General features: G+C 63.7%; 58 protein-coding genes (1 of these 58 running past the window's edge). 33 read left to right on the top strand and 25 right to left on the bottom strand.

Annotation, left to right across the window (positions count from 1 at the left end; all coding sequences use genetic code 11):
* Window positions 1-254: 254 nt before the first annotated feature.
* From SLT36_RS20370 to SLT36_RS20355, 4 genes are all read left to right on the top strand, one after another.
* Window positions 255-2,057: a hypothetical protein gene (locus tag SLT36_RS20370; protein ID WP_432284149.1), complete on the top strand. Its 1,803-nt coding sequence runs from the start codon at window positions 255-257 to the stop codon at window positions 2,055-2,057.
* A gap of 2 nt (window positions 2,058-2,059) precedes the next feature.
* Window positions 2,060-2,314: a hypothetical protein gene (locus tag SLT36_RS20365; RefSeq protein WP_432284148.1), complete on the top strand. Its 255-nt coding sequence runs from the start codon at window positions 2,060-2,062 to the stop codon at window positions 2,312-2,314.
* On the top strand, window positions 2,311-2,613 hold the full coding sequence (locus tag SLT36_RS20360; RefSeq protein ID WP_067963520.1) for a hypothetical protein: 303 nt from the start codon (window positions 2,311-2,313) through the stop codon (window positions 2,611-2,613). The genes SLT36_RS20365 and SLT36_RS20360 overlap by 4 nt, the downstream gene beginning before the upstream one ends.
* A gap of 87 nt (window positions 2,614-2,700) precedes the next feature.
* On the top strand, window positions 2,701-3,072 hold the full coding sequence (locus SLT36_RS20355) for a leucine zipper domain-containing protein (RefSeq protein ID WP_432284147.1): 372 nt from the start codon (window positions 2,701-2,703) through the stop codon (window positions 3,070-3,072).
* Between the two features lie 95 nt (window positions 3,073-3,167).
* On the opposite strand, the gene SLT36_RS20350 is transcribed toward SLT36_RS20355, so the two are convergent.
* The 3 genes from SLT36_RS20350 to SLT36_RS20340 form a co-directional block, all read right to left on the bottom strand.
* Window positions 3,168-3,404 (bottom strand): hypothetical protein, encoded by a 237-nt coding sequence (locus SLT36_RS20350; protein ID WP_432284146.1) that lies wholly within the window; start codon window positions 3,402-3,404, stop codon window positions 3,168-3,170.
* Between the two features lie 148 nt (window positions 3,405-3,552).
* Window positions 3,553-3,759, bottom strand: coding sequence for a hypothetical protein (locus SLT36_RS20345; protein WP_432284145.1), 207 nt, complete (start codon window positions 3,757-3,759; stop codon window positions 3,553-3,555).
* Between the two features lie 136 nt (window positions 3,760-3,895).
* Window positions 3,896-4,159: an XRE family transcriptional regulator gene (locus SLT36_RS20340; RefSeq protein WP_432284144.1), complete on the bottom strand. Its 264-nt coding sequence runs from the start codon at window positions 4,157-4,159 to the stop codon at window positions 3,896-3,898.
* A 250-nt stretch (window positions 4,160-4,409) separates the two neighbouring features.
* Between SLT36_RS20340 and SLT36_RS20335 the strand changes: the two genes are divergently transcribed.
* The 6 genes from SLT36_RS20335 (at window position 4,410) to SLT36_RS20310 (ending at window position 6,275) form a co-directional block, all read left to right on the top strand.
* Window positions 4,410-5,114 carry a glycoside hydrolase family 108 protein gene (locus tag SLT36_RS20335; RefSeq protein WP_432284143.1) on the top strand — a complete coding sequence of 235 codons (705 nt, stop codon included), beginning with the start codon at window positions 4,410-4,412 and terminating at the stop codon, window positions 5,112-5,114.
* Complete coding sequence (locus tag SLT36_RS20330; protein WP_432284142.1) at window positions 5,102-5,302, top strand: hypothetical protein; 201 nt, start codon at window positions 5,102-5,104, stop codon at window positions 5,300-5,302. Before SLT36_RS20335 ends, SLT36_RS20330 begins: the two co-directional genes overlap by 13 nt.
* Window positions 5,299-5,430: a hypothetical protein gene (locus tag SLT36_RS20325; protein ID WP_432284141.1), complete on the top strand. Its 132-nt coding sequence runs from the start codon at window positions 5,299-5,301 to the stop codon at window positions 5,428-5,430. Before SLT36_RS20330 ends, SLT36_RS20325 begins: the two co-directional genes overlap by 4 nt.
* The gene (locus tag SLT36_RS20320; protein WP_432284140.1) at window positions 5,427-5,657 is read left to right on the top strand and encodes a hypothetical protein; all 231 of its coding nucleotides are present in this window, start codon (window positions 5,427-5,429) and stop codon (window positions 5,655-5,657) included. Before SLT36_RS20325 ends, SLT36_RS20320 begins: the two co-directional genes overlap by 4 nt.
* Window positions 5,654-5,872 (top strand): hypothetical protein, encoded by a 219-nt coding sequence (locus SLT36_RS20315; RefSeq protein WP_432284139.1) that lies wholly within the window; start codon window positions 5,654-5,656, stop codon window positions 5,870-5,872. The genes SLT36_RS20320 and SLT36_RS20315 overlap by 4 nt, the downstream gene beginning before the upstream one ends.
* A gap of 103 nt (window positions 5,873-5,975) precedes the next feature.
* On the top strand, window positions 5,976-6,275 hold the full coding sequence (locus tag SLT36_RS20310) for a hypothetical protein (protein WP_432284138.1): 300 nt from the start codon (window positions 5,976-5,978) through the stop codon (window positions 6,273-6,275).
* Between the two features lie 1,368 nt (window positions 6,276-7,643).
* On the opposite strand, the gene SLT36_RS20305 is transcribed toward SLT36_RS20310, so the two are convergent.
* The 3 genes from SLT36_RS20305 to SLT36_RS20295 all read right to left on the bottom strand — a co-directional run bounded on the left by SLT36_RS20305 (window position 7,644) and on the right by SLT36_RS20295 (window position 9,024).
* Window positions 7,644-7,826 carry a hypothetical protein gene (locus SLT36_RS20305; protein WP_432284137.1) on the bottom strand — a complete coding sequence of 61 codons (183 nt, stop codon included), beginning with the start codon at window positions 7,824-7,826 and terminating at the stop codon, window positions 7,644-7,646.
* A 52-nt stretch (window positions 7,827-7,878) separates the two neighbouring features.
* Window positions 7,879-8,169: a hypothetical protein gene (locus SLT36_RS20300; protein WP_432284136.1), complete on the bottom strand. Its 291-nt coding sequence runs from the start codon at window positions 8,167-8,169 to the stop codon at window positions 7,879-7,881.
* A gap of 117 nt (window positions 8,170-8,286) precedes the next feature.
* On the bottom strand, window positions 8,287-9,024 hold the full coding sequence (locus SLT36_RS20295) for an outer membrane protein (protein ID WP_432284135.1): 738 nt from the start codon (window positions 9,022-9,024) through the stop codon (window positions 8,287-8,289).
* Window positions 9,025-9,172: 148 nt separating this feature from the next.
* Between SLT36_RS20295 and SLT36_RS20290 the strand changes: the two genes are divergently transcribed.
* Entirely contained in the window at window positions 9,173-9,871 is a 699-nt protein-coding gene (locus tag SLT36_RS20290; protein WP_432284134.1) for an SOS response-associated peptidase, read from the top strand.
* 227 nt (window positions 9,872-10,098) lie between these two features.
* Here SLT36_RS20290 and SLT36_RS20285 read toward each other — a convergent pair whose 3' ends face one another.
* The 5 genes from SLT36_RS20285 to SLT36_RS20265 form a co-directional block, all read right to left on the bottom strand.
* Entirely contained in the window at window positions 10,099-10,494 is a 396-nt protein-coding gene (locus tag SLT36_RS20285) for a hypothetical protein (protein ID WP_432284133.1), read from the bottom strand.
* A gap of 4 nt (window positions 10,495-10,498) precedes the next feature.
* A complete protein-coding gene (locus tag SLT36_RS20280; RefSeq protein ID WP_432284132.1) occupies window positions 10,499-11,053 on the bottom strand; it encodes a Panacea domain-containing protein in 555 nt (184 codons plus the stop codon).
* Between the two features lie 523 nt (window positions 11,054-11,576).
* Window positions 11,577-11,909 carry a hypothetical protein gene (locus SLT36_RS20275; RefSeq protein WP_432284131.1) on the bottom strand — a complete coding sequence of 111 codons (333 nt, stop codon included), beginning with the start codon at window positions 11,907-11,909 and terminating at the stop codon, window positions 11,577-11,579.
* A 186-nt stretch (window positions 11,910-12,095) separates the two neighbouring features.
* Window positions 12,096-12,614, bottom strand: coding sequence for a cupin domain-containing protein (locus tag SLT36_RS20270; protein WP_432284130.1), 519 nt, complete (start codon window positions 12,612-12,614; stop codon window positions 12,096-12,098).
* Window positions 12,615-12,751: 137 nt separating this feature from the next.
* Complete coding sequence (locus tag SLT36_RS20265; protein WP_432284129.1) at window positions 12,752-13,927, bottom strand: cystathionine beta-lyase; 1,176 nt, start codon at window positions 13,925-13,927, stop codon at window positions 12,752-12,754.
* Between the two features lie 52 nt (window positions 13,928-13,979).
* Between SLT36_RS20265 and SLT36_RS20260 the strand changes: the two genes are divergently transcribed.
* The 6 genes from SLT36_RS20260 (at window position 13,980) to SLT36_RS20235 (ending at window position 20,149) form a co-directional block, all read left to right on the top strand.
* Window positions 13,980-14,807 (top strand): phosphatase PAP2 family protein, encoded by an 828-nt coding sequence (locus SLT36_RS20260; protein WP_432284128.1) that lies wholly within the window; start codon window positions 13,980-13,982, stop codon window positions 14,805-14,807.
* Window positions 14,808-15,067: 260 nt separating this feature from the next.
* The gene (locus SLT36_RS20255; RefSeq protein WP_432284127.1) at window positions 15,068-16,096 is read left to right on the top strand and encodes an amino acid ABC transporter substrate-binding protein; all 1,029 of its coding nucleotides are present in this window, start codon (window positions 15,068-15,070) and stop codon (window positions 16,094-16,096) included.
* Window positions 16,097-16,159: 63 nt separating this feature from the next.
* Complete coding sequence (locus SLT36_RS20250) at window positions 16,160-17,350, top strand: amino acid ABC transporter permease (RefSeq protein ID WP_192317257.1); 1,191 nt, start codon at window positions 16,160-16,162, stop codon at window positions 17,348-17,350.
* 10 nt (window positions 17,351-17,360) lie between these two features.
* Window positions 17,361-18,518 (top strand): amino acid ABC transporter permease, encoded by a 1,158-nt coding sequence (locus tag SLT36_RS20245; protein WP_432284126.1) that lies wholly within the window; start codon window positions 17,361-17,363, stop codon window positions 18,516-18,518.
* Window positions 18,519-18,595: 77 nt separating this feature from the next.
* Window positions 18,596-19,345, top strand: a complete 750-nt coding sequence (locus SLT36_RS20240; RefSeq protein WP_182573713.1) for an amino acid ABC transporter ATP-binding protein — start codon at window positions 18,596-18,598, stop codon at window positions 19,343-19,345.
* Window positions 19,346-19,435: 90 nt separating this feature from the next.
* Window positions 19,436-20,149 (top strand): TIGR02117 family protein, encoded by a 714-nt coding sequence (locus tag SLT36_RS20235; RefSeq protein ID WP_432284125.1) that lies wholly within the window; start codon window positions 19,436-19,438, stop codon window positions 20,147-20,149.
* Here the strand turns inward: SLT36_RS20235 and SLT36_RS20230 are convergent.
* Both SLT36_RS20230 and SLT36_RS20225 read right to left on the bottom strand, forming a co-directional pair.
* Window positions 20,092-21,327, bottom strand: coding sequence for an FAD-dependent monooxygenase (locus tag SLT36_RS20230; RefSeq protein WP_432284124.1), 1,236 nt, complete (start codon window positions 21,325-21,327; stop codon window positions 20,092-20,094). The two genes, SLT36_RS20235 and SLT36_RS20230, sit on opposite strands and share 58 nt — an antisense overlap.
* Before the next feature lie 15 nt (window positions 21,328-21,342).
* Complete coding sequence (locus SLT36_RS20225; protein ID WP_067963423.1) at window positions 21,343-21,591, bottom strand: zinc-finger domain-containing protein; 249 nt, start codon at window positions 21,589-21,591, stop codon at window positions 21,343-21,345.
* A gap of 154 nt (window positions 21,592-21,745) precedes the next feature.
* On the opposite strand from SLT36_RS20225, the gene SLT36_RS20220 reads away from it, so the two are divergent.
* Entirely contained in the window at window positions 21,746-23,953 is a 2,208-nt protein-coding gene (locus tag SLT36_RS20220; RefSeq protein WP_432284123.1) for an RNA degradosome polyphosphate kinase, read from the top strand.
* On the top strand, window positions 23,953-25,488 hold the full coding sequence (gene ppx / locus SLT36_RS20215) for an exopolyphosphatase (protein WP_432284122.1): 1,536 nt from the start codon (window positions 23,953-23,955) through the stop codon (window positions 25,486-25,488). The genes SLT36_RS20220 and ppx overlap by 1 nt, the downstream gene beginning before the upstream one ends.
* A 27-nt stretch (window positions 25,489-25,515) precedes the next feature.
* On the opposite strand, the gene SLT36_RS20210 is transcribed toward ppx, so the two are convergent.
* The 4 genes from SLT36_RS20210 to SLT36_RS20195 form a co-directional block, all read right to left on the bottom strand.
* Window positions 25,516-25,929 (bottom strand): DoxX family protein, encoded by a 414-nt coding sequence (locus SLT36_RS20210; protein ID WP_432284121.1) that lies wholly within the window; start codon window positions 25,927-25,929, stop codon window positions 25,516-25,518.
* A 134-nt stretch (window positions 25,930-26,063) separates the two neighbouring features.
* Window positions 26,064-26,489, bottom strand: a complete 426-nt coding sequence (locus tag SLT36_RS20205; RefSeq protein ID WP_067963414.1) for a DoxX family protein — start codon at window positions 26,487-26,489, stop codon at window positions 26,064-26,066.
* Between the two features lie 302 nt (window positions 26,490-26,791).
* The gene (gene fumC, locus SLT36_RS20200; RefSeq protein WP_310324879.1) at window positions 26,792-28,189 is read right to left on the bottom strand and encodes a class II fumarate hydratase; all 1,398 of its coding nucleotides are present in this window, start codon (window positions 28,187-28,189) and stop codon (window positions 26,792-26,794) included.
* 97 nt (window positions 28,190-28,286) lie between these two features.
* Window positions 28,287-29,042 (bottom strand): NIPSNAP family protein, encoded by a 756-nt coding sequence (locus SLT36_RS20195; RefSeq protein ID WP_432284120.1) that lies wholly within the window; start codon window positions 29,040-29,042, stop codon window positions 28,287-28,289.
* Between the two features lie 122 nt (window positions 29,043-29,164).
* Between SLT36_RS20195 and SLT36_RS20190 the strand changes: the two genes are divergently transcribed.
* Window positions 29,165-29,782 carry a TetR/AcrR family transcriptional regulator gene (locus SLT36_RS20190; RefSeq protein WP_432284119.1) on the top strand — a complete coding sequence of 206 codons (618 nt, stop codon included), beginning with the start codon at window positions 29,165-29,167 and terminating at the stop codon, window positions 29,780-29,782.
* 211 nt (window positions 29,783-29,993) lie between these two features.
* Here SLT36_RS20190 and SLT36_RS20185 read toward each other — a convergent pair whose 3' ends face one another.
* Window positions 29,994-30,173 (bottom strand): CsbD family protein, encoded by a 180-nt coding sequence (locus SLT36_RS20185; protein WP_067963408.1) that lies wholly within the window; start codon window positions 30,171-30,173, stop codon window positions 29,994-29,996.
* A 333-nt stretch (window positions 30,174-30,506) separates the two neighbouring features.
* Here SLT36_RS20185 and SLT36_RS20180 point away from each other — a divergent pair, with 333 nt between their 5' ends.
* Both SLT36_RS20180 and SLT36_RS20175 read left to right on the top strand, forming a co-directional pair.
* Entirely contained in the window at window positions 30,507-30,845 is a 339-nt protein-coding gene (locus SLT36_RS20180) for an EthD family reductase (RefSeq protein WP_432284118.1), read from the top strand.
* A gap of 48 nt (window positions 30,846-30,893) precedes the next feature.
* Window positions 30,894-32,345, top strand: coding sequence for a patatin-like phospholipase family protein (locus tag SLT36_RS20175; protein ID WP_432284117.1), 1,452 nt, complete (start codon window positions 30,894-30,896; stop codon window positions 32,343-32,345).
* A gap of 186 nt (window positions 32,346-32,531) precedes the next feature.
* Here SLT36_RS20175 and SLT36_RS20170 read toward each other — a convergent pair whose 3' ends face one another.
* The 4 genes from SLT36_RS20170 to SLT36_RS20155 all read right to left on the bottom strand — a co-directional run bounded on the left by SLT36_RS20170 (window position 32,532) and on the right by SLT36_RS20155 (window position 37,009).
* Window positions 32,532-33,929 carry an MATE family efflux transporter gene (locus SLT36_RS20170; RefSeq protein WP_432284116.1) on the bottom strand — a complete coding sequence of 466 codons (1,398 nt, stop codon included), beginning with the start codon at window positions 33,927-33,929 and terminating at the stop codon, window positions 32,532-32,534.
* A 292-nt stretch (window positions 33,930-34,221) separates the two neighbouring features.
* Window positions 34,222-35,874 carry a chaperonin GroEL gene (gene groL, locus SLT36_RS20165; RefSeq protein WP_432284115.1) on the bottom strand — a complete coding sequence of 551 codons (1,653 nt, stop codon included), beginning with the start codon at window positions 35,872-35,874 and terminating at the stop codon, window positions 34,222-34,224.
* 64 nt (window positions 35,875-35,938) lie between these two features.
* Window positions 35,939-36,235 carry a co-chaperone GroES gene (gene groES / locus SLT36_RS20160; protein ID WP_018427182.1) on the bottom strand — a complete coding sequence of 99 codons (297 nt, stop codon included), beginning with the start codon at window positions 36,233-36,235 and terminating at the stop codon, window positions 35,939-35,941.
* A 159-nt stretch (window positions 36,236-36,394) separates the two neighbouring features.
* Window positions 36,395-37,009: a DsbA family protein gene (locus SLT36_RS20155; RefSeq protein ID WP_432284114.1), complete on the bottom strand. Its 615-nt coding sequence runs from the start codon at window positions 37,007-37,009 to the stop codon at window positions 36,395-36,397.
* 184 nt (window positions 37,010-37,193) lie between these two features.
* Between SLT36_RS20155 and SLT36_RS20150 the strand changes: the two genes are divergently transcribed.
* The 3 genes from SLT36_RS20150 (at window position 37,194) to SLT36_RS20140 (ending at window position 40,468) form a co-directional block, all read left to right on the top strand.
* Window positions 37,194-37,664, top strand: a complete 471-nt coding sequence (locus tag SLT36_RS20150; protein ID WP_432288412.1) for a MarR family winged helix-turn-helix transcriptional regulator — start codon at window positions 37,194-37,196, stop codon at window positions 37,662-37,664.
* Entirely contained in the window at window positions 37,661-38,809 is a 1,149-nt protein-coding gene (locus SLT36_RS20145) for an HlyD family secretion protein (protein ID WP_432288411.1), read from the top strand. Before SLT36_RS20150 ends, SLT36_RS20145 begins: the two co-directional genes overlap by 4 nt.
* A gap of 117 nt (window positions 38,810-38,926) precedes the next feature.
* Complete coding sequence (locus SLT36_RS20140; RefSeq protein ID WP_432284113.1) at window positions 38,927-40,468, top strand: DHA2 family efflux MFS transporter permease subunit; 1,542 nt, start codon at window positions 38,927-38,929, stop codon at window positions 40,466-40,468.
* Between the two features lie 107 nt (window positions 40,469-40,575).
* On the opposite strand, the gene SLT36_RS20135 is transcribed toward SLT36_RS20140, so the two are convergent.
* Entirely contained in the window at window positions 40,576-42,555 is a 1,980-nt protein-coding gene (locus SLT36_RS20135; RefSeq protein ID WP_432284112.1) for a pilus assembly protein TadG-related protein, read from the bottom strand.
* Window positions 42,556-42,821: 266 nt separating this feature from the next.
* On the opposite strand from SLT36_RS20135, the gene SLT36_RS20130 reads away from it, so the two are divergent.
* Window positions 42,822-43,682 carry a TIGR01459 family HAD-type hydrolase gene (locus SLT36_RS20130; RefSeq protein WP_182573667.1) on the top strand — a complete coding sequence of 287 codons (861 nt, stop codon included), beginning with the start codon at window positions 42,822-42,824 and terminating at the stop codon, window positions 43,680-43,682.
* An 8-nt stretch (window positions 43,683-43,690) separates the two neighbouring features.
* Window positions 43,691-44,674, top strand: coding sequence for a bifunctional riboflavin kinase/FAD synthetase (locus SLT36_RS20125; protein ID WP_432284111.1), 984 nt, complete (start codon window positions 43,691-43,693; stop codon window positions 44,672-44,674).
* 169 nt (window positions 44,675-44,843) lie between these two features.
* Here SLT36_RS20125 and SLT36_RS20120 read toward each other — a convergent pair whose 3' ends face one another.
* Complete coding sequence (locus tag SLT36_RS20120) at window positions 44,844-45,410, bottom strand: HdeD family acid-resistance protein (protein ID WP_432284110.1); 567 nt, start codon at window positions 45,408-45,410, stop codon at window positions 44,844-44,846.
* Window positions 45,411-45,623: 213 nt separating this feature from the next.
* Here SLT36_RS20120 and SLT36_RS20115 point away from each other — a divergent pair, with 213 nt between their 5' ends.
* The 3 genes from SLT36_RS20115 (at window position 45,624) to SLT36_RS20105 (ending at window position 50,447) form a co-directional block, all read left to right on the top strand.
* Window positions 45,624-46,427 (top strand): MipA/OmpV family protein, encoded by an 804-nt coding sequence (locus SLT36_RS20115; RefSeq protein ID WP_432284109.1) that lies wholly within the window; start codon window positions 45,624-45,626, stop codon window positions 46,425-46,427.
* A 231-nt stretch (window positions 46,428-46,658) separates the two neighbouring features.
* Window positions 46,659-49,580 carry an isoleucine--tRNA ligase gene (ileS, locus tag SLT36_RS20110; RefSeq protein ID WP_432284108.1) on the top strand — a complete coding sequence of 974 codons (2,922 nt, stop codon included), beginning with the start codon at window positions 46,659-46,661 and terminating at the stop codon, window positions 49,578-49,580.
* A 249-nt stretch (window positions 49,581-49,829) separates the two neighbouring features.
* On the top strand, window positions 49,830-50,447 hold the full coding sequence (locus tag SLT36_RS20105) for a hypothetical protein (RefSeq protein ID WP_432284107.1): 618 nt from the start codon (window positions 49,830-49,832) through the stop codon (window positions 50,445-50,447).
* Window positions 50,448-50,515: 68 nt separating this feature from the next.
* On the opposite strand, the gene SLT36_RS20100 is transcribed toward SLT36_RS20105, so the two are convergent.
* Entirely contained in the window at window positions 50,516-50,968 is a 453-nt protein-coding gene (locus SLT36_RS20100; RefSeq protein ID WP_432284106.1) for a nucleoside deaminase, read from the bottom strand.
* 76 nt (window positions 50,969-51,044) lie between these two features.
* Between SLT36_RS20100 and SLT36_RS20095 the strand changes: the two genes are divergently transcribed.
* From SLT36_RS20095 to SLT36_RS20085, 3 genes are all read left to right on the top strand, one after another.
* Window positions 51,045-53,198: a pseudouridine synthase gene (locus tag SLT36_RS20095; protein WP_432284105.1), complete on the top strand. Its 2,154-nt coding sequence runs from the start codon at window positions 51,045-51,047 to the stop codon at window positions 53,196-53,198.
* Window positions 53,198-53,752 (top strand): 16S rRNA (guanine(966)-N(2))-methyltransferase RsmD, encoded by a 555-nt coding sequence (gene rsmD / locus SLT36_RS20090; RefSeq protein WP_432284104.1) that lies wholly within the window; start codon window positions 53,198-53,200, stop codon window positions 53,750-53,752. The genes SLT36_RS20095 and rsmD overlap by 1 nt, the downstream gene beginning before the upstream one ends.
* Window positions 53,753-53,864: 112 nt before the next feature.
* On the top strand, window positions 53,865-54,390 hold the 5' end (the start) of the coding sequence (locus SLT36_RS20085) for a M16 family metallopeptidase (RefSeq protein WP_432284103.1). The gene runs 848 nt beyond the window's last position; the window shows 526 of its 1,374 coding nt (coding positions 1-526); the start codon lies at window positions 53,865-53,867; its stop codon lies beyond the right edge, outside the window.

Genomic DNA, 54,390 nt, shown 5'->3' with positions numbered 1-54,390 from the left:
CGCCGCGGTCCGAAGCCGCCCGCGCCACCGGTTTTATGCCGAAGCCGCCCGGGACGATCAAGGTTAGCGAAGATCGTCTCGACCTGCGCTGCTTCTGCGCCGGTGCACTGACTTCTGATGGCAACAATCGTTCCAGACGTCGATCGATCTGACGGCGCGTGGTTCGCGCCAGGCGCAAAAGCATCGGCCTGTCTCTCCGCATCACCACCCTGAACCGCTCGCCGCGGCGAGCCGCATTGCCTTGAGGACAAGATATGGCGACGGAATTCGACAATTCGCTGCATTGGGGCCTGTTCCTCACCGGAACCACGCTGACCAGCGAGACCGGAAAATATGTCAGGGTGTCCGAGCTGGTTCTGTCGGCGCTTCGCGCGGCCGGCGTGTTCAGCACCATGGTCGACGGCATCGTCGCACCGGCAACCGACAAGCTCTGGCTCGACAAGAATGTCGATCCGGCCGTGCTGAAGGAATGGGACGCGACCGGGGCGTCCTGGGTACCGATGACCTATGGCAGGCTGTTCGGCAGCGCCGCTGTCGACAAGCTTACGGTGACGGGCGGCACCGGCAATGCCGTCGTGGTCAGCCAGCCGCCAGGGTTTCAGGCCGACAGGCTCTATCTGATGACGCCGACGGCCGCCAACAGCGCCGCAACCACGATCACGGTTGCGGGTGTCGGCAGCTATGGCGTGAAATACGGCAACGGCGCCGACATCGCGGCGACCGAATTCACCGCCGGGCGGCAGGCAGTGCTGTTCTTCACCGGGGTTCGTTTCGAGGTGGTGTTTCCGCTCGGCGAACTGTCGGCGACTGTTCTGGCGGCGCAGGCATCGGCGAGTGCTGCTGCGGCGTCGGCTTCCTCAGCGTCCACGTCGGCTTCGAATGCGGCCACCTCGGCCACCAATGCGGGCAACAGCGCAACTGCCTCGGCAAACAGCGCGGCCGCTGCGGCCAACTCGGTGGCAGCGCTGCCGTACAACTTCTCGACCACGACGACCGATGCAGACCCCGGAGCCGGCATCTTCCGGCTCAACAATGTGGCTCCCGGCTCGGCAACCACTGCCTATATCGACAATGTCGACAGTGACGGCGTGACGGCGACCGGCGTGCTCGACACATGGGACGACAGCACGAGCACGGTACGCGGTGTCCTGACGATCCGCTCCAAAACGAACGCAACGATCCGGCACAGCTACAACGTGATGGGCTCCGTCGTGGACGGGACGGGCTATCGCAAGTTGACGTTGGCCTATGTCGGGGGGGCAGGCGCACTGGCCAACGGCGCGGCGCATTGGCTCATGTTCAAAAGGACGGGTGACGCCGGCGAAGTGACGTTGACCGGTACCCAGACGCTCAGCAACAAGACGCTGACGAGCCCCACCATCAACGGAACCCTGAATGCACAGGGCGCTATCGTGGCCACCAACACGAGCGCGTCAGTAGGAGCAGCCCCTACGTTGGAACTCTACCGGGACGCGGTGGTTACCGGGAACACCGGTATCATCCGCTTCCCAGGGAAGAACGCCGCCGGGACAAAGGTCAATTACAGCGACATCGTTGCGTCGATCATGAACAACGGGGTGGGGGCGGAATCCAGCATTCTGGATTTCCGCACCTATTGGGCCGGTGCTTATGCGGTCAAGTTCACCATCGGCTCCGGTTTCTGGATGAACGGTGCGGCCGGTGGCGACCCGGGCACAGGAAAGATCAATGCGACCGAACTGCAGCAGAACGGTGTGCCCGTTGCGACGGCTATCGCCACCTCGCAGGGCGAGGCTAAAGCCTGGGTGAGCTTCAATGGCACGGGCACTGTCGCCATCAATGACAGTTTCAACGTGTCCTCGATCACCGACAACGGAGTTGGCAACTACACGGTCAACTTCGCAACAGCATTGGCCAATGCCAACTACGCCGCGGTTGGCATGGCCAGTGGCAACCTCAGGGATGTGAACTATAGCGGCGGCACTAAGACAACCACAGCACTTGGCATTGTGGTGGGCGAGTCGAACGTTGGTGGTGTTGACACCGCATATGTAGGCATCATTGTCATGGGAGACTGATCATGAACAATCGTATTATTTTCCTATCACTTAATGGTGGGGTCTGTGTACTTATCCCCGCTGGCAAGAGTGGCATTCCTATCGAAGAGATTGCCCGCAAGGACGTCCCTGCTGGCGTCCCGTATCGCATCATCAATGTGACCGATCTGCCCAAAGACCGCTCTGAGCGAGAGCTATGGTCGGCAGACTTCGCCAAACCAGACGGGCACGGGATCGGTTCTGAAGCATGGTTCGCAGAACGGGAGGCAGGGCAGTGAGCGTCATTACTATCCGACCGGCGCCACCACCAGCAATCGACGACTACAGGAAGGCGATCGAAACGCTCCTGGACGGTGAAGCCCGGACACGTAGCTATGACAGCGCGATATCAATCGCCACGTACATGGGCAGCACGAATGCCCAATGGGCCTTGGAGGCGGGGGCTTTTGTCGCTTGGCGAGACGCTATCTGGGCCTATGCTTACAGTGAACTCGAAAAGGCATCCAACGGCCAGCGTTCTCGGCCGGCCGTCTCGGAGTTCCTAGCCGAATTGCCGTTGATCAACTGGCCGGCCTAGGTGTCGAAGCTATGAAGGTTGTTCATTCGAGGATGGACTGAGAAGCTGGGGTTGCGAAGCCAGCCAACCTTCAGTGGAGCTCCCCGAATGAACGTTCATAAGAATGCGCTTTTGACGCCTTCAGGTCGAGTGTTTTTGGTTCAACGCATTGAACAGGGCTGGAGCGTGCGGCGTGCTGCCGGTTCGGCCGGGGTTTCGGAACGGACGGCCTATCGCTGGCTCGGCCGCTACCGGGCCGGCGACCGGGTTCTGCACGATCGCAGTTCAGCGCCGCACCGCTGCCGGCATCGGCTGGCAGCCATGCAGGTGTCTCGGATCGAGCAGTTGCGGCGCCAGCGCATGACGGGGCCGGCGATTGCCCGGTCCTTGGGCCTGGCGCGCTCGGCCCGTGGTTCATCTCGGACCAGAACAGAAGCTTGCACCCAAGGGCAGCATATCGGGCAATATTCGAGACGATGAAAGGCCATTTTGAAGAGTGGTCGATGCAATTGCGGACGTAGATCAACCCGTCAATGGCACGTTCCAGCTCCGCGATCGGCTTTGCCGCATCGCAGTCAGGCCGACTTCTGACTGCCGCGAAATACCGACCAGGCAATCAGGCCGGCCCCGATCAGGCTTGCACCCCAGGCGATCAGCGCCGGCATCATCGGACTGCCGAAACATCCATAGAGGCCGATGTAATCCATCTGGTAGCAATGTCTAGCCGGGCTTTCGTTGTCAAAGCTGTAGGTTCGCGTGAACATTCCGTTGAAGAACAGGAACACGCCGGCGATGAGTATCACCCACTTCATTCAGCCCTCCCTCCCGTTGATGCTGGCAGATTGAACGACTTCATCATCAAAGGAAATCACCAGTGGCCGCAATCTACACCGGCGCCGGGCTCGTCCTGAAACGTGAGGGGGCCGATCGCACCGTGATCCGGAGGCCATGGCCGCTACGTTAGTAGCCGGCCAGCCAGAAGATGCCGCTAGCCGCACCGAACGCCACGGCGATGTAGAACAGGTCAGTCCATTGCGGTCCTGGAATGTCGCTCAAATGGTCGACAGGTGCCATGTGCTCGACACGTGAGCCCCCTGAGCCACGGAGATATAGAGCGCGTCCTTTAAGGTCATTGTCGCTGCGAGACGACTTCAGATCGGCCGTCATATTCGCCTCCCTAAGAAGATCGCTTAACTCCTTGGACGGCTGACCGTTCCATGCCAGTGCGGGGCAGTCTGGCGCCTGGCCGCCCCCGGTGGAGGAAGAGGGATGGCCCCGCTCACTGCTGCGGGGCCTATCAGAACTACACGGCGTCCGAGACGTCCGACATTTGGTCGAAAATACCATCCGGAAGGCCGAGGGCTCGCGCAATGCGGTCCCGGTATCCCTTTTCGAAGCGATGTCCGGCCTCGATGCTTTCTAGTTCATCAACTGTAAGCCCGCTTGTTACAGCGACGGCACCGATCGAATAGCCCAAATATTGGCGGTAAGCCTGGATGGCGGGCGTTCCATTTGCAATTTCGGACAGAACTTGCGCCGGCAGCGCGAAGGGCGTTGCAATAGACATTTAGCCTCCAAATTTTGAGTACAGCGCTGGCGGTCGTTTGAAATGCGTCAGCGCTGATTGAGATGGCAAGCCGGAAAAGCCGGCAACCGAAAGCGTCACTCCCGAAACGGTGAGAGGCGCAATCGCAATATGGTGCCTGGCCCCGATGTGATCAAGCCGTTCCGCCGATGTCAGATCGTCGGACGAAGACGACGTCGCGTTACCGCGCCTGCTGGCTGCTCAAACTAACCCTCAACCGAAGGAATTTCTCATGGACCGCAATTTCGCGCGGGCGCTTTCGCTCGTCCTGAAGCATGAGGGGGGCTGGTCGGATCATCCGGCCGATCCTGGCGGCGCCACCATGAAGGGGGTGACGCTGGCGAATTTCCGCCGCTACGTGAAGCCGAATGCCACCAAGGACGATCTGCGCGGGATCACCGACGCGCAGCTGGCCACCGTCTACCGGCGCTTCTACTGGGATGCCGTGCATGGCGCCGAGCTGCTCGACGGCGTCGATCATGCCGTCTTCGACTTCGCCGTGAACAGCGGGCCGGGCAGGGCGGCGAAATATCTGCAAGGCGTCGTCGGCGTCGTCCAGGACGGCCGGATCGGCCCGGCGACGCTGAACGCCGTCAGCGCCATGATGCGCGCCACCGTCATCAACGACCTGTGCGACAGGCGCATGGCCTTCCTGCGCGGCCTCGCCACCTGGCCGACATTCGGCAAGGGCTGGACGGCCCGTGTCTCCGCCGTTCGGTCGGCGGCGCTGAAGCTGGCCGCGCCCAACGCGCCTGAACACGCGCCGCCGTCGCCCGCGCCGGTGGCGCACCCAGTGGACGACAAGGAACCGACAGCCCCCACCAGATCCGCGCCGCATCCCGCCGGGCCCGGGAGCGGCCTGGCTTCATTCCTGCAACTCATCACCAGGGCGATCGCCGCCTGGTTCATCAGAGGACACCGACCATGGCACCGATAATCCGCATCCTGCTGCGTTATGTCTCGCTTCCCCTGCTGGCGCTCGGCCTGATCCTGCCCGAGGAACAGCAGGCGCTCATCGCCGGTCCGCAGCTTGTCGAATGGCTGGGCACCGGCCTTGGCCTCGTCGCCTCGATGGTCGCCGAGGGCTGGTACTGGGGCGCGCGCCGCTTCGGGTGGACGAAATGACCGATCGCGCCGTCACATCAGGCGAGGCGCTGACCGCCGCAGGTTCCATGCTGGGGTTGGTCGTTGCCGTCGTCATCCTGCTCGTTTTGCACGCCACGCGGCAGCGCTGGGGAAGGGGCGGCTCATGACCGGCTTCCTGCTTTCCAACCCGACACTTCTGGCGGTCATGGGCGGCCTTTTGGCAGCACTGGTCGCTTTCCTCAAAGGCAACAGCCGCGGCGCCCGCCGTGAGCGCGACAGGCAGGCCAGGGCCGAGCAGAAGGCGAGGGACGTCCGCGACGAGGTGCAATCGGACATCGGCGCCATGTCGGCAGATCAGGTGCGCGCCGAGCTCGCCAAGAGGACACGGCCATGAAGCGCCGGCTGGTCGACGTCATCACCCGCATCCTGCTCCTACTCGTCGTTCTGACCGGCGCTGCGGCCTGCACTACGGCGCGCGGGAGCTTCTGCGACATCGCCCCTGACCTCCGCTATCGACAGCAGGTCTATGACGCCATGAACGAAGCCGAGGCAGCGCGCCACCTGGCCGCCCTCAAGCTGCGCGAACAGCTCTGCCCGAGGTCGAGATGATCGCCCGGGCCACGCTTCTCACCATCAACGACGTGCTGCCGATCGGTTTCGACCTGTCGATCGGCTGGCTGGCGGCGGCTGGCTGGCAACGGGGGGCACCGACATGAGCGAACGGAACACGGAAATCGACGGCGACCTGCGGTCCCGGCTGGTGGCGCTCGAGCATCAGGGCGCCAGCCGCGACCAGCGCCTGGCGGCGCTCGAAGCCCGGCAGCGCCAGAGCGACATCGCCGAGGCACGCAAGGACGAGCAGTTCAAGCACATGGACATGCGGTTTTCGACGCTCGATGCCAAGATCGACGGTGTCAGCGGCACGCTCAACTGGATCGCCAAGCTGGTCATCAGCGGCATCATCCTGGCGGTCGTCGCCTTCATGATGGGCGGCGGCTTCAAGCTGCCCTGATCGTTTTCGCCAGGCCGGCACTGTGTTATGCTGGCGCCACTGACCTCCCAGGAGCCCCGCTGCCGAAAGGCGGCGGGGCCTTTTTGCGTTTGGCGGACCGAATATCATGACGGGAGTTTGGCGGGATCCGCGGTCGACAAATTGGCCCGCGCTGCTCACTCTCAGTTTAAGGGGTTTGCAGCGGCCATGACGCTGCAATTCCTTGTCCTGTCTGGCGGGACCTTTGACGTCTCTGACTTTTCGCAAGCAACGGCGCTGATGTAGGCGAGGCCGAACCAGACCGAGCCGAGCAACAGCAGCCAGACTACGAACATCAGCTTCATAGGGCCTCGACCGGATCGATAGGCACTGAAATACCGGATTTGCCGACGAGAGGCAACGCAGTCCGTATTGGAGCACAGCTTTAGCGATGTGGTAACAGATCAGGCCGACCGCCGCCGTAGCAGAAAGGTGGCGGGGCCTTTTGGCTGAGGGCTTCCCAGGTGATCCCGGCATGGCGACCCTTGCCTTGATCAGGCAGAGCTCGCGAAGGTGCTGGCCGTATCCGTCAGAATCGATCGGAAGCTCGACAGCCTGCACGGCAGAACAAGGCAGGACGAGCAGGAACGCTGCCGCAATCAGGCCGCGCAGATGCGGTTGCCGCCGTCCCGGATGTCGGATGCTGGCCGAAGCCGTCATGGCTTCCTCGCCGCCGCCCGGATCGTTGCACATGCGAACATTCGGAGCCCCCGCCGCCCTCCGGAATGGCCATCCCGAATGACAAAAAGCATAGCTGCCGGCGGCAGGCAGGCAAGGGGCTTATGGCGGGAGAGCAGCGCATCGGCACCCGCCCGACTCATGTTATGCTGGCTGCGTGAAACCTCTCCCATCCTGCCCCGCTCCCGAAAGGCGCGGGGCTTTTGTCGCCAAGCATAGCCGCCAGCGCAAACAAGTACGGCCCGCCTGGACGTCGCCAGGTCGGGCCGTTCGTTGCGTAGCATGGGTTGGCGGGGCAGCCGACGCAACACTCATTCGTCGATGTAAGGCGTTGCGCCGGCGATCAACCCCACCTTGCCAATGCTTGATATACTTGAGGCAGCGGCCGGCCGACAGTCAGCTGGATGGCGTAGCTCGATGGAGCGGGTTTTGGGGCGGCCTGGCAGGCGCAGCGCTGCATTACATGCCCCCGTCCTGTCGAGCCAAACGCCGATGGGAGGCGCTTAGGCGCGCCGCGCCGGCCGCATCAGCGGGCAGCTCAATAGTCATGAGGCCGTTGCCGAGGGGCGGGGCCCTTGTTGCGCTTTGGGACGCATCGTTGCGACGCGCATCCATCGCTCGGTGTCGGGCGGGCACGACAGAAATCGTGTCGACATGCTGCTCGGGCCGTCGCTACGGCTGCCGCCAGGCCGGAAGGCCAAACGCCAGGGCAGCACAGGCAAGGCCTATCGACGATGGCGCCCCTTCGCTCTTGTATTTGGCAACGGTGTTGCGGGCGAGGTTCAGGCGCCGGGCGACCTCGCTGTCGCTCCAGCCCATGTGGTCTATCCAGGCAACGAAGTCTGTTGCGTCCATCAGCGTCACCTCGGGAGGAGCAGGGCGGTCTCCGGCATGCCGGGTCGGCATGTCAGCTGGCGTCGACGGCATCGATCTCTTCCGGCGCCAGCCAATCCGGTTCGAACAGCCGTCCGGCGGTCCGCCAGCCATGGTTGGTCTCGATGTCGATCGACGGGCAGTGCGCGGCTGCCGGGTGGAGCAGGTCGACGCATATGTTTCCCATGATCTTGCCAATTTCTTGCCGTTGAAGATCAAATTCGTGCCTGGGAAAGGTGGCTTGCAGGTCACGGGCAAGTTGATTGAACAAGGCAACCGCACGTATGGCAGTGCAAACGATGTTTTCTGCAGATGTCTGGTCCACGGCTCGCCCCTCAACTCATGAGCGAACGTTAACACAGAGCCCTGCAGAGGCGATCATCATATCATCGGTCACGGGAAGTCCCGCCGGCGGCTTTCATACCTTGGTCGACTGTCGCGATCAGAACTTGTAGGCGAGGCCAAGACGGACATCGTGAGTTCTCAGCGTGGCTGTCGGACGCAAGCCGTTGGACAGTAGATCCAGGTCCTGGCTGCCAAAATCGGTGTACCGATATTCGGTGCGCAGCACCAAGTTGTCGGTGGCTGCGTACTCCAGGCCGGCGCCAATAGTCCAGCCGGCGTGCGTGTTCGACAGAGAGATGGGCAGGTATGGAAATACGGTCGTTCGTGAGAAGTCGAATTCCGCGACCGTCACGCCAGCGGAGACATATGGCTGGAACCGACCGGCGCCATAACCAAGACGAACACGCAGTGAGGCACTCCAATCCAACTTCGACGTGTACCTGAAATCTGCGTCTTCGCCGCCGCTGCGAAGTCGGCCCTGCGCCGACGAGGAGGCCGAGCCGAACTGCAGGTCGGTTTCGACACCAAGGACCACATCGTTTGCAAGCTGGTGGCCGTACCCTGCGTAGAAACCACCCATGGCTCCCCTGGGCGCCAAAGCCGCATAGCCGTCTGCGATACCGCCGTCTATCGTGTCTTCATAAACAACTGTGGCATCGGCCCAAGAATATCCCGCCTGAACACCGACATATCCACCGGTCCAAACAAAGCCTGCTGGCGCCGATGCGAAAGTGTCGGAAGCGGCCTCTGGCAGCGTGCCCGCGAAGGACAGCGAAGCTGCAAGCAGGATAGCTGGTGATGTGCCGCAGACGGTATTGGCTGTGATCAGTTTCATATGCGCGCCCTGATTCTTGAATGCTCTTGTCGAGCGAACAGGGCAGCGTTCGCAGTTTCCCACGGATATTACGGTCGTTCTTGGCGCGCAAGTGTCGGATGCCAGTTGTTGCTGGCCTGCGCGTCAACTTTGCCGCATGATTGCCTGCATGTGCGGCCGTGTCTTTGTCAGATCGACCCTTGCCGAGATGGTGCGCGGCTTCAGCTTTGCCGATCCCGGCGACGTCGGCGCGCTCGACAACAGCTTTCCCCGCTACAACGGCGCGCCCAGCCTGATCTATCCCGTCATCGTGCAGGACGAAGCCCAGAAGGGCAGCGCGATGTTCGTCCAGGCGAAATGGGGGCTGGTGCCGTCCTGGCAGAAGGAGGCAGCATCAGGCCGGCCGCCGCCGGTCAACGCCCGCTCGGAAAGCATCGCCACAAACGGTCTGTTCAAGCGTGCCTATGCCTCCAGGCGCTGCCTGGTGCCGATCGACGGCTATTTCGAGTGGCACGACATTCACGGCACCGGCAAGGACAAGCAGCCCTATGCCATAGCGATGAAGGACGGCTCACCCTTCGCGCTTGCCGGCATCTTCGATCTCTGGCGCAACCCTGACACCGGCGAGTTGCTGCGCAGCTTCTGCATCGTCACCTGTGCCCCCAACGAGCTGATGGCTGAGATTCACGACCGCATGCCGGTCATCCTGGCACCAGTGGATTACCAGCGATGGATCGGGCCGGATGCCGATCCGGCCGAGCTGATGAAGCCGTTCCCCTCCGGGCTGATGACGATGTGGAATATCGGCCGCAAGGTCGGGTCACCCCGGAACGACACGCCGGATATTCTCGATCCCGCAGAGCCGTAGCCGCCAGCAACGCGCGCATCATCTCGATGGCGGGCGGCGTCTCACGCCGCCCGGATCATCCCGCAGGCGCCGGCAACATGCTGTGCGCCACTGACCTCGAGGAGCCCCGCTCGCTTCGGCTGTCGGGACTCTTTTGCGTTCGGGGCTGGTATTGCCTTTCCGCACGGCGGAATGACCGTTTCAAGCCTTTGTGAGGCTTAGGGCATGAGCGGTCCTCTGCAGCCTCGCTAGCGATGGCGATTGGCTTGGTGGTATGTGGTGACCAATTTCGGGGTGAAATCTGACGCCTCGATCCCGGCCTCGATTTTGGCGAAAAGCTCGTCGCTGACGCCTGCTTTGGGAGTGAAGACCCAGCCCGCAACGCATTTTGCAATGTGGTCGCAGCGGATAATGCGCGAAAGCCGGTACTCAACGAAGCTGCGTTTCGTCACGAATGGGTGCTCGCCAACTTCAATTATGCACGCCGGGTCGTGAAAGCGTCCATCCTTGATGGAGCTTATGGATACGAGCAGCGACTTCCCCTGATCGCAGGGGTTTGTCATTATGACATAGAGGTGTTGGCCATCCTCCAGGGGGCCGGATGGCATTAGCAGCGCGGCCTTCTTTGCGACCGCGTATGTCATGCGATCACGAGTTCAGAAGGGCGTCGATCGTGCGCTCACGTTGGATACGCTTGTCTAATTCCTCGGGGTTTTCCTTTCCGAGGAACTTGAACACGCGGCTGTAGGGGATCGGATGGGACGAAAAGTCCGGGTCTTCCCATTCGGGGCAATGATCGTGCGTGTAGTTTCGAATTTCCCATTGGTCCATGTGGCCGAACTTGTCCCATGTGGACCCGAGAACCTTCAGCTCCGCCCGGCTCAGTTCGTCGAGTGCTTCCTCGGTCATCACTTTGTTCGCGACCGAAATGCGGTGAAATTCGCGATCTGTCACAAACTCAGCCCACTCGCGCCCGTCATCACCGGAACCGTTGATTCGGTTTAACGTGATAGAGTTGACCGGCCCATGTTCCATCGACACCAACTGGTCATTGAGCATGGACGCTTCGTAAGCGTCCATAAAAGAGCGCTCTGCCAGATAGATAAGCTTGACGACCTTGAGCGCAGGAATGTTGCCGCCTTCGCGCATCGCGAAGAACGCAGCAATTTGCGCAGCTTTTCTGGAGTTGTACCAAGGTTGCATTCGTGTGCCCCTACACGAAAAATATGGCCAAAAATACCACATCAAGAATCCCGGCGGAATATGAATTGGAAATATTCCTGCCAAAAGGGCAAGGCACTCCCATCTGTCTCGTCGTCCTCGTCCAGTATTAGCGCTGGCACGTACCGCAGTTCTCCAGCCATTCGCGGATCATCGTCCGCAACAGGTCTTGCCGGGGCATGTTGAGGTCGGCGTCGATGGCTTCGTCGATCTCCTGAGCGAGCACGATTCAAGTGGTATTGCCGACGCTTCGAACCCCGTCCAAGAACACAACAGGTCAATGCCAAGTGGCCGGGAGGGAAGCAAGAGGCTTACCGGGTCTTTTGCTTCGCGACCCAGGCTGATGCGAACGTCTTTGCCGCCGAGTTCGAAGGCATCTATTTCGATCCTGCAAAGGACCGAGAGGACGGGCGCGTCAAGGGCGCCTAGCTGCGAGCCGATGACTGGAAACTGATCGAGCGCGGCGCACCGCTTCAGCGGCCGCGCCTGCTCCGCGCGCATGGCGCTAGCAAGCGATCATCTTGGATCCGCCATAGTCGGTTTGATCCGCACAGTGCCCGAACACCTGGACGAGCAGGTTCTTTGCGGCCTCGATAGCCTCGCTGAGGCTTTCGCCGTTCGCATCAGGGTGAGCAGCCTTCAATCGGTGGAAAGCCAAACTCTTTTCGTCAGAGCGAGGGGCGTGACGCGACTCATACTCTGCCGGGCCCATCCACCATCTGAAACTTACGAGATGATATGCGGCGTCCCAGAGCGGCAAGCTGGCTGCCTGCTCGAAGACGCGCTTCTCCTCCGGCAACGCGCGCAGCTTGTGGAGGAGATCTTCGGATGTGAGCATGACGAACGCCCTTTGATGGGATCAAGCACAAGACCGGCCTGCGGCAGGCTCTGACCCAAGTCATTCATTGCACAAGAATGCCTGGACGTTCATCCGCGCCACGGCCGCTTCACTTTCGGCCGCCAGATGATCGCAGGCCCCCGCCATATTCTCCGCTCATCGCTGAGCCCGATGCCCGCCGGCCCGTCAGCTCTTGTCCCGCTCAGCACGCACCCGGTCCGGCAGGCCGTCATGACCGCCCAGCTCGCGCTTCGGCGCGTCGTGCCACCAGTCCTCGCGGATCGCCTTGCGCTCGAGATTGACCGGATAGATGATCCGGTTGTCGTCCTTGTTGGTTTCGCCGACCACCAGCAGGCGGACTTCGGCGTCGGTATTGTTGAGGAAGCTGTGCGCCTGTCCGGTGCCGGCGGGGAAGCCGACGGAATCGCCCGGCTTGAGGCGATGCAGCACCCCGTCCAGCCAGACGTCGGGCTCGCCCTCGATGACATGGACGAATTCCTCCTCCAGGCTTTCGGCATGCGGAAACGAGGTGCGCCGGCCCGGCGGCAGGCGGACATGGTGGATGCCGAGGCGTTCGAGGCCGAAATGGACGGCGAGCGGCGCGCCGAGGCCGCGCAGCTCCGAGGTGCCGATGAAGGTTTCGCCGTCGGGCTTTTCGACCTCGCTCCAGTGGGCGATTTCGGCAGGACGGCCTGAGGTTGTCATCTCGATACTCCCGATGAATGTGCCACAATGAGAAGGGCGAACGTCGCGATGGCGACGCTGCCTGTTGGTTCGCGTGCGCAGGACGAGGTATCACGGTCAGCTTTCTGGGGCAGCTGCGCCCCGGCCGCCCGCCGGCCTCACCCCACGGCGTTTGCCGCCGCCAGGCCGGCAGCAATGTCTTCTTTCAGGTCGGCGACGTCTTCGAGGCCGATCTGCAGCCGGATGATCGGGCCTTCATAAGGACCGTCGGCGATTTTGCGGTCGGCGAGGCTGACCTGGACGGCGAGGCTTTCATAGCCGCCCCAGGAATAGCCGAGGCCGAAGATCTCGAGCGCGTCGAGGAAGGCATGCGCCTTTTCCGTGCCGCCGCCCGCAAGCACCACCGAGAAGATGCCGCTCGAGCCGGAGAAGTCGCGCTTGAACAGCTTGTGGTCGGGGTGGCTTTCTAGGCCCGGATGCAGCACGCGGGCGACACCTTGCTTGCCTTCGAGCCAGCGCGCGATCTCGAGCGTGCTCTTCTGGTGATGAGCGAGCCGCACGCCCATGGTGCGCAGGCCGCGCAGCACCTGGTAGACGTCGTCCGGGCCGGCACAGCAGCCGAGCGTGACATAGGCCTCGTGCAGCTTCGGCCAGCAGGCGGCATTGGCCGACACCGTGCCGCTCAAAACGTCCGAATGGCCGGCCGGATATTTGGTCGCCGCGTGGATGGTGACGTCGACGCCGAAGTCGAGCGCCTTGAAATAGAGCGGCGTCGCCCAGGTGTTGTCCATCATGACGATGGCACCCGCTTCATGCGCTGCCTTGGAGATCGCCGGGATGTCCTGGATCTCGAAGGTGTTGGACGCGGGCGATTCGGTGAACACCACCTTGGTGTTCGGCTTGATCAGCGCCGAAATACCGGCGCCGACATGCGGATCGTAATAGTCGACCGTAACGCCGAGACGCTTGAGCATGGTGTCGGCGAAGTGGCGGGTCGGAAAGTAGACGGAATCGGTGATCAGTATGTGGTCGCCCGCCGACAGGAAGCCGAGCAGGGGTATGGTCACCGCGGCCAGCCCGGAGGGCACGGCGATGGTGCCGGCCGAGCCTTCGAGCTCGTCGATGGCGTGGCACAGCGCGTCGCTGGTCGGCGTTCCGCGGGTGCCATATGTGTATTTTTGAGCACGCGCAGCCATCGTCGCAGCGTTGGGGAACAGAACCGTCGAGGCGTGCACGACCGGCGGATTGACAAAGCCATGAAAGCCGTGTGGATCGTGCCCGGAATGCGTCAGCCGTGTGTTGACGCCTTTGATCCTGCCATTGTCACGAGTCATGAATCCGCACCCTTTCAGTGAAGACGCCAGCCATAAAGCGACGCCCCGGGCCGTGCAACCGCCGCAGGCGCCCGTTCGGCTGGGCCAGATCTGGCCGGCCGGTTTCCTGGGGCGGCTGTGGGAGACGGTGGCGTTTTCCTCGCGTCGCATCCGCCGCCGCCGCGTCGGCGTGCCTCAGACGGTGTGGCCACGCGGACTGACCTTGCTGCTTCTCTGCGGCGCCGTCGCTGTCGCGCTGTTATTCACCATCGATTCGAAGGTGATGAACTTCATGCTCAGCAACCGCAACGGCTTCACCGCTTGGCTGGCCTGGCTGAGCGACATCGGCAAGTCGGAATGGTATCTTGTTCCCGCCCTGCTGGTCTATCTCGCCACCGCCGCCGCCGACTGGCGCGGCGTGGGTTTTGGCCTGAAGGCGCGGCTGGTGACGCTGTTCGGCCAGGCCGCCTTCGTCTTCGGCATGGTCGCCTTCACAGGCATCGCGGTCAACATCGTCAAGCTGTTCTTCGGCCGCGCCCGGCCGGCCTTCTATGGCGAATATGGCGCCTATCATTTCGACCCCTTCGTGGTGACGCGTTATTCCTCGAGCTTTCCCTCCGGCCACGCCACGACAATCGGCACCGTGGCGGCGATCCTGATGATCTGGTTTCCGCGTCACTGGCTGCCGATCGGCATCGTCGGTCTGGCGCTGTCGGCGCTCAGGATTCCGGCGGCGGCGCATTATCCCTCCGACATCACCGCCGGCTTCCTGTTCGGCCTGATCGTGACCATCGTCGCAGCCCGATTCTTCGCCGTGCGGCGGGTCGGCTTCAGGCTGGTGGCGGGAAAGCTGCTGCCCGCAGCTGTCGGTTTTGGCAGACGAAAACGCGCCGCCGGCTAACGTCTTCGAAGTGAAGCCGAGCCTGGCCGCAGCAATCCTTGCTGCCGACATCTAATACTAAAGGCGCAGCCGGCAGCAGCGGGCCTTTATTGCTTGACCTCACAAGAATTATCGCCTTCGATGCATCTGTGAACCGGACTGCAGCAATGCGCGCCGGACAGGACGCGCAATCCGGATTTGGGCCGGGTAGGGGATGCTGAGTTCACAATTCAAAAAGGCAGGCAAAAAAAGCCTGTAAAAAACAGAAGGGTTCGTGGGTCATGAAGTACATCATTTCAGGCATTCTCGGGGCAGCCACGCTCGGCATGGTGGCGACGGCCGCATCTGCCGGCACCCTTGAGGACGTCAAGGCAAAGGGCTTCCTGCAATGCGGCGTCAGCACCGGCCTGGCCGGTTTCTCGGCGCCGAACGACAAGGGCGACTGGCAGGGTCTGGACGCCGATTTCTGCCGCGCGGTGGCTGCTGCGGTGTTCGGCGACGGCACCAAGGTCAAGTTCACGCCGCTCTCCGCCAAGGAACGTTTCACCGCGTTGCAGTCGGGTGAAATCGACCTGCTGTCGCGCAACACCACCTGGACCATCAACCGCGACACCGCACTCGGCCTCAACTTCGTCGGCGTCACCTATTTCGACGGCCAGGGCTTCATGATCAACGCCAAGAAGCTGCCGGGCGTCAATTCCGCGCTGCAGCTTTCGGGCGCCGCCGTCTGCGTGCAGACCGGTACGACGACCGAACTCAATCTCGCCGACTACTTCAAGGCGAACAAGATGGAGTACAACCCGGTCGTCTTCGAGAAGCTCGAAGAGGTCAACGCCGCTTATGACGCCGGCCGTTGCGACGTCTACACCACCGACCAGTCGGGCCTCTACGGCATCCGCCTGACGCTGGGTGCGCCGGACGATCACGTCGTGCTGCCGGAGATCATCTCCAAGGAGCCGCTCGGACCTGCCGTGCGCCAGGGCGACGACAAGTGGTACCACATCGTCAAGTGGACCTATTTCGCGCTGCTGACCGCCGAGGAACTCGGCATCACCCAGGCGAATGTCGAAGAGATGAAGGCTTCCGGTAATCCTGAGGTCAAGCGCGTGCTCGGCACCGAAGCCGACACCAAGATCGGCACCGATCTCGGCCTCGGCAACGACTGGGTCGTCAACATCGTCAAGGCCGTGGGCAACTACGGCGAAGTCTTCGAACGCAATGTCGGCCAGGGCAGCCCGCTGAAGATCGCCCGCGGCATCAATGCGCTCTGGACCAAGGGCGGCCTGCAGTACGCACCGCCGATCCGCTGATCTGAAGTCTCACCCGGAGGGCGGCGCTGCCGCCCTCCGGCTCCTCTTTTGAAGGGACTTCCGATGGCTACGCAGGACATTCCCCAAGACGTAGGGGGCGGCCGCGCGTCGCTGCTCTACGACCCGAAGGTGCGCGGCATCTTCTTCCAGATCCTGGTGGTCGTTGCGCTGACAGCGTTCGTCTACTGGATCATCGGCAACACGATCGAAAACCTCAAGCGCGCCAACATCGCCTCGGGTTTCGCCTTTCTCAACGGCCGCGCCGGTTTCGACGTCAGCGACACGCTGATCCAGTTCGATTCCGATTCGACCTACAAAAGGGCCCTACTTGTCGGCCTGATCAACACCGTGGTCGTGGCCGGAGCCGGCATCGTCACCGCGTCGATTCTCGGCTTCCTGATCGGCATCGGACGGCTGTCCAACAACTGGCTGATCCGCAAGATCTGCACCGTCTATGTCGAGCTGTTCCGCAACATCCCGCCGCTTCTGGTCATCTTCTTCTGGTATTTCGGCGTGCTGTCGGTGCTGCCCTTGCCAAAGGAGAGCATCGAGCTGCCATTCGGCTCCTACCTCAACAGCCGTGGCTTCTATTTCCCCAAGGCGGTCTGGGGCGAAGGCGCGTGGCTGATCGGCGTGGCCCTGTTGCTCGGCATCGCCATGTCGTGGTTCGTCGCCCGGCAGGCAAGGCAGCGGCAGATGGCAACGGGCGCGACATTCCCGGTGTTCTGGACCTCGCTGGCCCTGATCGTCGGCCTGCCGCTTCTGGCGCTTGTCGCCACCGGCTTTCCGCTGAGCTTCGACTTGCCGCAGAAGTCGACCTTCAACCTGACCGGCGGCCTGCAGATCAAGCCCGAGTTCCTGTCGCTCTATCTGGCGCTGTCGTTCTACACTGCAGCCTTCATCGCCGAGATCGTGCGTGCCGGCATTCGCGGCGTCAACAAGGGCCAGACCGAAGCGTCCTCGGCGCTCGGCCTGCGCTCCGGCCAGGCGCTCAGGCTGGTGGTGGTGCCGCAGGCGATGCGCATCGTCATCCCGCCGCTGACCAGCCAGTTTCTCAACCTGACCAAGAACTCGTCGCTGGCGATCGCCATCGGCTATCCGGATCTGGTCGCTGTCGGTGGAACGGTGCTCAACCAGACCGGACAGGCGATCGAGATCGTGGTCATCTGGATGGTCGTCTATCTCGGCCTCAGCCTGATCACCTCGGCCTTCATGAACTGGTTCAATGCCAAGATGGCATTGGTGGAAAGGTAAGGAGGCGGACATGTCGCAAAACGACCTTCATTACGTCCGCACCGAAATGGCGCTGCCGCAACCGGCGCCGCTTCGCGAGCGCGGGCCGGTGGCCTGGATTCGCAAGAACCTGTTCGCCAACCCGTTCGATTCGGTGCTGACCATCATCGGCATGATCATCGTGATCATGATCCTGCCGCCATTGGTCGACTGGGCGCTGGTCCAGGCGCAATGGACCGGCACCGACCGGACCTTCTGCTCGACCGTCGCCCAGGGCGGCATCCAGCCGGAAGGCTGGTCCGGCGCCTGCTGGGCCTTCGTCAACGCCAAGTTCGGCCAGTTCATGTTCGGCCGCTATCCGATCGAGGAGCGTTGGCGCGTCATACTGGTGGCGATCATGTTCGTGGCGCTGCTGGTGCCGCTGCTGATCCCGCGCGTGCCGCGCAAGGGGCTGAATGCGGCGCTGTTCCTGCTGGTATTCCCTGTCGTCGCCGCGTTCCTGCTGATCGGCGGCTATCTGGACCTGCCGCATGTCGAGACCCCGCTCTGGGGCGGCCTGCTGGTGACGCTGACCTTGTCTTATGTCGGCATCGTCGTGTCGCTGCCGCTCGGCATCCTCCTGGCGCTCGGACGGCGCTCCAAGATGCCTGTCGTCAAGATGCTCAGCGTCATCTTCATCGAGACGGTGCGCGGCGTGCCGCTGATCACCGTGCTGTTCATGGCCAGCGTCATGCTGCCCCTGTTCCTGCCGGCCGGCGTCAGCTTCGACAAGTTCCTGCGGGCGCTGATCGGTGTGTCGCTGTTCGCCTCGGCCTATATGGCGGAGGTGGTGCGCGGCGGCCTGCAGGCGATCCCCAAGGGCCAGTATGAAGGGGCCGATTCGCTCGGCCTCAGCTATTGGCAGAAGACCGGACTGATCATCCTGCCGCAGGCGTTGAAGCTGGTCATCCCGGGCATCGTCAACACCTTCATCGGCCTGTTCAAGGACACCAGCCTGGTCTACATCATCTCGATGTTCGACCTGCTCGGCGTCGTCAGGCAGAATTTTTCGGATCCGGCCTGGGCTTCGCCCCAGACCCCGGCGTCAGGGCTGGTCTTCGCAGCGCTGGTGTTCTGGATGTTCTGCTTTGGAATGTCGCGATATTCCATTTATATGGAGCATCGCCTCGACACCGGGCACAAGCGATAACGAACAACAAAAGGGAACGGCCCATGGCCATAGAAAACGCAGTCAGCGCCGACGAGATCAAGGTCGATGGGGCAAAGATGCACATCTCGGATACCGACGTCGCCATCGACATCGTCGGCATGCACAAGTGGTATGGCGAGTTCAACGTGCTCAAGGACATCAACCTCAAGGTGATGCGCGGCGAGCGCATCGTCATCTGCGGTCCGTCCGGCTCGGGCAAGTCGACAATGATCCGCTGCATCAACCGCCTGGAAGAGCACCAGAAGGGCAAGATCATCGTCGACGGCAAGGAACTGACCAACGATCTCAAGAAGATCGACGAGGTCCGCCGCGAAGTCGGCATGGTGTTCCAGCACTTCAACCTGTTCCCGCATCTGACGATCCTGGAGAACTGCACGCTGGCGCCGATCTGGGTGCGCAAGACGCCGAAGAAGCAGGCCGAGGAGCAGGCGATGCACTTCCTGCGTCGCGTCAAGATCCCGGAGCAGGCCAACAAATATCCGGGCCAGCTGTCGGGCGGCCAGCAGCAGCGCGTGGCGATCGCCCGCTCGCTGTGCATGAACCCGCGCATCATGCTGTTCGATGAGCCGACCTCCGCACTCGATCCCGAAATGATCAAGGAGGTGCTGGAGACCATGGTCGGCCTCGCCGAAGAGGGCATGACCATGCTGTGCGTGACCCACGAAATGGGCTTCGCCCGCAAGGTCGCCAACCGCGTGATCTTCATGGATCAGGGCCAGATCGTCGAAGAGAACACGCCAGCCGAGTTCTTCGACCATCCGCGCCATGAGCGCACCAAGCTGTTCCTGAGCCAGATCCTGCACTAGGAATCGGATTCCGGAAATCAGAAAGCCCGGTCGTATTTCGGCCGGGCTTTTTTGCTGCAACAAGTGCTGCGGAAGCGGGGACGGCGGCGGGTGAGAAGAATTCTACGTCTGCTCGGCGCTGTCGTGCTTGTGGCCGTGGCGGCGGTGGCCCTGGGCACGCTGGTGCCGCGGCCGCTGTTCGGGCGTGCTGACGATCAGGCCGCACCCCGCCATATCCTCGTCTTCACCAACCCGATCCACACCGACATCGCCGTGCCGATCGACGATGCCGTGCTGCAGAAATTCGGCTTCCTGATCGACGCCGGCATCCAGGCCGACCTGCCGGCGGCGCGTTACCTGGTGTTCGGATGGGGCAGCAAGGCTTTCTACATCGGCACGCCGACCTGGTCGGAGCTGAAGCCCGGACCGGTGTTTGCGGCGCTGACGCTCGACAATTCGGTCATGCATGTCGATCTCGCCGGCGAAGTCGACCTGCCTCAGCCCGCCGTCCAGCGTTTCGAGCTCGGCGAGGCGGGTTTTGCCGCCATGCTCGACTTCATCGAGCGCAGTTTCGTGCGCGACGAAGGGGCCGTTCAGCGCATTTTCGGGGTAGCCTATGGCGAATATGACGGCTTCTTCGATGCCCATGGCAAGTTCAACGCACTCGCCGGCTGCAACACCTGGACGGCGGCGGCACTCCGGGAAGCCGGCTTGACGACAGGCTGGTGGAACCCGCTGCCGGCGACCTTGAATTTTTCGCTCGGCCTCTACAACCGGTCGGCGGATGATCCAGGCGGCGTCCAGTCCGGCGGAGTCCAGCCATAAAGCCAGTCCATGTCGGCGGCGAGGCTCGCCGGCGACTTGAACCTGAGGAACAGGTTGCGGGCGAGCGCCACCGGCCCGCTCGCATGCCAGGCGAAATGGTTGAGCGCGCCGCGCCGCGCCACCCTGGCGACACGCGTCTTGCGCGCCGCTTCCCACTGTTGCAGCGCATCCGCCTTGTTCTGGGCGGCGAGCACGGCGTCGGCCAGCGTCCAGGCATCCTCGATCGCCATGGCGGCACCCTGGGCGGCAAAGGGCGTCATGGCATGCGCCGCATCGCCGATCAGCACGATGCCGGATGCCGAGGTCCAGGGACGGGAGGCATCGACAGTGTGCAGCGGCCACACCGTCCACGGCCCGGCCTCCTCGACAAGCCGGGAGAGTGCCGGGGCGGTGCCATGCATGGCGCGCCGCAATGCATCAGCATCCGTTTCGCCGGACCATTGCTCGGCGATCGCGACGCCGGGCGTGAAAGCGACAAGATTGACCGCATGGCCGGCGCGGACCGGATAGGCGACGAGGTGGAAGCCCGGATGCAGGAAGGTCGTGACAGTCGTCAGCGATGTCACTCCGGCGAACTGCCGGCCCAGCTCGCTGTCGACCGGGATCGTCGTGCGCCAGGCCAGTTCGCCCGAGAACCGGCTCCTTTCATGCGGGCCGACAAGGCGCCGGCTGGCCGACCAGACGCCGTCGGCGGCAACGAACAGACAGGCCTCTTGCTGTGACGTGATGCCGTCCTGGGTGATCGAGATGGTGAGACCGTCCGCCCTGGGCTCGACCGTGTCGACCGTCGATCCGGTGGCGACCGAAATCAGCTGGCTTTCGCTGACGCGGCTGAGCAGCGCCGACTGCAGATCGGCGCGGTGGGCAACGAGGTAAGGCGCCTTCCAGCGGCGTTCGGCCGCAGCACCCAGCGGCACGCGGCCGCGCTCGACAAGGCTTGCCGCGCAGCGCAGCACTACCGCTTCGGGCCGCACGGCAGACGTGCTGACCAGATCGAGCACGCCGAGGCGGTCGAGAATGCGGGTGGCGTTGGGAGAAAGCTGGAGACCGGCGCCGACTTCTTCGAGCACCGGTGAACGTTCATGGACGTGGACACTGACGCCGTGCCGGGCAAAGGCAAGGGCGGCGGTCAGCCCCGCGATGCCGGCGCCTGCAATGACGACCGGCGGCGACTGCATGATCGTGCCTGGGCCTCAGGCGGCGCGGTCGATGACGTAGAGGCTGCCCGCCGGCAGGGTCTCGGTGGCCTTCAGCTTGGCGGAGTAGCGGTACAGCGTCGAGCAGTAGGGGCAGACCTTCTCGGAATCGGCGCCCATGTCGAGGAACACATGCGGATGGTCGAACGGAGCCTTGGCGCCCACGCACATGAACTCCTTGACGCCGATCTCGATCACGGCATGTCCAGCGTCGTTCTGGAAGTGGGGGATGGAGCCACCGGCCATGGTATTTTCCCTTCTGAGGACCCTTATTGCAGAGCGTTTGTATCATAAGCGGCGGCTTTGCAAGATGCTGAAATGAAACTGTCGCAATTGCCTGTCAGAGGATAAGTTGAGCCGGATAAGCGGCGGAACGCGGCAGTGGGGAAGGGTTGTCCAAATGAATCAGCTGAAACCGGTCCATACCGATTTCGTCAACGACAAGTCGCCGACCGGCGCGATCGACGGCAATCCGGACCGCTTCGTCAACCGCGAGTTTTCCTGGCTGCAGTTCAACAGGCGGGTGCTCGAGCAGTCGCAGAACCCCAACCATCCGCTGCTCGAACGCGTCCGCTTCCTGTCGATCTCGGCCGGCAATCTCGACGAGTTCTTCATGGTCCGCGTCGCCGGTCTCGCCGGGCAGGTGCGCGAAGGCATCACCATCCGCAGCGCCGACGGCCGCACGCCGGAACAGCAGCTCGACCAGCTGCTGCATGAGGTCGAGCGGCTGCAGGAAGACCAGCAGAAAAGCCTCGCCAGCCTGCTCGATCTGCTCAAGCTCGAAGGCATCGAGACCATCGCCTCGGCGGACCTCACCAAGGAAGAGCGCAAGTGGCTCGAAGATCATTTCATGGAGCAGGTCTTCCCGGTGCTGACGCCTTTGTCGATCGACCCGGCGCACCCGTTCCCCTTCATCCCCAATCTCGGCTTCTCGATCGCCCTGCAACTGCGCCATCGCAAGAGCGGCGAGGAAATGACGGCGCTGCTGCGCCTGCCGGTGGCGCTCAAGCGCTACATCCGCTTGCCCGACCGCAAGCGCTCGGTGCGTTTCATCCCGATCGAGGAAACGGTCAACCTGTTCATCGGCAAGCTGTTCCCCGGCTATGAGGTCAAGGGCTCGGGCACCTTCCAGATCATCCGCGACAGCGATATCGAGGTCGAGGAAGAGTCCGAGGATCTTGTCCGGCTGTTCGAGACGGCACTCAAGCGCCGCCGCCGCGGCTCGGTGATCCGCGTCGAATTCGACAGCCTGATGCCGGCCGAGCTGCGCGAGTTCGTTGCCAGCGAACTGGGTGTCGCCTCGAACCGCGTCAGCGTCCTGAGCGGGCCGCTGGCGATCAACCAGATCTCGGAGATCGTCTCGATCGCCCGCGACGACCTGAAGTTCCCGCCCTTCAACCCGCGGTTTCCCGAGCGCATCCGCGACCATCGCGGCGACTGTTTCGCGGCGATCCGCGAGAAGGATTTTGTCGTCCACCATCCTTATGAATCGTTCGACGTGGTGGTGCAGTTCCTGCGCCAGGCGGCGATCGATCCGGAGGTGGTGGCGATCAAGCAGACGCTTTACCGCACCTCCAACGACAGCCCGATCGTGCGCGCCCTTGTCGACGCCGCCGAGGCCGGCAAGTCGGTGACCGCACTCGTCGAGCTCAAGGCGCGTTTCGACGAGGAGGCCAATATCCGCTGGGCTCGCGATCTCGAGCGTGCCGGCGTGCAGGTGGTGTTCGGTTTCCTCGAACTCAAGACCCACTCCAAGATGTCGCTGGTGGTGCGCCGCGAGGACGGCCGCCTGCGCAACTACGTCCATCTCGGCACCGGCAACTACCACCCGATCACCGCGCGCATCTACACCGACCTGTCCTTCTTCACCACCGATTCGGCGATCGCGCGTGACGTGGCGCATATCTTCAACTTCATCACCGGTTATGCCGAGCCGGCCGACGAGATGTGCATCGCACTGTCGCCCTACACGCTGCGCAGCCGCATCCTCAAGCACATCGCCGACGAGGTCGAGCATGCCCGCGCCGGCCGGCCGGCGCAGATCTGGATGAAGATGAATTCGCTCGTCGATCCCGACGTCATCGACGCGCTTTATGACGCCAGCCGCAGCGGCGTCGAGATCGACCTGGTGGTGCGCGGCATCTGCTGCCTCAGGCCGCAGGTTCCCGGCCTGTCGGAGAATATCCGCGTCAAGTCGATCGTCGGCCGTTTCCTCGAGCACAGCCGCATCTATTGTTTCGGCAATGGCCACGGCCTGCCGTCGGACGAGGCGATCGTCTATATCAGCTCGGCCGACCTGATGCCGCGCAACCTCGACCGGCGCGTCGAAACCATGGTGCCGATCGCCAAACATTCGACCGTGCACGAGCAGGTGCTGGGCCAGGTCATGCTGGGAAATATCATGGACAACCAGCAAAGTTTCGAAGTATTGGCGGATGGAACCTCGCGGCGGATAACGCTCGACGAGGGCGAAGAGCCGTTCAATGCGCAGGAATATTTCATGACCAATCCGAGCCTCTCCGGACGGGGTGACGCGCTGAAGTCTCACGCGCCCAAACGCATCGCCCAGTTCAAGCGTCGCAAGAAGGCGGAGGCGGCAGCCGGCTGATGGCGCAGCTTTCGCAGGGCCGGCTCAAGGACCGCCGACCGCTGTCGATCATCGATATCGGCTCGAACTCCATACGTCTCGTCGTCTATGAAGGGTTGGCACGCTCGCCGACCCTTCTGTTCAACGAAAAGATGCTCGCCGGCCTCGGCCGCGGCATCGTCTCCACCGGCAAGCTCGACCCCGAGGGCGTGACCCGCTCGATGGAGGAGTTCCGGCGCTTTCGGGCGCTGTCCGAGCAGGCTGGCGCGGAAAAGATGTATGTGCTGGCCACCGCCGCCGCACGCGAGGCGATCAACGGCCCCGACTTCATCCAGCGTGCCGAGGACGTGCTGGGCACCAAAATCCAGGTGCTGACAGGTCGCGAGGAAGCCTATTATTCGGCGCTCGGCGTCATCTCGGGTTTCCATCCCGCCGACGGCATCGCCGGCGACCTTGGCGGCGGCAGCCTCGAGCTTGTCGACGTCAGGGGCGAAGCCATCGGCGACGGCATCACCTTGCCATTGGGTGGCCTCCGGCTGCAGGACATGGCCAAGGGCTCGCCTGTAACGGCTGCCAAGATCGCGCATGCCGAACTCGCCCGCGCCAAATTGCTCAAGGGCGGGCAGGGCAGGACCTTCTATGCCGTCGGCGGCACCTGGCGAAACCTCGCCCGGCTGCACATGAACACCTCGAATTATCCGCTGGAGGTGATGCATCACTACCAGATGGACCCGGTGACCCTGGTGCCGTTCCTGCGCCAGGTGGCGCGCGGCGAGGTCGAGAAGATCAAGGGCATCGAAGGCGTGTCCAAGAACCGCCGGTCGCTTTTGCCTTATGGCGCGCTGGTGCTGCAGGAGATCATCACGGCGATGAAGCCGGAGAAGATCGTGGTCTCGGCGCTCGGCGTGCGCGAGGGTTTTCTGTTCTCGCTGCTCGAAGAGCAGGAACAGCGCGCCGATCCGCTGATCTCGGCGGCCGAGGAGCTGGCCGTGCTGCGGGCGCGTTCGGTGCGCCATGCCCATGAACTGACCGAGTGGACCAAGCAGTCCTTCGCCGCCTTCGGCATCGAGGAAACCGAAGAGGAGGCGCGCTACCGTCACGCCGCCTGCCTTCTCGCCGACATCGGCTGGCGGGCGCACCCGGAATATCGCGGGCGGCAGTCGCTCAACATCATCGCCCACGCCTCCTTCATCGGCGTCGACCATCCCGGCCGTGCCTTCCTGGCGCTGGCCAATCTGTTCCGCCATGACGGTGTCTTCAACGACAGCTTTGCCCCTGAGCTCAAGGAACTGGCGACGCCGCGTTATCTCGAGCGCGCCCGCATCCTCGGCGCGATGATGCGTGTGGTCTATCTGCTCTCGGCCTCAATGCCGGGGGTGATGCCGAAGCTGCGCTGGGAAGACAGGGGCAATGGCGCACTCGCGCTGGTCATCCCGTCCGAATTCGGCCAGCTCTATGGCGAGCGCCCCGCCGGGCGTCTCGCCCAGCTCGCCAAGGTCACCGGCCGCAAGCTGGTGCTGGCGGTCGAGGGTGGTCCGAGCATCGCGGTCAAGTAAGGCGGATCGGGCAGACAGGCCGGGCCGTCAGACAGGCTGGCGTCGCAGCAGCCGGTCGAGCGACAGCGCGCCGGCACCCGCCACCGAGAGCGCCAGCAAGCCGCCCGCGGTGGCGATGTCCTTCATCAGCGCCTGCTGGTGCATGAAGGCCATGGCAGCATCGTCGCCGCCCTGGCCGTAATGGCCGATGAAACCGGCGGCGAGCGCGAAGGCGGCGAGCAGGACGGGCACCACGCGGGACTTGAAACCTGTAAGCACCAGCAGGCCGCCAACCAGCTCGAACAGCCCGACGCCCAATGCGACGAGCATCGGCAAGGGAAAGCCCAGCCCGGCGAAATAGCCTGCGGTGCCTGAAATGTTGGTGAGCGTGCTGATCCCCGCCGGCACGAACAGCGCGGCGATCAGAATTCTGGCTAAAAGAAGCAGCAGGCTGTTCAGCATGGACGTGTCCTCGCAGCCGCAGGATGCACCGGCGCACCTTCGATGTCACCCATCCCGAACGGCCGGCCTGGCCGGGGCACAAAAAAGCCCGGGACGAGCCCGGGCCATTTCTTGGAAGGATGTTGGAGAGAGGCTTAGCGGCGGCGGCCGTCGATCGACAGGGCGCCGGCGCCGAAGGCGGCGAGCACGAACAGGCCGCCTGCAATGGCGAGGTTCTTCTGCAGGAACATCACCTGGACCTGGTCGGCGAAGTCGAGATGGGCAACCGCGGTGGCAGCCAAAGTGAACAGGCCGAGCACGATGGCGGCGATGCGGGTCTGGAAGCCGACCAGGATGGCGATGCCGCCAACCACTTCAACCAGGCCGACGACGACGGTGGTGACGGTCGGCAGCGGCAGGCCGATGCTGGCGAACCAGCCAGCGGTGCCTGAAATGGCGGTCAGCTTGGCAAAGCCGGCGAGGATGAAGATGATCGACAAAAGCACGCGGCCGGCAAGGGTGAGGGCCGAGGCGTTGGTGCTGAGGCCGGACTTTGCGGTGGCAATGGAAGCGTTGGACATGGGCTTGGGGCTCCGTTGAAATTCGATGGCCAACACCTAGTCGATCCCGACTGTTCACTAAAGGTGCGAATATGTCGACAGATCGTTCACCAAAGCAATTCCAGGAAAAGTGTGCCGCGGTTTTCCGTCCGGAATTGCGCAAAACAAACGATGGAGAGTTGCCGCGATTCGAAGAATGCGGAAACGATCCATGGAATGATTTGCTCGAAGCCGTCGGCCGAACGATCTGCGCTGCACATAAAGAAACGGCGCGGCAGGTGACTGCCGCGCCGTGCAGATGGCTGTGATCAGCCGGAAGACGATCAGCCCGGACGGGTCATGTCCTCGGGTCGGACGATGCGGTCATAGTCCTCGGCGCTGACCAGCCCGGTCGCCAGCGCTTCGTCGCGCAGCGTGGTGCCGTTCTTGTGCGCGGTCTTGGCGATCTTGGCGGCGTTGTCGTAGCCGATGGTCGGCGCCAGCGCCGTCACCAGCATCAGCGAGCGGTCGAGCGCTGCCTTGATGTTGTCCTCGCGCGCCTCGATGCCGACGACGCAATTGTCGGTAAACGAGATTGCCGCGTCAGCCATCAGCTGCACCGACTGCAGGAAGTTGTAGGCCATGACGGGGTTGTAGACGTTGAGCTCGAAATGGCCCTGGCTGCCGGCGAAGGTCAGCGCGGCATTGTTGCCGAACACCTGGACGCAGACCTGGGTCAGCGCCTCGCACTGGGTCGGGTTGACCTTGCCCGGCATGATCGACGAGCCCGGCTCGTTTTCGGGCAGCGACAGCTCGCCGAGGCCCGAGCGCGGGCCCGAGCCGAGGAAGCGGATGTCGTTGGCGATCTTGAACAGGGCAGCGGCCGCCGCATTGATGGCGCCGTGCGAGAAGACCATCGAATCGTGGGCGGCAAGCGCCTCGAACTTGTTCGGCGCGGTGACGAAGGCGATGCCGGTGATGGCGGCAATGCTTTCGGCAACCTTTTCGGCGAAGCCGACCGGCGCGTTGAGGCCGGTGCCGACGGCGGTGCCGCCCTGGGCCAGTTCCTGCAGGCCGGGCAGGGTCAGCTCGATGCGCTTGATCGATGAGGCGACCTGGGCGGCATAACCGCCGAATTCCTGGCCCAAGGTCAGCGGCGTGGCGTCCTGGGTGTGGGTGCGGCCGATCTTGATGATGTGGTCGAATTCGCGCGCCTTCTTGTCGAGGGCGGCATGCAGGTGCTTCAGCGCCGGCAGAAGGTCGTGGACGATGCGCTCGGCGCAGGCGATGTGCATGGCCGTCGGGTAGGTGTCGTTGGACGACTGGCTCATATTGACGTGGTCGTTGGGGTGGACCGGCTTCTTCGAGCCCATCTCGCCGCCCAGCATCTCGATGGCGCGGTTGGAGATCACCTCATTGGCGTTCATGTTCGACTGCGTGCCCGAGCCGGTCTGCCAGACGACAAGCGGGAAGTGGTCGTTGAGCTTGCCGTCGATGACTTCCTGGGCAGCGGCAACCACGGTGTTGCCGATCTTGGGGTCGAGGCGGCCGAGCGCCATGTTGGCTTCGGCGGCGGCGCGCTTGACGATGCCGAGCGCCCGCACCACCGACAACGGCTGCTTTTCCCAGCCGATCTTGAAATTGCCCAGCGAGCGCTGCGCCTGCGCACCCCAATAGCGGTCGGAGGCGACCTCGATCGGTCCGAAGGTGTCTGTCTCGGTTCTGGTCTTCTGGGCTGTCACGATCAGGTCTCCGAAAAATCTCGTTGCGGGCAACGGCCTATCGCGTTGCACACACGGCTTCAAGCGGAGATTGGGACGGGGCGAAATCCTAATCGGTTCAAAGCAGTGAGCGCGAGGTCGGCATCAGGCGAAGCCGCTCGATCGGTTGCGCGAGGTGGCCGCGAAGACGAGGCAGGACGCCTTCGACCCATGACGGCTCGGCGGCAAGAGCGGCCTGGTGACGGCCATGCGCTTCGGTGTTTTCGAACGCGGAAAAGGCGATGAAGACGTTGACGTCGTCGCGCACGGGCAGGCGCGGAAAGGTGTTTTCGGCATGTTCGGTGATGAATGTCGCAAGCAGCGGCGCGCCGAGGCGGGCAAGCAGCGGAACGACGTCGCTTTCGAACAGCGCGAGGAATTCGGCTTCAGATGCGGGGCGGAGGTGGAACATCGTTGCAACGATCATCGCGCCCGGCTGCACCTGGCCAGCCATGCCGCGCGCCTTGCCCGAAAGATCGAAACCACTGCCGACGGGGCGCAGCAGCAGGACGTCGTCGGAATCGATCATGGTCCTGTTGGCCGCATCCTTGTGGGCAGCCCAGACCGGCCCGCCGTAAAAGGCTTCGAGCGCGGCCTTTCGGGCAGCCATATCGTCGAAGCCACGCAACCAGACGAAATGATCTGATCGGTCGAGGTCGCGGAACTGGCCGATGATTTTCATGCCGCACGCTTCCTGGCTCTCGACAAGATGGCTGTCGAACATGTCGATCAGCACGTCGCGTTGGCCGGGATGCAATGTGTATTGCCTGAGTTCGACAACCGGCGAAAAGCGTTCGCTGGCCGCTGTTTGTGAAATGCCCAAAGCTGCAGACATATGTCCCTCTTAAAACAAACCGGCTGACCTGTTTATAACAGACCGGTTGCCCGGTTTTGTCAATCTGCTATTTTGGCTGGTGTTCTGGCCGACAATGCTGGCAGCGATCCGAAAGAAACGACATGGCAAAACCGACAGATCGAAGGACCCGCACCAACGACCCCGAAGGCATGCGCCAGAAGCTTCTGGACGTTGCCGAGGAGAAGTTTCAGGCACAGGGCTATCACGCCACGAGCCTCGGCGACCTGATGCAGGCGGCCAGTGTGACCGGCGGGGCGCTGCATCACCATTTTCCAACCAAGAAGGCGCTTGGCCTGGCTGTGATCAACGAAAGGGTGGCGGCGGCGGTGGCGGAAACCTGGATCCGGCCGGTCGAGGGCGCGCTTTCAGCGCGGCAGGGCGTGCGACAGGTCTTTGCCGGGGTCGCCGATCAACTGGAGCGCCAGGGTTTCGTGCGCGGCTGCCCGCTCAACAACCTTGCGCATGAATTGTCGCTCGCCGATCCGGAGTTTCGCGCAGCACTGGCGCGGATTTTTGCCGATTGGCAGGCGGCCATTGCCGACAAGATCAGGGCTGACCAGCACAGCGGGGTCGAAGATCGGCAGACGGATCCGGATCGCTTCGCTGCCTTGGCAGTCGCGACATATTCCGGCGCCATGTCGATGGCCAAGACCGCACAACATGCAGCTGTGCTGCGGTCCTGTGCGGTCAGTTTCGATCCGACGGGGCGAGACGGCTGACCAAGCGGCACCTCATGTCAGGCGGCGCCGCTGCCGCAGCAAAAAGGCGCCGCTGCCGCAGCAAAAAGGCGCCGCTGCCGCAGCAAAAAGGCGGCGCATGGCGCCGCCTCCATTGGAATAGCCGTGGCTGGGACAACAGTTACCGGATGCCCGTAGCTGGGCCCATGGCTGGGTCCATGGCTGGAATTGCGCGATTGGGGTTCGCTGACGGTCAGAGCGCCTTTTTGATCTTTTCCTTGGTGTCGCCATAGGCCTTCTGGACCTTGCCGGCGATCTTTTCGGCCGTGCCCTTGGCCTGGGTCGTCTTGTTGCCGGTGGCCTTGCCGGCGGCTTCCTTGACCGAACCGGCGACCTGCTTGGCAACGCCCTTGACCTGATCCTTGTTCACCATGTCGCATCTCCTGTGGTGGGTGGCGCAGCACAACGTTCGGCAAGCGTTACGGTTCCGGCGCCCGGTTGCAAGGTTCTGGTCTTGAAGGGAGGTGCTGATGGGCCAGCCGCAATCGCCGCCCGCCGGTCAGCGCCTGCTTCTGTCGGTGCCGCAACATCGTCGACTGCGTGCTCGGCAAACTCAGGAACTTCCGTGCCGTGGCCACCGCTTCGAAGAGCACAGCCACCATGCTCTCGCCAAACTGGCTCAACCAAATCGGGATGCGCGTCACCAGTCGGCGAGCTAGAAAGGCCCGGCGAACGCTCGGAGAGGCGTTCAGGCAGGAGCATGACCATGATCAAGATGAGTGTCTACTATAGCGCCGATGGCGGTTCGACCTTCGATCACGACTACTACCGCACCCGTCATATGCCACTGCTCCAGGAACGGCTCGGCGATGCCTGCCTGCGCTACGAGATCGACAAGGGCCTTGCGGGTCGCGAAGCCGGAAGCGCGCCGGAGTTCGTCGCCGCATGCCACGTCTACGCGCCTGACCTGGCGACCTTCCAGGAAGCATTGGCTCCCCACCGCGCCGAGATCGCCGCTGATGTCGCCAACTATACCGACATCGCCCCCATCGTGCAGATCAGCGAAGTCGTTGAAGGCCAGGGCAAATCTGGATGCGCTTTGTGAAACGGTGAGCTAGGCTCAGCCGGATCTTGTCGGGCATCGGAGGTGGGGATGCGGTTGGCAATGCGCGCGGCCTGGGCCGTGGTGGCGGGAGTGTCGGCAGCCGGCTGCGTCGCCAGCGACGTCGGTCCGATCAACACGCTGACCGCGCATGTCGGCCAGGCCTCGCCCGAATTCATTCCCGACATGGGCGATGACGGCTCGACGGTGGTGGGCCTGAGTTTTTCCGGCGGCGGCACGCGGGCTGCGGCCTTCGCTTATGGCGTGTTGCGCGAACTCGACGACACCATCATCGACGAGCATCCGGCGACGCGCAGCCTCGTCGACGACATCCGCATGATTTCAGGCGCGTCGGGCGGGGCGGTCGCGGCGTCCTATTTCGGCTACAGGGGACGGGACGACTATCGCGATTTCCGCGAGCGCTTCCTGATCAAGGACGCCGAAGCCTATCTCAGGACCTCGACGCTCTCGCCGCTCAACCTGGCGCGGGCGCTCAATGGCGGCGTCAACGACCGCAACGGCCTGGCCAGATGGCTCGAGGACAATCTTTTCAATGGCGCCACCTATGCCAATTTCAGGCGACCGGATGCGCCGATTGTCTGGATAAACGCCTCCGACATCTACAACCGCACGCCATTCCTGTTCACCTATGACACCTTCGCTGCCCTGTGCAGCGATCTCGACAAGGTCAGGCTGTCCGATGCGGTTGCAGCATCTGCTGCGGTTCCCGTGGTCTTTGCACCCGTCGTCCTGTCGGCAATCATGCCGAAATGCGGGTACAGCCAGCCTGCGTGGCTGAGCCGCGCGCTTGCCGATCCCGATGCCTCGGTGCGGCTCAAGGCCTATGCCGGCGCCTTGAAGACCTACCAGCATGCCGACCGGCTCGACTATGTGAAGCTGCTCGATGGCGGGCTGACCGACAATCTCGGCATCACCGGCTTCACCATCGAGCGTTCGTCGGCCGGCACACCCTATGGTCCGCTGTCGCCGGCGGCGGCCGTCAAGCTGCGGACCTTGTTGTTCATTGTCGCCGATGCCGGTCGTGAAGACGATGTCGACTGGGGCGAGACCATCCACGGTCCCGGCCTCGGCGACCTGCTCGAGGCGGTGACCAACACGACCTTCTCGGCTGCCGTTCGCGACCAGCTCGACGCGCTCACCTTTGCCGTGAGCGAGTGGCGCGGCGAACTGATCCGCTATCGCTGCAGCCTGTCGGCTGAAACGGTCAGGCGTTATCGCGGAACACTTGCCGGCTGGAACTGCCGCGACATCAGGCTGGTGGTCGAGCATCTGTCATTCCAGGACCTCGATGCTGCCGCCCAGGCAAAGCTGAACCGCGTGCCGACGCGGCTGAAACTGCCCGTCGAACAGGTCGACCTGACGATTGCGGCAGGGCGTGAAGCGCTTCGGGTCAATGACAGCTTCCAGGAAGCCGTCGCCGACATCCGTCGGCACGCCGGCGTGCTCGACCAGATGCAGGTCGCATCCGGTGGCGCGAACTGAGCCGTGGAACGCAGGCACAAAAAAGAACGCCTCCCGCACCTGTGACAGTGCTGGAGGCGTCCTGTTCGTCGTTCGATGCTCCGTCCGAATTGCTTCTTCAGGTACCGACGACATCACCTCAATGCGCGGGCGGCAGAAAGGTTCCAGCGGTTTCGAAAAAATATCAGAAGCTTTTTCGACGCCGTTTCAGGCGATAGCGGCTTTGGCCCGGAACAGGCCCCAGGCGAAGCCGGTCCGTGCCCTTGCGTGCAGCAGCAGCATGGAAACGACCAGCACCATCAGCAGTTCGGCGATGGGTGAGGCCAGCCAGATGCCGCGTTCGCCGAGCAGATGAGGCAGGCCGATGGTCAGCGGTATGGCCAGCAGATAGGTGCGCGCGACGCTGAGCAGCAAAGCGCGGCGGGCATCGCCGATGGCCTGGAAATAACCCGACAGCATCATCACAGGCCCGGCCAGCATGTAGAGCGCCACCGTCATCGGCAGGATGCGGGCGACCTGGCTCTGTGTCGCCGGATCGTCGACGAAGATCGCGCCGAGGCTGCCATGGCTGAGCAGCATCGCCGCCTCGAACAGCGCGCAATAGATCAGCGCCAGCAAAAGCCCCAGCTTCAGCCCGGCATCCGACCGCTGCCATTGCCCGGCGCCGAAATTGTTGCCGACAATCGTCTGCATCGCCATGTTCAGCCCGAGCATCGGCAGGAAGGCAAAGGTCATGATGCGGGTGATGATGCCGTAGGCGGCGACGGTTGCCGCATAGGCCTCGCCTTGCCAGAGCTGGGTCGAATAGATGACCGTCGCGGCGAGCAGCGAGATGCCGATGAAGCTCAGGCTCTGCGGTGCCCCAAGCGACAGCAATTGCCGCCACGCGGCGGTCCAGCGCATCGACGGGACAGCTGCGTATTGCAGCACCGTGCCGGCGCGCAGCCGGTAGACGACGACGAAGGCAACGGCTATCGCCTGGGCGAGCACGGTGCCAAGGGCCGAGCCTGAAACCCCATAGTCGAAGCCGACGATGAGCACGTAGTTCAGGCCGGCATTGGCGACCGAGGTCAAAAGGCTGGCCGCGGCGACGACGCCGAGGCGGCCTTCGCAGCGCAACCCGTCGCCGTTGAGCGACAGCGCAAACATCACAGGCGCAGCCCAGACCAGGATGGAAATGTAGCCGTAGCCCATCCCGGCGAGCGGTTGCGACCCGTTGGCAAGCCGCAAGGCCAGCTCCTTGCCGCCGAGCAGGAAGGCAGCGATCGCGAGTGCGCAGACGAGCAGGGCAAGGCCATGCGCATCGAGGAAGGTCGCGCGCGCCTTGTCGCGCTCGCCGGCGCCGAGCAGGCGGGCGAGCTGGCTCGCCATGCCGCTCGCCACCAGCGTCGAAAGCGCCACAAGCAGCATGAAGGCCGGGAACATCAGGGTCACGGCAGCCAGCGCGTCGGGCCCGACATAGGTGCCGAGGAAATAGGCATCGACGATGGCGAGCAGGCCGTTGGTGGCCATGATCAGGATGATGGGTAACGCCGTCCTGAAAAAAAGGCCGGCCAAGGGGGCATGCAGGAAGGCATTCGCGCCTCGAGCGTTGAGGGAGGTCATCTCGTCGTCTCCGATAGCGCATCAAACGGAGATCAAATGGGGGCCCGCATTACCATTGGTCTGATGCGTCGGTTTCGACTAACATGGCGAAGGCTTTACCGTGCTTGCGCTGCGGGCGGCGGGCCCTTCATGCCCCGGGCGCTCACTAGGCCTGTGGATGCACGCTGTCAATCCGGCGCCGTGGGCGCGCCTTGCCGAGAGGCACGCGAGGCGCCCGAAGTTGCACTGTGTCGCGCAACGAAAAAGGGCGCCCGAAGGCGCCCTTTCCGTAAGCTTCTGAGAGTTGGACTTCTTAGAAGTCCATGCCGCCCATGCCGCCCATGCCGCCGCCAGGCATACCGCCCGGCATGCCGCCGGCCGAGTCCTTCTTCGGGGCTTCAGCGATCATGGCTTCGGTGGTGACGAGCAGGCCGGCAACCGAAGCTGCGTCCTGCAGGGCCGTACGAACGACCTTGACCGGGTCGACGATGCCGAAAGCGATCATGTCGCCATATTCGCCGGTCTGGGCGTTGTAGCCGAAGGTAGCCGTCTTGTTCTCGAGGATCTTGCCGGCGACGATCGAAGCTTCGGCACCTGCGTTCGCAGCGATCTGGCGGGCCGGAGCCTGCAGAGCGCGACGGACGATGTTGATGCCGGCAGCCTGGTCGGAGTTCTCGCCGACAGCCTTGATGGCCAGCGACGAACGCAGCAGGGCAACGCCACCGCCAGGAACGATGCCTTCTTCGACAGCGGCGCGGGTTGCGTTCAGCGCGTCATCGACGCGGTCCTTGCGCTCCTTGACCTCGATCTCGGTCGCACCGCCGACGCGGATGACGGCAACGCCGCCTGCCAGCTTGGCGAGACGTTCCTGCAGCTTCTCCTTGTCGTAGTCCGACGTGGTCTCTTCGATCTGCTGCTTGATCTGGGCGACGCGGCCCTGGATCTCGGCCTTCTTGCCGGCGCCGTCGACGATGGTGGTGTTCTCCTTGGAGATCGACACCTTCTTGGCGCGGCCGAGCATGTTGAGGCCGACGTTCTCGAGCTTGATGCCGAGGTCTTCCGAGATGACCTGGCCACCGGTCAGGATGGCGATGTCTTCCAGCATGGCCTTGCGGCGATCGCCGAAGCCCGGAGCCTTGACGGCAGCGATCTTCAGGCCGCCACGCAGCTTGTTGACGACGAGCGTGGCCAGAGCCTCGCCTTCGACGTCTTCCGAGATGATGAGCAGCGGCTTCGAGGTCTGCACGACGGCCTCGAGGACCGGCAGCATCGCCTGGAGGTTCGACAGCTTCTTCTCGTGCAGCAGGATGTAGGCGTCTTCGAGATCAGCAACCATCTTGTCAGGGTTGGTGACGAAGTAGGGGCTGAGGTAGCCGCGGTCGAACTGCATGCCTTCGACGACTTCCAGTTCGGTCTCGGCGGTCTTGGCTTCTTCAACCGTGATGACGCCTTCGTTGCCGACCTTCTGCATCGCTTCCGCGATCATCGAGCCGATTTCCTTCTCGCCGTTTGCCGAGATGGTGCCGACCTGGGCGACTTCTTCCGAAGTCTTGATCTTCTTCGAGCTCTTGACGAGGTGGGTGACGACTTCAGCAACGGCGAGGTCGATGCCGCGCTTCAGGTCCATCGGGTTCATGCCGGCGGCAACGGCCTTGTGGCCTTCCTGAACGATGGCCTGGGCCAGAACGGTCGCGGTCGTGGTGCCGTCGCCGGCGATGTCGTTGGTCTTCGAAGCAACTTCGCGGACCATCTGGGCGCCCATGTTCTCGAACTTGTCTTCAAGCTCGATTTCCTTGGCGACGGTGACGCCGTCCTTGGTGATGCGCGGGGCGCCGAACGACTTGTCGATGACGACGTTGCGGCCCTTCGGGCCAAGCGTCACCTTCACCGCGTCGGCGAGGATGTTGACACCGCGCAGCATGCGCTCGCGGGCGTCACGGGAGAACTTTACGTCTTTAGCAGCCATTTTAAGCTCCTCGATGGGCCTTTAGGGCCCGAATTTCAGATGGGATGGTGCGAATATCAGGCGATCAGCCGATGATGCCCATGATGTCGGATTCCTTCATGATCAGAAGGTCTTCGCCATTGAGCTTCACTTCGGTGCCCGACCACTTGCCGAACAGCACGCGGTCACCAGCCTTGACGTCCAGCGGGACGAGCTTGCCGGCTTCATCGCGAGCGCCGGAGCCGACGGCGACGATTTCGCCTTCCTGCGGCTTTTCCTTGGCCGTATCCGGGATGATGATCCCGCCGGCGGTCTTGGATTCGGATTCGACCCGGCGAACGACCACGCGGTCATGAAGCGGGCGGAACTTCGACTTTGCCATTTGAACTTCCTCGGTGAACTGTTGAGAACCCTCGGTCCGGCTGAACCGGACTTGGTTAGCACTCACTTCAGGCGAGTGCTAACGTGCCGCTGAGATAGTCCGCCACCCCTCGGCTGTCAAGGGAATGACAGCTTCGCGACAGCGAGTTTTCTGGGGGTGTCAGCCGCGCGCCTGGGCGATGGCCTTGCGGAAGTCGTCCGAGGTCATGCCGCGCTTGTAAAGCGCCTTGCCGATCAGGAAACCGGGTGTGCCCTGGAGCTGGAAAGCGCTGGCCTGGGCCTCGTTGCGGGCGAGCACGCCGACAAGCACGTCCTGCCTGGCCTGGAGATCGCCGCGGGCGCGCTCGACATCGACGCCGGCCTCGCCAAGCAGATTGGCGGTGCTGCGGAATGTCAGTCGTTCGCGGGCGGTCATCAATGTCTGCACGGCATCGGCATAACGGCCCTGGCTGTTTGCGGCCAGGGTGAGCAGGGCGGCATTGCGCGAGACCTCGCCGAAGATCGGCCAGTCGCGCAGCACCAGGCGAATGCCCGTGTCTTCCTTCATCACCTCGGACAATTGCAGGAAGCTCAGCTTGCAATAGGGACACTGATAGTCGGTGAACTCGACCACCGTGACGTCGCCGTCGGGATTGCCGAGCACCGGGATATCGGGATCGAAGGCGACGTCTTCGACGCTCGGCATCGGATTGGCCCAGAGCGGCAGCGGGGTCAGCGCGCCAAGGGCAACAACGGCCTTGAGGATATGACGCCGGTTGGGCGACCGGTCGGGCATGCGATCGATCCTGTTTGTCGTGGCGTTGTCCTAGACGATGAGCCCGCATGTTTAACAGCCGCCTAATCGCCGCGCCGGCACACGATGATGTGAAGGCCGGGACGTGAATGCCCGGACGTGAATGCAAGTGTGCAATGCAAAAACGCCGCTTGAATGATAAGCATGCTTATAATATATGCGGCTCATGAAAAACGAAGGCATCGACAGGCTGGGTTTCCTGATCCACGACGCGGCAAGGCTGGTGCGGCGCAATTTCGAGCAGCGCGGCAGCGAATTCGGGCTGTCGGCGGCGCAGTGGCGCCTGCTGGTCCGGCTGGTCAAGGAAGAGGGCGTGGCCCAGGCGCGGCTTGCCGAGCTCCTCGAAATCGAGCCGATCAGCGTCTCGCGACTGCTGGACCGGATGGAGGAGGGCGGCTGGATCGAGCGCCGCCAGGGCGCCAGCGATAGACGGGTGCGGATGATCTTTCCGACCGACAAGGCGCTGGAGGCCTTTTCCAAGGTCAAGGCGGTGGCCGGCGAAGTCTACGAGAAGGCGCTGGCGGGACTTTCCGATGAACAGCGCCTCGCCACGGTCCATGGCCTGCGCACCATTATCGACAACCTTTCCGCTGGCGAGCCCACGGATGCGAATTGTTTGAGAGAGACGAAGACATGAACGCGGTGGCGAAAGTGAACGAGAACAGCGCAAAGGTCGAGTTGGATAGCGCGGCCGCAACCCAGATCCAGCCCGTGATCGCGCCCCCTGCGCCGGCGCCGAAGAAGCGTGGCCGCGTTCTGTTGATGGCGGCATTGCCTTTGGCCCTGGTGGTCGGCGGCGGCTATTTCTGGGTCACCGGCGGCCGCTACCAGGAAACCGAAAACGCCAATCTGCGCCAGGCCAAGGTCAACATCGCCTCGGAAGCCGCGGGTCGCATCGTCAAGGTCGACGTTACCGACAACACGACGGTGAAATCAGGCGATGTCCTGTTCGAAGTCGATCCCGAGCCCTACAAGATCGCGCTGGCGCAGTCTGACGCATCCCTTGCCGCAGCCCGGCTCAATGTCGAGCAGCTTCGCGCCGCCTACAGCCAGGCGGTGGCCCAGGAGCGGGTCGCTGCCAGCGGCCTCGACTATGCCCGGGCGCAGTTCGACCGCAGCAACGGCCTGGTCACCAAGGGCGTCAACACCAAGTCGTCGCTCGACGAGGCCCGCATGGACCTCGACAAGGCTGAGGAGCAGCACAGTGCGGCGGTGCAGGGCATCGCCAGCGCCAAGGCGGCGCTTGGCGGCAACCCCGACATCGAGACCGACAAGCACCCGACGGTTCTGTCGGCGCTTGCCGCACGCGACAAGGCCGCCTTCAACCTGGCCCAGACGACGGTCCGCGCCCCCGCCGACGGCGTCGTCTCGCAGGCCGCGTCCTTCAAGGTCGGCCAGTTCGTCGGCACCGGCACCGCGCTGTTCAGCCTCGTCGAGACGGGCGACACCTGGATCGAGGCGAATTTCAAGGAAACGCAGCTGACCCACATGAAGCCGGGCCAGGAAGCCGAGATCGTGCTCGACACCTATCCGGACCGCACCTTCCGCGGCACGGTCGAGGCGATCGGCGCGGGCACCGGCGCCGAGTTCTCGCTGCTGCCGGCCCAGAACGCCACCGGCAACTGGGTCAAGGTCACCCAGCGCATTCCGGTCAGGATCAAGGTCGATACCGCCGAGGCAGGCCTCGCCATGCGCACCGGCATGAGCGCCTCGGTGTCGATCGACACCGGCGTGTCGCGCGGCTTCGGCAGCATCTTCGGTCACGCGGTGGCGGCGGAATAAGCGCCGTCACCTCAATGTCTAAGTGAATTTTCGAAGTCGTTCCGGCCGCGCTGATGCGGCCGGCACTTCGGCTTCTGGTCGCCGCTTGACGACCACCAGGTCCCAAGGGTTGGTCGAATGAGCCAGTCAGCAGCAAAATCCCTCACCGACGTGCCGCATCGCGGCCTGATCACCGTTGCCATCATGCTGGCAACCGTGATGCAGGTGCTCGACACCACCATCGCCAATGTCGCGCTGCCCTCGATGGTCGGCGATCTCGGCGCGTCCCAGGACACCATCAACTGGGTGCTGACCTCCTACATCGTCGCCGCCGCCATCATGACGCCGCTGACCGGCTGGATGTCGGATCGTTTCGGCCGCAAGGAGCTGTTCCTCGTCTCGGTCGTCGGCTTCACCATCATGTCGATGCTCTGCGGCGTCGCCTGGAGCCTGGAGACGATGGTGCTGTTCCGCGTCCTCCAGGGCGTGTTCGGCGCGGCCATCGTGCCGTTGAGCCAGACCTTCCTGCTCGACATCAACCCCAAGGAGCGCCACGGCCAGGCCATGGCGCTGTGGGGCGCCGGCATCATGGTCGGCCCGATCATCGGCCCGACGCTCGGTGGCTGGCTGACCGAGAGCTTCAACTGGCGCTGGGTGTTCTTCATCAACCTGCCTGTCGGCATCGTCGCCTTCCTCGGCTCGGCCGCCTATCTGCCGGCCATCGGCAAGCGCCTGCGCGGCTTCGACTTCTTCGGCTTTGCCATGCTGTCGCTCGGCGTCGGCGCGCTGCAGCTGATGCTCGACCGCGGCGGCGAGGTCGACTGGTTCTCGGCCGTCGAGATCTGGATCGAGCTCGGCCTGGCGATCACAGGTTTCTGGGTCTTTGCCGTTCATATGGCGATGTCGAAGAATACCTTCCTCGACCCCAGGATCTTCACCGACCGCAACTTCGTCACCGGCCTGGTGTTCATCTTCGTCATCGGCGTGATCCTGCTGGCCAGCCTCGCCCTGCTGCCGCCGATGCTGGCCCGCATCTATGGCTACCCGACCATCACCACCGGCCTGGTCATGGCGCCGCGCGGCGTCGGCACGATGATCTCGATGCTTTTGGTCGGACGCCTGGTGCGCATGGTCGACAACCGCTACCTGGTCGTCGCAGGCCTGCTTCTGACCGCACTGTCGCTCTATTACATGACCGGCTTCACGCCGCAGATGGATGCGTTCCTGATCGTTTCGACCGGCGTCGTGCAGGGCCTGGGCCTCGGCCTCGTCTTCGTGCCGCTGTCGACGGTGGCCTTCGCGACGCTGGCGCCGCAATACCGTACCGATGCCGCGAGCCTGTTCAGCCTGGTCCGCAACATCGGCTCATCGATCGGCATTTCGATCGTCTCGGTGCTTCTGACGCGCAATGTCCAGATCAACCATGCCGAGCTGTCGGCCAACATCACGCCGTTCAACCCGAACCTGATGGCACTGTCGCCGGGGGCGGTATCAGGCAACCCGACGGCGCTGTCGCAGGTCGACGGCCTGGTCAACATCCAGGCGCTCATGATCTCCTACATCGACGACTTCAAGCTGATGATGATCGTCTCGCTCTGCGCCATTCCGCTGGCGCTGCTGCTGCGCAAGCCGAAGGTGCAGGCGGCGGCCGTCGCTGCGCCGGCAGCGCATATGGACTGAGCTGCCCCGGCAGCGCATATGGACTGAGCTGCCCGGCAGCGCCTATGGACCGACAAGAAAAGGCGCCGCCCACGAGGACGGCGCCTTTTTCATGTCCGTATCGGCGGCTAGCCGACGATGCGCAGGTTCGACAGTTCGTCGGCGATCTCCTTGAACACCTGCATCAGATTGGCGCCGGTGGCATTCCAGTAGAGCTTCTTGCCAATGGTCGTGCGCGAATAGGAGGCGCAGGACTTCATCGCGTCGATGGCCTTCTTCTCGGCGGTCTTGCTTTCGCTGAGGTCGAGCGACACGGTCATGACGACGACGGCGTCATTGCCCTGGCCGTCGATCTTGCGGGCATTGGGACCCTTGGCGTTGGAGCAGACCGTCTGCATCGTCTCGTCCATCGCCGCCTGGAAGTTGTCGCTGGTGTAGGTCGACTTGCTCACCGACGAACTGGTGCCCATGAAGATGCGCGAGGTGCTGGTGCCGTTGTAGCCCTTGCCGGCATAACCATAGGCGGCATAGGTCGAGCGGTTGTTGGCGTTACTCGAGTCGCCGAACGGGCTGTAGGTGTTGGCGCCGTCGGTCAGCACGATCACCACCTTGTCGTTGCCCTTTTCCGATTCCGACCTGCCGCTGGTGAACGGCGCGCCGCTCGAGACGACCCGCCAGCCCCAGGCGGTGCCTTCCGGCACGTTGGTGTTGCCCGACGGCTCCATGTCGTCGATGGCCTTCTTGATGGCGTCTTTTCCGCCGGTCACGCTGATATCGGTCAGCGCGGTGATCGGGTTGGTGGTGCAGGAGTAGTTCGGACCATTGCCGTCAGGCGCGGCCGCCGCGCTGTAGGGTTTGACGCGGAAATATTTGCGCATGTCGGCCTGTCTCGGCTTGGTCGTGGTGTTTTCCCAGTCTGCCCACCAGTTGTTGTCGTAGCTCCAGTTGTCGGTGTTGAGGTCGGGAATGCCGTCATTGTTCAGGTCGGTCCACAGATGCCTCGCCTCGTCGGGGGCGAACATCGGCACGAACAGTGTTTCCGGCTTGGTCGAGCTGGCGGCCGTGTCGTCGGTGTTGTAGGGCGCCGGGCGCGCTTCGACGCAGCCTTGCCAGCTGGTGTATTGGCTGACCGTGTAGGCGTATTCGGGGACGTCGGTGTATTCCTGGCATCGGCTGTTGCTGTAGCGCTTGCAGACGCGCCTGTACTTGTTCGGGATCGCCTCGCGGTCCGTCTGCGCCGTCATGTCCTGATACAGGCTGAAGCGCGTCAGCGGCTCGCCGACCGAGGCGCCCCAGCCGTTGCCCTTCTTGCGCCACATGCCGCCCGAATATTCGGCAAACTTCTCGCCGATCTGGGCGATGTCGGCGCTCGTCATGTTGGCTTGCGTCATCTTCGACCAGTCGAAGTTCTCGTGATGAACCGGCGAAAGCCCGTTCGTATCCATCCACGACTGGTCGTCATTGTCGGGCGCGATGTTGACCGAGGCGGCGAAGGGCACCAGTCCGAACTGCACCGGCTTGTCGATCTGCTTCATCGCGGCGGCCTGTTCGGCCATCTTGTCGACCAGCTGCTTGGACGCTGCCTTGAGCAGGTCGATGCGCTGCTGGCCGGTACCGGAGCCGAGATAGCTCATCGACCCCGAATTATCGAGGACGAGGGCGACCTCGAGCGTGTTCTTGAGGCGGATCTCCGACTTGACGGTAAAATCCATCCGGTTCGAGCCGCTGCCCTTGCCGAGCAGGGCTGCCGCGGCAGGCACGAAATAGGGATCGTATTTGAGATTGGCCTCGAGCTTCAGCGTGCCGCCGCCCGAATTGTTGCTCGGCAGGGTGACCACCAGCGTGGTGTTCGCCGGGTTCACCGGACCGAGATTGGCGTTGAAGAAGTCGCTGGCATAGGTCTTGAGCTGGTCGTCGGTGGCGCCTTCGATGAGGCGCCTGGCCGTAGCGATGCCGGCGGCGTCAAGGGCGTTGCGTGTGATCTCGCGCTGACGCGACATTTCCGAATAGTCGATCGCGAGAGCCAGGGCCCCCATGATCGGTACCATTGCTGCGACTGTGAGGATTGCATAGCTACCGCGCCGGTCGCGCAAAAATTTGCGGATCATGGATGGGGGTCCCCGAGCTCAACCCCGGCAAATTCGCACACAATCGTTAAATTTGCGGTTCCTAATCTATCGAGAAGTCGCAGCTCCGGATTAGCGTCCCGTTTACCAAGCGGACGCCGGTCCGTGGTGGCCGGGACGCCGTCGACACCGCTGGCATAGTTGCATCAGGGGCAAAAGCTGGTGACAGGACGGACCGGTTCGGATAATTCCGGGCTACTTGGCCGTTCAGCCAAAGTCTCCCGTTGGGATCGATCGAAGGACAGGAAATGGCAGGCTTGCCCCAATCAATCGCGTCGCTCGAAGCGCTCACCGGCCGCTATCAGGCTCTGCTGTGCGACGTCTGGGGCGTCATCCACAACGGTGTCGACGCCTTCCCCGAAGCCGCCGCAGCACTCAAGGCGGCGCGCGACAAGGGCGTGGCCGTCGTGCTGATCACCAATGCGCCGCGTCCGCGCGCCGGTGTCATCGCCCAGCTCGCCAATCTTGGCGTGCCAGAAAGCGCCTGGGACCGTGTCGTAACCTCCGGCGACGTCACCCGCGAATTGATCCGCTCGGGGCCGCGCCGCGTTTTCCACATCGGCCCCGACCGCGATTTTCCGATCTATGACGGTCTCGATGTCGATCTTGTCGAGGAGTTCGAGGCCTCCGTCGTGGTCTGCACCGGGCTTTTCGACGACGAGACCGAAACGCCCGACGACTATGCCGAGATGCTGCGCCGCCTGCGCGCGCGCAACCTGCCGTTCATCTGCGCCAATCCCGACATCGTCGTCGAGCGCGGTCACGAGCTGATCTGGTGCGCCGGCGCGCTGGCGCGTGACTACGGCCAGCTCGGCGGCCGCACGCTGGTGTCGGGCAAGCCGCACCGGCCGATCTATGAGGCGGCACTGGCGGCGGCGGGCGAAGTGCTCGGCCGCGAGGTCAAGCTGGCTGATGCGCTGGCGATCGGCGACGGCATGTTCACCGACGTCAAGGGTGCCGCCGACAACGGCATCGACGTGCTCTACGTCTCGGGCGGCATCCATGCCCGCGACTATGGCGAGGCGCACGCGCCCGATCCTGACATGCTCGCGGCGTTCCTCGACAAGCATGGCTATTCGCCGGTGGCGACCATTCCGAAGCTGCGGTAAGCGCCAAGATGACACAAAGCTTTCTTCGCATTTCGGGGGAAGAGCCGGTGCCGGAGCGGTTGCGCGGCAGCGTCGTTGCCATCGGCAATTTCGACGGCATCCATCGCGGCCACCAGGCGGTGCTCGAGCGCGCCCTCGAAGAGGCGCGCCGGCGCGGGGTGGCGGCACTGGTGCTGACCTTCGAACCGCATCCGCGCAAGGTGTTCCGGCCCGAGGTGCCTTTGTTCGTGCTGACGCCGCCGCCGGTCAAGGCGCGGCTGATCGAGGCGCTCGGCTTTGCCGGTGTCGTCGAAACGCCGTTCACGCGCGAATTTGCCGGCCTGTCGGCCGAGGATTTCGTCACCTCCATCCTGGAGCAGCGCCTCGGCATCAGCCACGTCGTCACCGGCTTCGATTTCCACTTCGGCAAGAACCGGCAGGGCGGACCAGCTTTCCTGATGGCGGCGGGCGAGCGGCACGGCTTCGGCGTGACCCTAGTCGATGCCTTCCGCGACGAAGGCACCGAGATCATCTCGTCGAGCCGCATCCGCGAACTTTTGGCCAGTGGCGAGGCGGCGGAGGCAGCCGGTCTGCTAGGCTATCGCTACACCGTCGAGGCGGAGGTCGTCGGCGGCGCGCAGCTTGGCCGCACCCTGGGCTTTCCGACCGCCAATATGCGGCTGTCTTCGGAGAGCGGTCTCAAGGAAGGCATCTATGCCGTGCGTTTCCGTCGCGCCGACGGAACGCTGCATGACGGCGTGGCAAGTTTTGGCCGACGCCCTACGGTCGGCGACAATCTCGCGCCGCTGCTTGAAACCTTCGTCTTCGATTTTTCCGGCGACCTCTATGGCGAGACAGCCTCGGTGTCGCTGTTCGGCTACCTCAGGGGCGAGGTCAAGTTCGACGGTCTCGACGCCCTCGTCGTCCAGATGAAACAGGACGAGGCCGAGGCGAGGGCGCTGCTGCAAGGCGTGCGCCCGCTCTCCGAGCTCGATCAGGCGATGGCGTTCTAGCGCAATTCCAGGAAAAGTGTGACGCGGTTTTCCGTCTGGAATTGCGCAAAGAGAGAGCAATTCCAGGAAAAGTGTGACGCGGTTTTCCGTCCGGAATTGCGCAAAGAGAGAGCAATTCCAGGAAAAGTGTGACGCGGTTTTCCGACTGGAATTGCGCAAAAACAAGTCTCTATCCGTTGGCGTTCTTCGCGCCCAAGCCGAAGGCGATGTAGCTGATGCCCTGGAAGATCAGGTCGATCGCCAGGAAGGCGCCCAGCACGATCAGGCTGTTCACCGGCCAGCCGATGGCGATGACGATGCCGGCGAGCAACGTCACCACGCCTGCGGCGACGATCCAGCCCCAGCTCGACAAAAGGCCTCTTCCTTTGATGCCCATCCAGATGCGCATCAGGCCCGAAGCGACGAGGCTGGCGGCCAGGAACAATGTCAGGATGGCCGACGCCAAAAGCGGGTTGCTGAAAGCCAGGAAGCCGGCAACGATGTAGAGCACGCCGCCGAGCAGCCAGAGCAGGAAGCCGCCCCAGTTCTTTATGCCGAAGGCGTGGATGATTTCGAAGACGCCTGCCAGGATCATCAGCCAGCCGACGAAATAGACCGACGCGACGGTCGCGATCATCAGGTTGCCGGCAGCGACGATCCCCAGCACGGTGAGTGCTACGCCGAGCAGCACGAACCAGCCCCATTTGGAGCGCAACGCGGCGACGTCGCCTTGCGGCATCTGATCGGAAATTGCCATCGAACCCGTCTCCCTGATTTGAACAAGTCTCAATAACGGTGGCACTGCGCCTGACATGGAGGCTATTCTTGGCAGACGAGTCGGTCCAGTGGCGGGCAACCGCAGAGGGAAATAAACGTCAGTGTGAAGGATCGAGTTTAATTCAAATTTTACATTGTTTGCGTCAAACCGAATGGTCCTGGCGATTGGGTTCGTAGCGTACGCGGGGTTGTGATGAGGTCTTTCGGTCGTATTTCCGCAGCGGTTTCCGCTCTTGCTCTGGTCAGTGGACCGGCAATGGCAGGCGAGGGCGCTTTCGGCTTTCTCTCCGGCGACTGGTATCTGACGCTCGGCGCCACCGGCATGGTCGCGCCCCGCTTCGAGGGCTCCAAGAAATATCTGTTCAGCGCCCAGCCGATCATTTCGCTGGGGAAGGCCGGCAATGACGTGCGCTTCTCCTCGCGCAACGACAACATCTCCCTGGCGCTGATCGACGATGGCGGCGTCCGCGCCGGCCTGAACGGCAAGATCATCTTCGGCCGCGACGCCGAGCACGAGCTGCAGGGCCTGCACGACGTGCGCTGGGGCGGTGAGGTCGGCGGCTTCTTCGAATTCTACCCGACCGACTGGATGCGCGCCCGCGCCGAGGTCCGGCACGGCATTCGCGCCCATAGCGGCATCGTCGCCGATATCGCCGTCGATGCGTTCCACGACGTCACCCCCGAAATCCGGGTCTCGGGTGGCCCGCGCGTGTCCTTTGCCTCCAACGACTATTTCGACACCTATTACGGCGTCAGCGCCCAGGAAGCCGCTGCTTCCGGCATCAGCCAGTACAATCCCGGCGGCGGCATGCGCTCGGCCGGCGTCGGCGGCGCGATCACCTGGAAGGCGACCGACAACGTCACCGCCAGCCTGTTCACCGAATATTCGCGGCTGATGGGGCCGGCGGCGGATTCGACCATCGTCAGGGAGCGCGGTTCGCGCGACCAGCTGACCATCGGCGTGTCGACAAGCTACCGCTTCGACTTCAACCTTTGATATCTAGCGAATTAGGCGCTTTATTCCGCGCTCCGGCTCCGCTAAAAGCGCGGCCATGAGATTTTTCGCGCCCGTCTTTGCGACGTCGATACGAATTACAGGCCCGGCCTTCCGGGTGGCCTGAGGCTGTCCGCAAGTCCGGGACTTTTTGCCTGCGCGCTACCGGCGCCTTTTCCAGATCATGACAGTTGAACGCCCGTGGCAGCTTTGCCGGGCAAGATGGCAAGACAGATGACCGACACGTTCGAAAAGCTCGACTATTCCAAGACCCTTTATCTGCCGCAGACGGAATTCCCGATGCGCGCCGGCCTGCCCGAGAAGGAGCCGGTGACGGTTGCCCGCTGGCAGAAGATGGACCTCTACAAGCGCCTGCGTGAAAGTGCCGCCGGCCGCGAGAAATACGTCCTGCATGACGGCCCGCCCTATGCCAACGGCAACATCCATATCGGCCATGCGCTGAACAAGATCCTCAAGGACGTCATCACCCGCTCGTTCCAGATGCGCGGCTACGATTCCAACTACGTGCCGGGCTGGGACTGCCACGGCCTGCCGATCGAGTGGAAGATCGAGGAAAAATACCGCGCCGCCGGCAAGAACAAGGACGAGGTCGAGATCAACGAATTCCGCAAGGAATGCCGTGAATTCGCCGCTGGCTGGATCGGCATCCAGGCCGAGGAGTTCCAGCGTCTCGGCGTCGTCGGCGACTTCAAGAATCCGTACACGACGATGAACTTCCACGCCGAGGCGCGCATCGCCGGCGAGCTGTTGAAGTTCGCCATGTCGGGCCAGCTCTATCGCGGCTCCAAGCCGGTGATGTGGTCGGTGGTCGAGCGCACGGCGCTGGCCGAGGCCGAGGTCGAGTACCAGGATTATGAGAGCGACACGATCTGGGTGAAATTCCCGGTCGCTTCCGGCTCGGATTCCCTGGCCGGCGCCCATGTCGTCATCTGGACGACGACGCCCTGGACCATCCCCGGCAACCGCGCCGTCAGCTATTCGCCGCGCATCGCTTACGGCCTCTATGAGGTCACCGCTGCCGAAAACGATTTCGGCCCGCAGCCGGGTGAAAAGCTCATCTTTGCCGCAGCCCTTGCCGACGAAGCCGCGGCCAAGGCCAAGGTGACGTTGAATCAGATCGCCAGCGTTTCCGGCGAAGAGCTTGGAAAAGCTGTGCTTTCGCATCCGCTCAAGGGCTTCGGCGGCGGCTATCTGTTCGGCGTGCCGATGATTGCCGGCGACCATGTCACCGACGATGCCGGCACCGGCTTCGTGCACACGGCACCCGGCCATGGCCGCGAGGACTTTGATGCCTGGATGGATGCGGCGAAGGATCTGCACGCGCGCGGCATCGACCCGGCGATCCCGTTCACCGTCGACGATGGCGGCTTCTTCACCAAGGACGCGCCGGGCTTCGGTCCCGACCGCGAAGGTGGTGCGGCGCGCGTCATCGACGACAACGGCAAGAAGGGCGACGCCAACAAGGCGGTCATCGACGAGCTGATCAGGCACGCGGCGCTGTTTGCGCGCGGCCGGCTCAAGCACAGCTATCCGCACAGCTGGCGTTCGAAGAAGCCGATCATCTTCCGCAACACGCCGCAGTGGTTCGTCTATATGGACAGAGAGCTCGGCGACGGCACGACCTTGCGCAGCCGGGCGCTCCAGGCGATCGACGACACGCGTTTCGTGCCCGCCGCCGGCCAGAACCGCCTGCGCGCCATGATCGAGGACCGCCCCGACTGGGTGCTGTCGCGCCAGCGCGCCTGGGGCGTGCCGATCGCCATCTTTGCCGACGCCGACGGCAATGTGCTGAAGGACGAGGCGGTCAATGCCCGCATCGTCGCGGCCTTCGAGGACGAGGGCGCCGACGCCTGGTTCGCCGAGGGCGCGCGCGAGCGCTTCCTCGGCTCCCGCGCCAACGAGGCGTGGACCCAGGTTATGGACATCCTCGACGTCTGGTTCGATTCGGGCTCGACCCATGTCTTCACGCTGGAGGATCGCCCCGACCTGAAATGGCCGGCCGACGTCTATCTCGAAGGCTCGGACCAGCATCGCGGCTGGTTCCACTCGTCGCTGCTCGAAAGCTGCGGCACGCGCGGCCGCGCGCCCTACAATACGGTCGTCACCCATGGTTTCACCATGGACGAGGAAGGCCGCAAGATGTCGAAGTCGCTCGGCAACACCGTCGTGCCTCAGGATGTCATGAAGCAGTCGGGCGCCGACATTTTGCGCCTGTGGGTGATGACGACGGACTATTGGGAAGACCAGCGCCTCGGCAAGAACGTGCTGCAGACCAACATCGACGCCTATCGCAAGCTGCGCAACACCATCCGCTGGATGCTCGGCACGCTCGCCCATGACGACGGCGAGGAGGTGGCGCTGGCCGAGATGCCGGAGCTGGAGCGGCTGATGCTGCACCGGCTGTCGGAGCTCGATGCGCTGGTGCGCAAGGGTTATGACGATTTCGAGTTCAAGCGCATCACCCGTGCGTTGATCGACTTCATGGTCGTCGAGCTGTCGGCCTTCTACTTCGATATCCGCAAGGACGTGCTCTACTGCGATGCGCCGTCGAGCATCCGCCGCAAGGCTGCCGTCCATGTCGTGCGCGCGCTGTTCAACTGCGTCGTCAAGTGGCTGGCGCCGATGCTGCCTTTCACCACCGAAGAGGCCTGGCTCGAACGCAACCCGGGCGCAGAGTCGGTGCATCTCGAACAGTTCCCCGACGTGCCGGCTGCCTGGCGCGACGAGGCGCTGGCCGAGAAGTGGCGCAAGGTCCGCCAGGTGCGCAGCGTGGTCACGGGCGCGCTCGAGCTCGAGCGGGCCAAGAAGACCATCGGCTCGTCGCTGGAGGCGGTTCCGGTCGTCCATATGAGCGACGCGGTGCTGGAAGACGCGCTCTCGGGCATCGACCTGGCCGAGATCAGCATCACCAGCGATCTCGTCATCTCGCATGATGCGGCGCCGGCCGATGCCTTTGTCCTGCGCGAGGTCTCAGGCGTTGCCGTCGTCGTCGAGAAGGCGGAGGACCGCGGGCTGGTCAAATGCGCGCGCTCCTGGCGCTACACCGGCGACGTCGGTTCGGATGCGGCCTTTGCCGATGTCTCGGCGCGCGATGCTGCGGCCCTGCACGAACTCAAGGCGCTGGGCCGGCTCTGACACCTGACCGGCTGACATGGGCCGGCTCTGACATGGGCCGGCTCTGGCATGGGCCGGTTCTAACAGATGCTGAAATGCAACGACCGGTAGACATCTCCGGCCGGTCGTTGCCCTTGACGAGCCATTAAGGTAAAAGCGCGAAACTCCGGCAGACAAATTGTCGCCGGAATTCCGTCGGATGAGCATACGGACCGGGACCCGGCTCAAGGCCGGCATCTAGCGAGAGGCGTTCGAGTGAAAATTACTGGCATGACGGACCGCATCAGCGCGCGCGGAGCTTTGCTTGCGTCGCTCGCCGTTTCCGGCCTGGCGCTTACGGGCTGCATGAGCGCGCCCACCTACGGCACCGACAAGTCGGCGACGACCCAGCTCGCGTCCGACCTGACCAACATCATGTCGTTGAAGCCGAAGACCAACACCATCGAATACAAGCCGCGTCCCGAGCTGGTGAAGCCGAAGACCGGCCAGGTCGCAGCACTGCCGGCGCCGCAGGACAACATCGTCACCACGGCGAGCGCCGAATGGCCCGAATCGCCCGAGGCGCGCCGCGCCCGCATCCGTGACAACGCCACCAAGAATCGCGACAACCCGAACTTCGAGCCGGAAGTCGTCAACGACATGTCTGCGCTGAACGGCCCCGACATGAGCAATTGGACGCCGGCGCAGCGCAAGGCCGAGATCGAACGCCGCTTGCGCGAGAACAAGCAGGGCAGCACCACGACCCGCAAATATCTGAGCGAACCGCCGCTGGCCTATCGCCAGGCGGCAGCGTCCGCTGCCCAGGATGAGCTCGGCGAAGACGAGATCAAGAAGGAACGCCGCAAGAAGAAGCTCGCCAAGAAGAGCACGAGCTGGTGGCCGTTCTGATCCTGGCCGCAGTTGCAGACTGACCGGGCGCCCTGACTGGTTCAGGGCGCTTTCGTTTTTCTGGGCAGTTAGTCCTCGCGCCTGTCCTTGAAGAAGCTCTTGAGCATCTCGGCGGCGCGGGTTTCGCCGATGCCGGCATAGACGTCGGGTGCGTGATGGCAGGTGGGGGAGGCGTAGAACCTCACGCCGCTGACCACGGCGCCACCCTTGTCGTCGGCGGCGCCGAAATAGAGCCGGCGCAGGCGGGCAAACGAGATCGCCGCGGCGCACATGGTGCAGGGTTCGAGCGTCACATAGAGGTCGAGCCCGGTCAGGCGCTCCTGGCCGAGCCGCACGGAGGCCTCGCGGATCGCCAGTATCTCGGCATGTGCCGTGGCATCGTTGAGTTCACGGGTGCGGTTGCCGGCCCGGGCGACGACTTCGTTGCCCTGGACGATGACCGCGCCGATCGGCACTTCGCCGCGCGCCGCTGCCGCTTCGGCCTCGTCGAAGGCCAATGCCATGTAATCGGGCCGTTTCACGCCTCAACCATCCTGTTACCCCTCGCTAACCCCCGAGCTTCCTGTTATCTAGCCGCCGAAAAGGGCAAAGGCCACCATGGACGACGATCGTAAGAAATTCCCCCGCAAGGGCGGGTCAGAACCGGCTGGAGCGGGCGGCCGTGACGGCGGTGCCAAGAAATTCGGCAAGCCGCGCAGCGAAGGTGGCGCAAAACCCTTTGCCAAGAAGCCATTCGTGAAGCGCGCCGAAGGCGCTGAGGGCGGCGAACGCCCGAAGCGCGATTTCCGCCCGCGCGACGGCGAGGCGCGCTCCGAGCGGCCGTTCAACAAGGGTCCGCGCCCCGAAGGCAAGCCGTATGAGAAGCGCGAAGGCGGCCGCTCGTTCGGCGGCGACAAGCCCTTTGCCAAGAAGCCCTATCGTGCGCGCGCCGTCGAAGGTGCCGAAGGCGCCGAACGCCCCAGGCGCGATTTCGCGCCGCGTGATGGCGAAGCCCGCGCCGAGCGTCCGTTCCACAAGGGCCCGCGCCCCGAAGGAAAGCCATATGAAAAGCGCGAAGGCGGTCGTTCCTTCGCTGGCGACAAGCCGTACCGTCCGCGCCCGGCCGAGGGTGGGGAGCGTCCGCAGCGTGAATTCCGTCCGCGCGACGGCGAGGCGCGCGCTGAAGGCGGCGAGCGTCCGTTCCGCAAGGGCCCGCGCCCCGAGGGCAAGCCATATGAAAAGCGTGAAGGCGGCCGCTCGTTTGGCGGCGACAAGCCTTATCGTGCCCGTCCTGCCGAAGGCGGTGATCGTCCGCAGCGCGAGTTCCGCCCGCGCGACGGTGATGCGCGCCCGGCAGGCGGCGATCGCCCGTACCGCGCGCGCCCCGAGGGCGGCAAGCCCTTCGAGAAGCGCGGCGAAGGCTTCAAGCCGCGCCCGCGTGCTGCAGAGGATGCACCGGAGCCGGGCGAGCGCATCGCCAAGCGCCTGGCACGTGCAGGCCTCGCCTCGCGCCGCGATGCCGAGGAGCTGATTGCCGCCGGCCGCGTCAAGGTCAACAACAAGGTGCTGGCGTCTCCGGCGGTCAACGTCATGCCAGACGACATCATCCATCTCGACGGCATGGAAATCCCGCCGATCGAGCGCACCCGCCTGTTCCTGTTCCACAAGCCGGCCGGCGTGGTCACCACCAACCGCGATCCCGAGGGCCGCAAGACCGTCTTCGACGTGCTGCCGCAGGAGCTGCCACGCCTGATGACCATCGGCCGCCTCGACATCAACACCGAAGGCCTGTTGCTTTTGACCAATGATGGCGGCCTGTCGCGCGTGCTCGAGCTGCCGGCGACCGGCTGGCTGCGACGCTACCGCGTGCGCGTCCACGGCAAGGTCGAGCAGAAGACGCTTGACGGTCTCAAGGACGGCATCGCCGTCGAGGGCGTGTTCTACGGCTCGATCGAGGCGACGCTCGACCGCGAGCAGGGCAGCAATGCCTGGATCACCATCGGCCTGCGCGAAGGCAAGAACCGCGAGGTCAAGAACATCCTCGGCGCGCTCGGCCTCGAGGTGAACCGCCTGATCCGCATCTCCTATGGCCCGTTCCAGCTCGGCGAGCTGCCGGAGGGCCATGTCCAGGAGATCAAGGGGAAGATGCTGCGCGACCAGCTCGGCGAGCGGCTGATCGAGGAGTCGGGGGCCAATTTCGACGCCGACATCGTCAAGCCGTTCTCCAACAAGCCGACCTTCCGCCGCGAGGAACGTCGCGAGGAAGAGGCGCCGCGCGCCCCGCGTGCACCCCGCCTCGACATCGGCGAAGGCGGCCTGATCAAGAACCGCAAGCGCGACCGCGAGCGTCATCGCGAGGACGTGCTGGGCCGCCTGTCGACCGAACGCCCTGCCGGCTTCGGCGACAAGCCGAGTTTCGGTGACAAGCCAAGGTTCGGCGACAAGCCGAGATCCGGTGACCGGCCGAAATTCGGGGACAAGCCCAAGTTCGGCGACAAGCCCAGGTTTGGCGACAAGCCGAAATTCGGCGGCAAGAAGGGTGACGAGCGCGAAAAGAAGCCGTTCGAAACGCCGGGCGCCCGCAAGACCAATGTCTGGATGGCTCCGGGCGCGCGTCCGCAGAGCGAAAAGGCCAAAGCCGATGCCGCCTCCAAGCCGCGCGGCCGGCCTGACTTCGACAAGCCTCGTTCCGACAGGCCCCGTTCCGACAAACCAGGCGGCGACGGCCCGCGCGGTGGACGGCCCGGCGGTCCGCGCCGGGATCGTGGCTGATGCGGGTAGTCGGTGGTGACTTGCGCGGCAGGCCTTTGGCCACGCCGCGCGACAACGCCATTCGTCCGACAACGGATCGCACACGCGAGGCGGTGTTCAACATGCTTGCCCATCGCTTCGGCGGCAGGCTCGACGGCGTGCGTGTGCTCGACCTCTTCGCCGGCACCGGCGCGCTCGGCATCGAGGCGCTGTCGCGCGGCGCTGCCTATTGCGTGTTCATCGAGGAATCGGCCGAAGGCCGCGGACTTGTCCGCACCAATGTCGAGAGCTTCGGCCTGACCGGCCGGACCAAGATCTTCCGCCGCGACGCAACCGCTCTCGGAGACGCCGGCACGCTCGGGCCCTTCGGCCTGGTCTTCGCCGATCCGCCCTATGGCAAGGGCCTGGGCGAACGCGCGCTGCGTTCGGCCCGCGCCGGCGGCTGGCTTGCGCCAGGTGCTTTGTGTGTCGTCGAGGAAGCGGCATCCGCTGCGTTCGAGCCGGGTCCCGGCTTTGCCGTCGTCGACGAACGGTCTTATGGCGAGACGGTGATCCGCTTCATCGAGGCGCAATAGCTGCGGCGCCCGACTTCGGCCTCTTTCGGACCGGAAGATTACGAACAATTCACTTCCCGCCGCTTTGTGCCGAAGCCTATAAGGCGGGCACGTCCACATTCAGAGGCAGTTGATGATCTTGAGATTCTTGCGGGCGAAAGCCTCGCTGCCGCTCTTGCTGGCCATGGGGCTGGCTTCGACCGCGCCGGTCCTGGCCGAGGCGCCGCGCAGCGACTGGAAGGTCACCAGTTTTACGCTCGACAATGGCATGCAGGTCGTGGTCATCCCCGACCATCGTGCCCCGATCGCCACCCACATGGTCTGGTACAAGGTCGGCAGCGCCGACGAGATGCCCGGCAAGTCGGGCATCGCCCATTTCTTCGAACATCTGATGTTCAAGGGCACCAGCAACCACAAGGCCGGCGAGTTCGGCCAGAAGATCGCCGAGATCGGCGGCAGCGAAAACGCCTTCACCACCTATGACTACACCGCTTATCACCAGACGGTGACCCCCGCTGCCCTCGAAACGATGATGAGCTTCGAGGCCGACCGGATGCGCAACCTGGTGCTGACCGATGCGGTGATCGGGCCCGAGCGCGACGTCATCCTCGAAGAGCGCCGCTCGCGCGTCGAAAACAATCCCGGCGCGCTGCTCAACG

The organism is Aminobacter sp. BA135 (assembly GCF_050859125.1).
Lineage (GTDB): Bacteria > Pseudomonadota > Alphaproteobacteria > Rhizobiales > Rhizobiaceae > Aminobacter > Aminobacter ciceronei.
The sequence above is the reverse complement of the archived record's forward strand: the minus strand, read 5'-3'. Positions and strand labels throughout refer to the sequence as shown.

What these genes read in the sequence shown, in the direction of transcription:
- SLT36_RS20370 (WP_432284149.1), top strand. Translation starts at nt 255, where the DNA reads ATGGCGACGGAATTCGACAATTCGCTGCATTGGGGCCTGTTCCTCACC.
- SLT36_RS20365 (WP_432284148.1), top strand. Translation starts at nt 2,060, where the DNA reads ATGAACAATCGTATTATTTTCCTATCACTTAATGGTGGGGTCTGTGTA.
- SLT36_RS20355 (WP_432284147.1), top strand. Translation starts at nt 2,701, where the DNA reads ATGAACGTTCATAAGAATGCGCTTTTGACGCCTTCAGGTCGAGTGTTT.
- SLT36_RS20350 (WP_432284146.1), bottom strand. Translation starts at nt 3,404, where the DNA reads ATGAAGTGGGTGATACTCATCGCCGGCGTGTTCCTGTTCTTCAACGGA.
- SLT36_RS20345 (WP_432284145.1), bottom strand. Translation starts at nt 3,759, where the DNA reads ATGACGGCCGATCTGAAGTCGTCTCGCAGCGACAATGACCTTAAAGGA.
- SLT36_RS20340 (WP_432284144.1), bottom strand. Translation starts at nt 4,159, where the DNA reads ATGTCTATTGCAACGCCCTTCGCGCTGCCGGCGCAAGTTCTGTCCGAA.
- SLT36_RS20335 (WP_432284143.1), top strand. Translation starts at nt 4,410, where the DNA reads ATGGACCGCAATTTCGCGCGGGCGCTTTCGCTCGTCCTGAAGCATGAG.
- SLT36_RS20330 (WP_432284142.1), top strand. Translation starts at nt 5,102, where the DNA reads ATGGCACCGATAATCCGCATCCTGCTGCGTTATGTCTCGCTTCCCCTG.
- SLT36_RS20325 (WP_432284141.1), top strand. Translation starts at nt 5,299, where the DNA reads ATGACCGATCGCGCCGTCACATCAGGCGAGGCGCTGACCGCCGCAGGT.
- SLT36_RS20320 (WP_432284140.1), top strand. Translation starts at nt 5,427, where the DNA reads ATGACCGGCTTCCTGCTTTCCAACCCGACACTTCTGGCGGTCATGGGC.
- SLT36_RS20315 (WP_432284139.1), top strand. Translation starts at nt 5,654, where the DNA reads ATGAAGCGCCGGCTGGTCGACGTCATCACCCGCATCCTGCTCCTACTC.
- SLT36_RS20310 (WP_432284138.1), top strand. Translation starts at nt 5,976, where the DNA reads ATGAGCGAACGGAACACGGAAATCGACGGCGACCTGCGGTCCCGGCTG.
- SLT36_RS20305 (WP_432284137.1), bottom strand. Translation starts at nt 7,826, where the DNA reads ATGGACGCAACAGACTTCGTTGCCTGGATAGACCACATGGGCTGGAGC.
- SLT36_RS20295 (WP_432284135.1), bottom strand. Translation starts at nt 9,024, where the DNA reads ATGAAACTGATCACAGCCAATACCGTCTGCGGCACATCACCAGCTATC.
- SLT36_RS20290 (WP_432284134.1), top strand. Translation starts at nt 9,173, where the DNA reads ATGTGCGGCCGTGTCTTTGTCAGATCGACCCTTGCCGAGATGGTGCGC.
- SLT36_RS20285 (WP_432284133.1), bottom strand. Translation starts at nt 10,494, where the DNA reads ATGACATACGCGGTCGCAAAGAAGGCCGCGCTGCTAATGCCATCCGGC.
- SLT36_RS20280 (WP_432284132.1), bottom strand. Translation starts at nt 11,053, where the DNA reads ATGCAACCTTGGTACAACTCCAGAAAAGCTGCGCAAATTGCTGCGTTC.
- SLT36_RS20275 (WP_432284131.1), bottom strand. Translation starts at nt 11,909, where the DNA reads ATGCTCACATCCGAAGATCTCCTCCACAAGCTGCGCGCGTTGCCGGAG.
- SLT36_RS20270 (WP_432284130.1), bottom strand. Translation starts at nt 12,614, where the DNA reads ATGACAACCTCAGGCCGTCCTGCCGAAATCGCCCACTGGAGCGAGGTC.
- SLT36_RS20265 (WP_432284129.1), bottom strand. Translation starts at nt 13,927, where the DNA reads ATGACTCGTGACAATGGCAGGATCAAAGGCGTCAACACACGGCTGACG.
- SLT36_RS20255 (WP_432284127.1), top strand. Translation starts at nt 15,068, where the DNA reads ATGAAGTACATCATTTCAGGCATTCTCGGGGCAGCCACGCTCGGCATG.
- SLT36_RS20250 (WP_192317257.1), top strand. Translation starts at nt 16,160, where the DNA reads ATGGCTACGCAGGACATTCCCCAAGACGTAGGGGGCGGCCGCGCGTCG.
- SLT36_RS20245 (WP_432284126.1), top strand. Translation starts at nt 17,361, where the DNA reads ATGTCGCAAAACGACCTTCATTACGTCCGCACCGAAATGGCGCTGCCG.
- SLT36_RS20240 (WP_182573713.1), top strand. Translation starts at nt 18,596, where the DNA reads ATGCACATCTCGGATACCGACGTCGCCATCGACATCGTCGGCATGCAC.
- SLT36_RS20230 (WP_432284124.1), bottom strand. Translation starts at nt 21,327, where the DNA reads ATGCAGTCGCCGCCGGTCGTCATTGCAGGCGCCGGCATCGCGGGGCTG.
- SLT36_RS20225 (WP_067963423.1), bottom strand. Translation starts at nt 21,591, where the DNA reads ATGGCCGGTGGCTCCATCCCCCACTTCCAGAACGACGCTGGACATGCC.
- SLT36_RS20220 (WP_432284123.1), top strand. Translation starts at nt 21,746, where the DNA reads ATGAATCAGCTGAAACCGGTCCATACCGATTTCGTCAACGACAAGTCG.
- ppx (WP_432284122.1), top strand. Translation starts at nt 23,953, where the DNA reads ATGGCGCAGCTTTCGCAGGGCCGGCTCAAGGACCGCCGACCGCTGTCG.
- SLT36_RS20210 (WP_432284121.1), bottom strand. Translation starts at nt 25,929, where the DNA reads ATGCTGAACAGCCTGCTGCTTCTTTTAGCCAGAATTCTGATCGCCGCG.
- SLT36_RS20205 (WP_067963414.1), bottom strand. Translation starts at nt 26,489, where the DNA reads ATGTCCAACGCTTCCATTGCCACCGCAAAGTCCGGCCTCAGCACCAAC.
- SLT36_RS20195 (WP_432284120.1), bottom strand. Translation starts at nt 29,042, where the DNA reads ATGTCTGCAGCTTTGGGCATTTCACAAACAGCGGCCAGCGAACGCTTT.
- SLT36_RS20190 (WP_432284119.1), top strand. Translation starts at nt 29,165, where the DNA reads ATGGCAAAACCGACAGATCGAAGGACCCGCACCAACGACCCCGAAGGC.
- SLT36_RS20185 (WP_067963408.1), bottom strand. Translation starts at nt 30,173, where the DNA reads ATGGTGAACAAGGATCAGGTCAAGGGCGTTGCCAAGCAGGTCGCCGGT.
- SLT36_RS20180 (WP_432284118.1), top strand. Translation starts at nt 30,507, where the DNA reads ATGATCAAGATGAGTGTCTACTATAGCGCCGATGGCGGTTCGACCTTC.
- SLT36_RS20175 (WP_432284117.1), top strand. Translation starts at nt 30,894, where the DNA reads ATGCGGTTGGCAATGCGCGCGGCCTGGGCCGTGGTGGCGGGAGTGTCG.
- SLT36_RS20170 (WP_432284116.1), bottom strand. Translation starts at nt 33,929, where the DNA reads ATGACCTCCCTCAACGCTCGAGGCGCGAATGCCTTCCTGCATGCCCCC.
- groL (WP_432284115.1), bottom strand. Translation starts at nt 35,874, where the DNA reads ATGGCTGCTAAAGACGTAAAGTTCTCCCGTGACGCCCGCGAGCGCATG.
- groES (WP_018427182.1), bottom strand. Translation starts at nt 36,235, where the DNA reads ATGGCAAAGTCGAAGTTCCGCCCGCTTCATGACCGCGTGGTCGTTCGC.
- SLT36_RS20155 (WP_432284114.1), bottom strand. Translation starts at nt 37,009, where the DNA reads ATGCCCGACCGGTCGCCCAACCGGCGTCATATCCTCAAGGCCGTTGTT.
- SLT36_RS20150 (WP_432288412.1), top strand. Translation starts at nt 37,194, where the DNA reads ATGAAAAACGAAGGCATCGACAGGCTGGGTTTCCTGATCCACGACGCG.
- SLT36_RS20145 (WP_432288411.1), top strand. Translation starts at nt 37,661, where the DNA reads ATGAACGCGGTGGCGAAAGTGAACGAGAACAGCGCAAAGGTCGAGTTG.
- SLT36_RS20140 (WP_432284113.1), top strand. Translation starts at nt 38,927, where the DNA reads ATGAGCCAGTCAGCAGCAAAATCCCTCACCGACGTGCCGCATCGCGGC.
- SLT36_RS20135 (WP_432284112.1), bottom strand. Translation starts at nt 42,555, where the DNA reads ATGATCCGCAAATTTTTGCGCGACCGGCGCGGTAGCTATGCAATCCTC.
- SLT36_RS20130 (WP_182573667.1), top strand. Translation starts at nt 42,822, where the DNA reads ATGGCAGGCTTGCCCCAATCAATCGCGTCGCTCGAAGCGCTCACCGGC.
- SLT36_RS20125 (WP_432284111.1), top strand. Translation starts at nt 43,691, where the DNA reads ATGACACAAAGCTTTCTTCGCATTTCGGGGGAAGAGCCGGTGCCGGAG.
- SLT36_RS20120 (WP_432284110.1), bottom strand. Translation starts at nt 45,410, where the DNA reads ATGGCAATTTCCGATCAGATGCCGCAAGGCGACGTCGCCGCGTTGCGC.
- SLT36_RS20115 (WP_432284109.1), top strand. Translation starts at nt 45,624, where the DNA reads ATGAGGTCTTTCGGTCGTATTTCCGCAGCGGTTTCCGCTCTTGCTCTG.
- ileS (WP_432284108.1), top strand. Translation starts at nt 46,659, where the DNA reads ATGACCGACACGTTCGAAAAGCTCGACTATTCCAAGACCCTTTATCTG.
- SLT36_RS20105 (WP_432284107.1), top strand. Translation starts at nt 49,830, where the DNA reads ATGACGGACCGCATCAGCGCGCGCGGAGCTTTGCTTGCGTCGCTCGCC.
- SLT36_RS20095 (WP_432284105.1), top strand. Translation starts at nt 51,045, where the DNA reads ATGGACGACGATCGTAAGAAATTCCCCCGCAAGGGCGGGTCAGAACCG.
- rsmD (WP_432284104.1), top strand. Translation starts at nt 53,198, where the DNA reads ATGCGGGTAGTCGGTGGTGACTTGCGCGGCAGGCCTTTGGCCACGCCG.